Genomic DNA, 57,671 nt, shown 5'->3' on the forward strand with positions numbered 1-57,671 from the left:
GCGCCGCCGAAATTTCCTGGTCAGAACCGGGCCAATCGCACTAGCGCCATTCCTTAGTTTTCCGGACGGATGGCCCCTTCCTCCCTACCGCGACGAAGTTTTCCACGAGGATAAACTGGTCACGGATCTGAAAATGATGATCCCCAAACTAATGGCGGAAGCCATTGTCCCCGGACTATCCATTGCACTGGTCAGGGATGGAAAGTTGTTTTGGCATCAGGGCTTCGGAGTGAAAGACATCTCGTCAAAAGAGCCGGTCGACGAGCATACCGTGTTTGAAGCGGCGTCGGTGAGTAAGACTCTATTCGCCTATGCTGCCATGAAGCTGTGTGAAAAGGGGATTCTGGATCTGGACAAACCACTGAACAGGTATGCGCCTGTCGAACTTTTAACCGGCGATCCGCGACTGGAATCAATCACCCCGCGGACGGTACTATCCCACACCACAGGCGTTCAGAATGTACGCTCTGGTGACGAACTGCTGAAAATCCATTTCAATCCGGGTACGCAATTCCTTTATTCGGGAGAAGGATATTGGTATCTGCAAACCGTGATTACGCATTTGACCGGGAAGAGTAATTTCAGTGAATGCGCCCAGTATGAGGCAGGTATGAAAGTCTGTGCCACCGATATCGATGCTTTCATGGCGCAAAACCTGCTGAGCCCGTTTGGCATGACAGCCAGCGGATATGTGTGGCGGGATTCTTTTGCCCGGCACGCAGCATCCCCGCACGACACCAGCGGCAAATCATTTACCAAAAGTAAGCCCACCGCTACGGACGCGGCGCGTTACGCCTCCATGGGCGGGCTCCACACAACGGCCACGGACTATGCCAAATTTCTGATCGAGGTAATCGATCCCAAACCGCACGATGCGTTTAGATTAACCCTAAAAACCCACGACGAGATGCTTCGTCCACAGATTAAACTCAAAGAAGGCGAGAAAATAGACGGCGCCGACGCATGGGCCTTAGGCTGGGCCATCCAGCAGCGAAAAACAGGAGACGTGATCCTGCATTCAGGTGGGCAAGCAGGTTTCCGCTCACTGACGATGGCGTCGGTGAAACGCAAATCCGGCTTTGTAATGCTGACCAACGGCGACAACGGAGGCAAGGTTATTTTCCATCCCAAACTCGCTGTATTGCTGAACATGTTACTGATTGGATAGTATCGGCAATGATTGTCCAAAAATTGAGGCACTAAACTTATCTATCGGCAAAAGATCGGCTTTCACGAGTTATATATTTACAAAATACAAGACCCTCAACTCGTACCGTGGAAACATCCGGAGATCTGGCCGAAGCAAAATTAAAAGCCGAAATTGCCAAAATAGAGGCAGAAACGGCTGCCATAAATAAACCCTGGTTTCAGCAATCATCCTTTACCAATATTTTGGTATCCCTCCTGGTTCCTATTTTCACCATACTAATTGGATACTATCTTGGCGGTGGAAAAGAGTTTTTCGATGCCGAGAAAAGGAATTTAGAAGCGGACAGAAAAATTCTGGAATACGATATTCAAACTGATAAAGAGAAAAGTGAATCATTAAAAAAGGCTCTGAGTGCGATCACGTCCAGGTACGATTCCATTGACAAGCAAAACAGACTGGCTAAACAAGAGCTTGATTCTACACACAGGCATCTTACCAGTATGCGTAAAGAAGCGACCCAAACCCGTCAAAAATTGGACAAACTTCGAAACGATCTCAAATTTCTCAATTCACCGAAAATAAAAGTCACCGTAAAACAAGAAAAAGAACATCTATATCTCAACGCAAGCAACATAGGAACGGGGAGAGCCACGCTTACAGCAATAGTTCTGACTTATCAAAAAGAAACATACAACATACTGATCAAATCAGAACTTGAATCTTTGAGAAATAAAAAATTCAGAAGTCAAGACTTTAACGATTCATATTTTGTTATGCCCTCCGGTTTTCTCAGGTCTGAGGTTCCAAGTGGTGTAACCCGGAATCTTTTGCATATATCCAGTGAAAAGTTTAGTTCACGGATACCATTAAAGGTCTTCGAAATACAGGTTTTATTAAAATACAAGTCGGATGATACCAAGACTTTCCAAACAGATTCAACTTTGACCATAGACTTGACAAAAATTCCGGAGAACCCGTGACATTTGTGAACATCTCGCAGGTTGTTGCAAAATTGCACTGATGTCGCTTCGTTTCTTCATCCAACTGCTATGCCTCTTCTCCTGAGATAAAGCCTTGCCGAGTCACTCATCGTGATCAGCGTGCCCGCCAGGATGACCACGTCCTTGATCACCAGCCTGCCCCGGCCCGATAGGTAGGGAAAGCCCCAGTCTTCATCACCGAGATTCGGCACCCAGGATTCGGGCGTCGTAATGAGGAAGGACAGCGTACCGAGGGTCATGATAAAGATGAGTATGCTTCCGATCACGCTGGCCAGTGGTGCCACCGGATGCAGTGCGACCAGCAATGCTACACCAATCAGAAAAATGCCTAGCCCACCCGAAACCACATAGGTTCCGTTATCGATATGCCATTGATGGTTGGCGGCGATCAGTTCTCCTTCCTTGTTTACGTGTTGGCGATATCCGGTCGGATCGTGGTACAGGAAGGACATAAATGGACTGTTGGCAATAAAAGGCACAATGCCGTCGGCCTCATAGGTAAAGAATTTCAGCCCTCCGATCCACAGGAAGACAATTACAATAGCCACCCGGACCAGTTTACGTCCTGTCTGATCGGCGTTGGCGATAAGGGTTAAGAGCTGCGTTTTCATTGTGATTCAAATTGTATTGTTTAAACAGGCGGCAGAAATCTCCGCCTCCTTGTCGATCGACAATACAAATGTCCTCCGGAGAAGTCGCCCGAAACATGGACGTGGATGGATGTTACATGGACAAATCTGCCACGATGGAGATGCCCGTCTGATCGCGGAATGTCTGGGGCGACACCTTAGTGAATTTTTTAAAGACCCTGCTGAAATAGAATTCGTCTTCGAAATGTAGTTGCCAGGCTATTTCCTTGATACTTTTCCGGGTGAGGTGCAACAGCTTTTTAGCTTCCATGATCAGCCGCTCCTGGATCAATGCGGAAGGCGTCTTTTTAAAATAGCGGCTGCATTTTTTGGAAAGATTATTCGGCGACATGGCCAGCAGCCGGGCATAATCCTGCGGTTTGTGCAAGTCCAGGAAATGAGTGTCCAGCAGTTCCCTGAAACGCTCCATCTGCTCATCCACCTGAGCGGCAGGACGATCCTGCAACTGCCTGATCTTGATATGGCCCGACTTCGCCAGAAGCAATTGCAGATAAGCCTTCAGTACAATTTCGGCAGGATCGGCACCAGTCATTTCGCGGACGATATCGTTCAGGATCTTTTCTATCCAGACGGCGTCATTCTCGCCGAGCAGCACCAATGGGTCGATATATATATATTATTGAACAACAACCCGTTACACGCTACTTCATTCCGATGAAACTCGATACAGTAAAAATCGCCATGAAACCGCATTTCGTACACAGTTCCTTCGTTTTCGTGATGCAATTCCATGTGCTGGAGCGGTGTCGCGAAAAGCAGAGCGGGAGCCTGGTACGGAAAAGCCCCATAGTCGGACCAGAACACGCCCTGCCCTGATTTTACAAACAGTACCGTATAACCTGCATGAACAGCCGGTTCAGCCAGTTTTTCAACGTCTGTTGTATCGACACCCAGCAGAAAATCCCCGGCGGAGCTTGAAATGGCAGGCATAAACGTGGGTCCCGGTTGATTTGCGGCAAAGCTATACATGAAACCACTCTAATACCAATCCAAAAAGGCCAGTTTCACTCCGCAATGGAATTCCCTACCTCGCCCAGTTGATCTCTTTGAATACGATAGATTTGTACCCATCCCGCTCGTACAATACACCAACCGTATTGGTGCCTGTTTTCACAAGATCCGAATAGGCCGTATAATCCGGCTGGCCGGCATCGCTTCGGTCGACCGGAAACTGTTTAGTCCACGATTGCCCGTCGTCGAAACTGATCCGAAGCGTAAGGTTATCGCGCTTTTGCGTGTCCGCTGCATTGGCAAATGCGAGGATATGATGTTTTTCGCCTTTCCCAACGGTCAGGATACTCCCCTCACAGACAGGATCGGGCAGATTATGATCAAAATAAGCAGTATCCCACTTCGCCCCGCCGTCGGAGCTGACGGCGACGATCCTCGCCCGAACGTCGCCTTTCTGGTTTCGCGCATTGAACATGAGACGTCCGCCGGAGATCTCCGCTGCCGTGGATTCATTGGAGCCTTCGATCGGGATGCTCTCACCGAGCCGGAAAGTTTTGCCATGATCATCCGTGTAAAATCCGTGCGCCTGGTAGTCGGCAAACGCGGGTCTGGGCGCGCCTGTGGTGTGGTTGGCAGCAATGTAAATACGCCCCTTGTACCTGCCGTTCAGTAATTGCAAGCCGTGCCCGGGCGTGTTGGCATAACTCCGCCAGTCTTCCTTAAATTTATAGTTTGCATTGCTGCCAGGTTGCCTGGGACGGTGAACCTGCGTCGTAATATTCACGGCTTCGCTCCATGTAAGCCCGCCATCGGCAGATGTTTTATACCAGACTTCCCGCAAACCTTTCCCTTTCCGGACCTCTCCTTCATGATTGTTACCGGTATTGAAAAACAGGAACATACGGCCTTTGGGGTACGCAGGATCGGTGAGATCCATGACAGGTGCGGGGTTTCCGGCCTGCAATGCGTCGTAGGTTGCGACTACCTGTATCGCCGACCAGGTTTTACCGCTGTCTTTGCTACGCTTCATGACAATGTCGATATCTCCGAAATCGCCGCTGCCCACTACACGTCCCTCAGCAAATGCCAGCAGGTCGCCCGCGGGAGTGCCGATAATGGCTGGTATCCGGAACGATTTATAACCGTCACTCCCCGAAACAAACACCGGCGTCTGGCCGGAGGCCATCACGCAGACTAACAACAAACTTTTTAAAACCCCATATTTAAGTGCATTCATAATTCAATATATGGGTTTTTATTCTCAAAAATTTGAAACAGCCGTCAAGACATCACAGTCGAAAAATTACCGATAGTAAACCCGCTTCATCAACCAGACTGCGATGCGTAATAGGCTGACAGGCATGAAAAACCACCATATGGTTATTGACAGACGCTGCCGGCATTGAAATCCCGCAGGAAGTAACCGGTGTCCGGGAAATTTTTAATCTTCCCTGCTATTGTAAATTGAAATTTTCTTTAACTTTGAAATACAAAGTACTTTTTAAAACATCATTACTTGTTTTATGCGCGAAGAAATCCTTTTGAATCTGGACAATCCGGGGCGGCTGGAAAAGCTGTACCGGGCGAACAAGCCGACCTTTAAATCGGCCTTTAACACCCTTTATCCCCAACTTCGGGACAACCCGCTGGCCGAGGGGTGGTTTCAGCGTCTCAACTATGCCGACGAGAGCCCGGTCTGGGGCACACCCAACGAACGGGTATTTGTGGTAGCCGCTTCGCTCCTGTCCGCGCTGCTCGCAAAGTTGCCGGAAATCCTGTCCCTCGACGATGAGCAGTTTTACACCCGCAATACCGGGTTCATCGTTTTCCCAATGCTCATGGCCTATTTCGCCTGGAAAAACAAGATCTCTTGGAAAACCTGCGCGTGGATCTCGGGTATGATCCTGATCGCAGCCGGATTTATCAACTACCTTCCGCAGGGCAAACCCGACGATCTGCTGAACCTCTCGTGTATCCATCTTCCGTTACTCTTATGGGCATTGCTGGGCTTTGTATTCGGAGGAGGAAAGCTTGGCAGTGGTAATAATTGGCTGGGTTTCCTGCGATACAATGGCGAGCTGGTCGTCATGACCGCCCTTATTTTAATGGCCGGTGCGGCAACCACGGGAATCACCGTGGGACTGTTCGAACTGATCGGCTTCGATATTAAAAAGTATTATTTCAGCTACGTCGTGATCTGCGGATTGGCCGCTTTGCCTATCATAGCCACGTTCCTGACGCAGGCACAACCCACCCTGGTCAACAGGGTTTCGCCGGTGATCGCAAACCTGTTCAGTCCGGTCGCCCTGGTGATGCTGACCGTTTACCTGATTACCACCGTATTCTCTCAAAAGAGCCCATACCACGACCGGGAATTTCTCCTGCTCTTCAACATATTGTTAATTGGTGTGATGGCCCTCATTTTCTTTTCCGTAACTGAAACCAGCCCGACCGGCAAAAACCGGTTCCAGATCATCATTCTTTTCCTGTTATCCGCAGTAACCCTCGTCGCTAACGGAATTGCCTTATCGGCCGTCCTGTTCCGGATCAGTGAATGGGGCATTACGCCCAACCGTGCGGCGGTAATGGGCGCGAACATACTCATGCTCATCCATCTGCTATACATGGGCATCAGGCTATTCGGTGCTGTAACCCGGAAAACAGATCTTTCGCTGGTCGGTAAATCCATGGCAATCTTCCTCCCGATTTACGGTTTATGGAGCGCAGTGGTAACTTTTTTATTCCCATTATTCTTCGGACTTGAGTAAGATACAATACAACTAAAATCCTGCATTCTTCGCCATGGCGCATCGGCATTTTATGATCCGGTGCGCTATTTTTTTGTTATTCCAGCTATTTATCTAAATAATTAGCCCAACAATTATTATTAGGTAATTATTAATTCCCGGCATTTGTTTATTCGAATAACCTAATTGAATAACAATCCATAAAAATTACAACTACTTCTAGGTAGTTTGTAAATCTATTTGCTTTTTGCATTCACAACCCGCTTCTTAAAGGCAAATCAAAAGCTTACCTGCCGCTAAAATTCATTTCGATATTTTATCAATACATACTAAACCGTTTTGCATTTCGCAAAATGGAATACTGCTTCTATATCAAAAACTCAAATACCATGGACGAAAAACAATTAAGGAAATCGCTGATCAATCCCATCCTGGATTGGGCTAAATCCAATCAGCAACGAAAGGAACATCATTTTAAAAGTCTGCTGAAAAAAGCGGCACCCGACGGTACCGGGTCAGTTAGCGGAGAACCCGTAGAAATTCCCTTTGTAGTGCCCGAACAGTTTACCGGGAAGGACTACATTACCATGCTGTTGCATATCGACGCGGAAATAGAACACGGTCTGATGCTGCAATACCTGTATTCGGCGTACAGCATCGGTGGGCCGCAAGTCGGAGAGGCATACCGGGAACGGGTACATAATTGGAAAAACATCATTCTCGGTATTGCCAAGGAAGAAATGGGCCACTTTATCTCTGTACAAAATGTGCTGAAAATCATTGGCGCCCCGCTCAATTTTGGCCGGGAAAGCTATCCCTGGGACATTCCGTTTTACCCTTTTCCGTTTACGCTGGAAAAATTCACCCTGAAATCCCTGGCCAAATACGTATATGCCGAAGCGCCCACCGAATGGCTGAACAGCGACAAACCGATTGCGCAAGAAATCAACAAATCGGTGCACGCGCAGGCGTCCGACCCGCATACCGTAGGGGCGTTGTTTAAAGTACTGTTGCAATTGATCCAGGATCCCGATGTGATCGCTGATGATGTGTTTCAGCCAGGCACTTACCCGTACCAGGCCAAATTTGACGAATGGGGCCGCGGGTATGTGGACGGCGAGCGCGGGAGTGCGGGCAACAAGTTCATGAAGAGCCCCGATGTATTGGTAGCGCCCCTGCTTTCCCGGGATGACGCCTACAATGCATTATCAGAAATTGCGGAGCAGGGTGAAGGCGACGAAGTAGATTCCGGCACGCCTTCCCATTTCGAACGGTTCCTGTTTATTTACGAGGATTTCAAAAAAATACTGGAAGAAACGCACGGGAATTTCGACCCCTCCTATTTGGTCGCCACCAATCCCTATGCAGGCGATGCCGATGACGCCGCGACGGGCTCCAACGCGAATGAACCGGCCGACGAGACCGGGGAGAATGCCATTACCAACCCGGAAGGCATCCTCTGGGCCAACCTGTTCGACATCCGCTACCGGCTACTGCTCAACTTCCTGAACCACAGCTTCCTGCTCGACAATGGCAACAATAATACGGGCTCATTTACGCCACGTGGCCTGATCATCAATTCAACCTTCGGTGAAATGTACAACCTCCGGAGCCTTGCCACCATTCTGGTGCAGACACCGCTGGCCGTCGGCAGCAGGCTCATGGCCGGCCCACCGTTCACGTCGCCTTACAGTTTTGATCTGCCGTTCGGAGAGCACAACCGCTGGCGATTGCACCGCGACCTGCTTGACGCATCGGGCAAGTTGATCGATAAACTGAAAGTGTTGGAGCCGCAACCACACAGCCAGTATTTAAATGCATTGCAGGAAATTGACCGCAAGCTGTTGCAAGCTATCTCACAACTGATGGAAGCCGAACTTGCCTGATCTCATCACCTTGTTAAAGCCAAAAACATTTACCCGTTATGAAAATTCTAGCACTACGCATACTCCCTCCCATCGCCATCGGGCGCCTGGGCGAGTCTGACAAGCCCATGGCCGCATACGACCTCGAATTATCAAAGGAAAAGCCGTTAGATTTCCGGAAAATCACACCCCGGGAAACACTCATCATAGATCCCAGAACCGGAGAAATAGAAGCCACCCAACCCGAGCGGATTCAGTTTAAAGACGCCGAGAATCTCGATGATAAAACCGGAAAGGCACATCCCGTCGCCCCTTTTTTGGAAGTATTTGCCATTACCGACGACGCACCGGGCGAATTGGTTCCGGTGACGGTAGACCTGCTAAAAAAAGCGGGGTACGACCTGGCGGATATCAGCTGGAATGTGGAATTGGGTAATATTAAAATATTCAGAAGGACTGCGGATCCGAACGATAAAATGTATGCGGTCATCCGAAATATCCGATCGCATGACTTGAAACCACTGCTGGCCGAATGCAATAATTTTATTAAAGGCAAAAAGCTACCGCTCGGGTTTATTCAATTTATCAAACCAACTCCTGAATTTCCGGAAATAAGGCTTCGTTTCACGCCTGCGGCCGGCAAAGTTTACGGTTCCAGTTTGAAAAGATTTGATAATGGAAAAGAGGAAATAGACCCTGTTTTCGCGGGCAGAAGAGACGATCCTATTTTATATGATATTAAAAAAGGAAAGTGGCGCGGCTATTCCGAAACAAGCACCCCCAATCCGCTTTACACGAATCCCGCGCAGATATTCGCCGGGTACTCCGACAGCAAGGGAAACCAGATCAGCTGGGGGTATCTCGATGATGAATGTGACGGGTTTGTAACGGTAAATCTCACGGACCCTTCGGGCAAGACATTGTCTGCCAAAGCACACATCAGCGCCGGGCCACCCGCCTACGCACCCGACACGTTGCCGATCCGCGTGGTGACCGACGAGTTGGAGCAAATACTGCTGAGCACGGATGTAGACGGAGAAGTAACGCTCGACGAGGCCGAAGAAATCGTTCGCCGCGCATTTGAAACCATACGGCTGATGAACACCGCCATCATGAACGGCAATGCCTATGAAGGAAAACTGAATATGGCCAGCACCATGGTAAGGCAAAACACCAATGATTTCGGTCGCCTTTATGAACCTATCATGGCTACTTCACTGGTTGACAACCTAGCTTTGCAGGTGTTGCATGAACGGGTTTTCACGGGGCTGAGCACGGGGGCATCGCCCTGGTTTGCGGACCTGCTGCGCAGGCCGACCGAAATCGGTGACCTTTCGGCCAAAGCCCTCCGTAAAATGCCGGCACTGATGCGTGGCGCCGATGGCCGTTCGCTGACTTTTACGTATCGTCAGATCAACATGATCATCAAGGCTGCCTCCACATCACTGCTCCGGAACGATGATTTTGCGACTGAGCCTTACGGATCACCACTGAAAGCATCCAACCTGACCGCGCAGCTGCATTACCGAGGCAAAGGAAACCCGATCAGCGTGTTGCCCCGGACAGCCATTTCGAATTGCTTCCCGGGTCTTGAATTCGATTTCAGAAACCTTTGGCGCAGAGCATTCCAGGGCCTGGTACTCATCGAAAACAACAATTATGTGATCGAAACAGAGGATCCGGCGCTAAGCCACCTGCTGCACCACCGGCTGGTTGCGATAGAAAACAAACCAACAATGGTTGCGACGGCCGGCCCGGTGTTCCCGGACGGGGACAACACGCCATTACGGACCATCGCTAATCCGAATGGGGTGTCCTTTATGGAATGGTCCAACTCGATGGTAAGCGTGTTGCAGAAACAGGGGCAGGAAGTATGGTGCCATTTCACGGCCCAACCCAGCACGCTGGAAGTGGTGGTGGATGTCAAAGAACTTGACGACCCGGCCAAATACACCAAGGTGTTGCTGAAAGTCAATCATGTTTTCGATGGTGACAGTGCTTCGCTCTCGGATGAAATACTGAAACCCGGCGAGCTCACCCAGGGTCTTTGCGCCCCCTGGCAGAACGACTATCGCGAATGCGCCTGCTATTACTGGGCAGCCAGCCGGCCGGATTATGTGAATGTGGTGCCCGACGAAAAGGGATTGAGCACGGGTGACAGCTGGATGGCCAAAAAACGCACAGGAAAGTATATCCCGGACGACCGGGTCAATACGCGATTGCTCTCCTATGACGACCTTTTCATCAATTGGCAGGGCGAACTGAACTTTATAGTCGAAGGAAAAGATGCACTCAACAGCTGAGGCCGCCCCGCGTTCTATGGTGTCCGGGCTGGCCCGGACCGTAGCAGAGCAGTCGGGGCCAGGCTCCCCGTCGGTGCATCTGATCAAAGGAGGCCGTCAAACGCAACTCTTCATTCCAAACGGCAGCAGGCTGTATTCCGTGTCCGGCGAAGTCGAACAACGGATTGCCTCGCTGCTTGCCAACCGGGATGAAGCGCGGTTGCAGCAGGAACTGGTCCGATTGGGGCTTGCAGCCCCGGACCACATCGACGATACACCTCTGGAAAGCCCTCGTTTGTATGCGCTCTCGCTCGCGATCGCGCAAAAATGCAATATGGGTTGTACCTACTGCTATGCCGATCAGGGGAGTTTTGGAGGTCAGGCCAAAAGTATGTCGCTGGAAACTGCTTTCAAGGCGATAGACCTGCTCATGGACGATTGCCCGGAAGGCGAAAAAGTACAACTGACGTTCCTCGGCGGGGAGCCGCTCATCAATCGTAAGGCCATTACCGAGGCTACGGCCTACGCCGTCGATAAAGCAGGTAGAAAAAACATTCAGGTCAATTTTTCAATCACCACCAACGGCACGTTGGTGACCGAAGCAGACGCCCGGTTCTTTGAGGAACATAGATTTGCGGTCACGGTTAGCCTGGATGGACTTGGCAAAAGCCACGACTCCCTGCGGCCCATGAAAGGCGGTAAAGGCAGTTTTGACCTGATCCTGCGAAATCTCCGGCCGCTGCTTTCCCTGCAAAGGAAAATGCAGGTATCGGCACGCGTTACCGTCACCCCCGGCAACCTGGATCTACCGGAAGTGCTCGACGAGTTTATCCAAATGGGCTTTCACAGTGTAGGTTTTTCGCCTTTGCTCCGGTCGTCTAACGGCCGGAATGAAATGGATAAGGAAGATCTTGCCTTGTTGCTCGAAAACATGATCGCTTGTGGCCTGAACTTTGAACAAAATGTCCTGGCGGGCAACCGCTACCCATTCCTGAATATGGTGAATGCATTGAAAGAGATCTCCAAAGGTACTCATCGCCCCTACCCTTGTGGTGCCGGCGCAGGGTACATGGGCGTTTCCGCAGATGAGGAATTGTTTGCCTGCCACCGGTTTGTGAATGAGGATGCAGGCCGGATGGGTGATCTGACCCAAGGCATCGACTTGAGCGTCCAGAACCAATGGCTGACTTCCCGGCACGTGCACCAGCAGAACCCGTGTACGCAATGCTGGGCCCGCTACCTGTGCGGAGGCGGCTGCCACCATGAAGTGATCGAAAAAGGCAGACTGGCCTGCGACTACATCCGGTCTTGGCTACATTATACGATCCAGGCCCATGAACGGCTGTCTCGGCTGAAACCCGACTGGCATATGCAATGATCTATGGCTGAACACTTTGAAATTATCATTGCAGGCGCAGGACCCGCAGGTGTCACCGCGGCCATCCGCCTGCTCGAAATGGGACATTCCGTCGCGATGATCGAGCAGGCGGTTTTTCCTCGTCCGCAGATCGGCGAATCCCTTTCCCCCGGCGTTCAGCATATCTTCGGGTATCTGGGTGCCGGGCATTTGCCCGACGATCCCCGTTACCTCCGCAACATTCCGGCAAGGGTCATTTGGAATACCATGGAGCCAACCTATCTCAATCCGCAACAACGCGGGCCGGGGATTGTCGTCGACAGAGGATTACTCGATCAACAGTTGCTGGCATTGGCGCTGAGCAAAGGGTTGCGTCTCTTCCAACCGGCCAAACTGCTTTCCTCTACCTTTGATACAGACACCTGGAAGCTGACCATCCAGTTGGACAACTTTCCCAAAACGCTTCACGCCAACGTAGTGCTGGACGGCCGCGGACGGAAAGGGACGCATTCCAGCGAACGCATTGAAACCGCCCCTGCTTCGGTGGCGATATGGACACATATCCCCTGGGGTCCGATGCCACATGAGACATGTATCGAAGCCATTGAGGAAGGCTGGTTATGGGGTTCACCGGTACTTGACCAACGCTTCCGGCTAATGGCCTTCACGGATGCGCAAGAAGTAAGAGGAAAAGATCTCAGCGCGAAATTCCGGCAGATGCTGTCCGGGACACAGCTTTTCCGTGGGGTGGCCGGTCATTGCGCGGATAGCGGGATACAAACTTGTCCGGTCAATGCATTTGTCCATGCACAGCCCTGGCATAACCGGTATATCAAAATTGGTGAAGCCGCATTTACGCTCGATCCGCTATCGTCCACGGGTGTTGAACTGGCGATGCGCTTTTCTCTGCAAACGGCTATTGCCGTCCATACCTTGCTGCACTATCGTGAACCTGCCGTGGCGCAAGCTTTTTACGAGGACAAATTGACCGACTCGGTTATCCATCATGCCCATTGGACATCGGGTTATTACGCAGAAGCACACGTTGCGGACAAGCCATTTGCGTTTTGGGAGAAAAGAATCCACTTCCGGCCGGATATAGCAGGGCTATCCAATGACTTTGCCCGGCTACTGGCCCGGAAACTTATCCGGCCGGCCCAGCGGACAGAACCAAAAAAACTCCCCGCTATACCCATTGATCCGCTCTTGCATTTTCTTTGGGATAAGCCTGTCAGGTTATCGCCGCAGCTGGCATTCAGCGAGGAATTTGCGGTAACCGGAAACCGTGTGGAAATGAAGCGGGCATTGATGCATCCCAGTCTGCCCAGGCCCGTCGTGTACCTGGATCAGATCGAAGTGATCCCGCTGCTGGGCTCGCTGAATGAGGGTATGACCTACGGAACGCTCATCCAAAACTGGAACCGGTACCTGACGCCCGATGCATCCAAAAAGATGGTCGCATGGCTATGGGGGGCCAATATCCTCATGGCGGATTAGTCAATCCTCTGCAGGTGTGCATTCCTTGAACCGGACCGGTTCCGAAAGTCGTCCCGAATTCTGTGTAACCACTTTATTTCCGGGCACGACAAATTGCACTTTATCAAACAGGACATTCCGGGCGTCCACGACATTGATCAGTGAATCTTTTGTTTCTATCCGGGCGTTCCTGACAATCAAACCATTCACATCGGCGGCCGAAAACAGCTTCGCCGACCTAACCGAAATATTCTCGATCAAGACATTGCTTAGCGGACTTTCGGGAATGCCGTTGGCCTTCACAAACTGGCTGGCATTCTCTATCACAAAGTTTCGCGCAACGATGTTTCTGTAAACCGGGGTAAGGCGATCGATCTCCCTGGCAGGCAGACGATTGGCAAGCTCACCTACATATTGGGCACTCCCCAGCATATCCCAGTTGAAGGCCGATCCGGTGAGGTTCATCCGGATACGTTCGTAGATCAGGTTTTCCCCGCCCCCACCCCGCGGCCGGCGGGTTTTGAAGCGGATTCCGACACCTGTATTGTCGAAAACGCAATCGTGAACATACAGGTTACGGATCATACCGGCCGTTTCACTGCCACAGGTAATGCCGCCGTGCCCTTCCCTCGCCAGACAATACCGGACCACCACATTTTCGGTAGGTTTATTGACACGCAATCCATCTTCGCCGCGTCCCGCTTTGATCGTAAAGCAATCGTCCCCGCAGCTCAACGTACAGTACTCGATCAGCACATTCCGGGAAGACTCGATATCGATCCCGTCTCCACGCGGTATCCCTACTGAATTAACCGTCACTCCCCGGATAATAACGCCGTCGCAATACACCGGTACAATGTTCCAGAAAGCGGTATTTTCGAGGGTAACACCTTCAATATATACCTGTTTGCAGTTAATGGGGGAAATGAACATCGGCAAGAAGATGAAGCTGCCGTTATGCCCCTCGAAAACCCGCTCGGAAACCGGTTGGGTATGCGGAATGAAGTTTTCGACGACATCGGCGTTCATCACCTGTTTCCGCACGGAACCGTCTTTGGCCGGACCAATGAGTTTCCCCCTACCGGTAATGGCGATATTTTCCTGTCCATTGGCATAAATACAGGCTCCCAGCGACATCACTTCCACGCCCTCGTTCCGGGTGAAGACCGCCGGGCGGTAGTCTTCCACCTCCCCGCTAAAATGTAACTCCGCTCCTTCTTCCAGATGCAGGTTCACGTTGCTTTTCAAGCTGATGCGCCCCGTGTTCCATTTGCCCCGGGGAACGATCACCGTCCCGCCGCCCTTATGGCTCACTTCATCGATCGCCGCTTGTATTACTTTCGTAATTCTCACCCCTTTCCTGGCACCTCTGGATGCGATATTCACCGAACGACTGGCAAAAGAAGGTTTCTGAAATAATGGCATTGGGAAAGGTGCTTTTACGGGTGCGATGACATCCGGGAGGTTCAATGCACCCACTTGTTCCTTGTGCGGGATTGAGTCCGCCGCGAAGCCGAACGCGTATCTGACCGTCGTAACGAGGAAGAAGAACGCTATGCCCGGCATGGTGAAAATGTATCTGTTCATGATGACTTTCTTGTTCATTTCGACTGAAAGCCCTGGGCGGGAAAAATATATCCGCAAATCACCGGGTAATTTTCGCATTGCCATTTTCGCTGCTGCCGGTTCATAAGGCCACAAAATGTCCGTTTCTACTGCATAATTGTCCTGAGGACTTCTCCGTAATTGCTTGCATTCCCGGCTTTTTAATGAGAAATTGCGCCCCCAATTTTTCAAAATATGACAACTCCTCTTTTTTGCGGTATTGATTTCGGTACTTCCAATTCAAGTCTGGCGGTAGCAAATCAAGACGATGTTTTCCTGATTCCGGTCGAAAACGACCATACTACCATTCCCAGTGCCATGTTTTTTGCCCGGAAAGACAATCACGCTTTTTTCGGACGGGAGGCGACCGAGCGTTTCCTCGACCGCCAACCGGGCCGGTTGATGCGGAGCCTGAAACGCGTACTCGGCACGTCCGTCATGCGGCAAGGCACAATGGTGAATGGAGAACTCATGAAATTCGACCAGATCATTGCCGCATTTCTGGACCAGATGAAGCGGAAGGCAGAAGCCGATTGCGGCGCACCGCTCAAACATGTTGTCATGGGGCGCCCCGTTCATTTTACGGATAATGACCCGGCAGCAGACCAACGGGCGGAAAGCGAGCTGAAAGCGGTAGCACTAAGCCTTGGCTTTGAACATGTCGGCTTTCAGTTTGAACCGATTGCGGCCGCATTTGCGCACGAGGCGAAGGTTACCGGCGAAAAACTGGCTATGGTTGTCGACCTCGGAGGAGGAACTTCCGATTTTACGATCATTCGCTTATCGCAAAAAAATACCAGAAAACACGACAGAAGCGGTGATATCCTCGCCAACACAGGTGTCCGTCTCGGCGGAAATGATTTCGATAAAGACCTGAGCCTGGCGGAAATGATGCCTGAGCTGGGTTTCAGGACCCGCTACGGTGCCAAAAATCTCGAAGTACCTTCGTATCACTACTTCGACTTGTCGGAATGGAGCAAGGTGAATCTCCTTTACACCAACAAAACTATATTCCAGGCCAAACAGCTCCTACGCGAAACGCACGACCCTGCGCGATATGGCAGATTGGTGAGCGTGCTGGAACAGGAAAGAGGGCATGCGGTACTGGCTGAAACCGAGCAGATTAAAATCGGTTTAACAGAGAGTGACAGGTATGTTGCCAATCTCGACTTCCTGGATCAGGATTTACGTATTGATGTCCTCCGCGAAGATTTCAACTCCGCTATTACCACCAAAACGGAACGCATTGTGCAGTCAGCACGGGAATGTTTGCAAAGTGCCGGCATTACTCCCGAATCGATCGGCCTGGTGATCATGACCGGCGGATCGACGGAAATTCCGCTGATCCAGGAACGTTTCCGGGAATTATTCACCCAGGCGGAATGGTCGGAAGAGAACAAACTGTCCAGCGTCGGACTCGGACTGGCATTCGACGCCCGCAACCGGTTTTCCTGAGGAAGGAAACAAGGGTTCAAAAGCAGGGAAAGCCTTTCATAGTGTTTTCCCTGCGCCAATCAATCCATTTTCAATATCCATATTTATTGGCATCGTGCAGCAGCAAAGCCATCAACAGGTTTTCTCTGTCCTCTTCCCGTGTTGATTTCGCTACCCAAAGGCTTCCAAATGAAGGATCATTATAATAGTATTTTTCAAGGCATCTTTCTTGGAACGCGCTGAGTTCATTCAGTTTATTAACGATTAGTTCCTCTGTTTTGTCCGGGAGATCAAGAAGCTTACCTTTCAGATACTTTGCAGTGGCTTTTGTCGGTTTATCCACCGTATGTTTGAACCGGTAATATGCTGGAACGACGCACGTCAGTTTGTGGCGTAGCAGCGCGGCATTCAAAGTGTTTGGCATAAAAGATCTGTTGAGCCTGAAATGGTTTGCCAAGAGCTCACTTCGGGTATCGTTGAGAAAACGGGAATATTCTGCTTTCAAAAAATCCACTTTTGCCTGATCACCGTCCAACCGGGCCCGGAATAAACGCGTGAAATGACCAGTAAGCGTCGGGAGAAAGCTAGTTTCATAAAAGTCCAGCATGTCTTGCAGCTCCCCCATATTCTTCTTTTTAAGCCCGTCGTCTGCCACGAGGCCTTTTTTAAATTGGGTAACCACGCGTTTTTGATATTTTTCAAACTCGGTGAGCTGGCCCGGTAGCAAGATTTCCCTGAATGTCGTGAGTTCGAAGTCCCATTCTTCCCAGGGTGAAAAAAAGTGCTTATGAGCATGTGAATCTTTCATCTGTTCATACTGGTAAATCTTCTCCGCTTGTTCAATCGTTAGTTGAAGATATTGATATCTGGCCAGAATGGCGTTAATATCCCAGGTATGCTCTTCTGATATCATAGGTATATTGTCAGGTAATCCTAATGTATGACTTTCCAGTACAAATTAGTATTATAAAAGCCCAAGTATTTAGATTTCAACTGGTTTTCCAGCGAAAACGCCTGTAATTTTTAAGTTACAGACGTTCAAATTCCAGATTACCGTTGTCAGCTACCCGGGTAGAAAAGTCCCTTGTTTTTTCACTGGTTACCGCAATCCAGGCTCTGTGCTTTCTTTACATGCCGCCAGCATCAGCAGCCCCAACAGGAAATAGGTAACGTGTTTCATCATGGCTCAATAGCTATTTGTTTGATCTGAAATAGGATTTCTTGCCACAAAGATCATATGCGGTCCATGCCGCCTCGCTCCTGGTTCCGGATGAATTGCAAAAATTGAAACATCAATCCGTGTAAAGCGCGGTCAAATTGTGAATGGGGCTTCCCGGATTATCGGTGCAGAAAATCAAACAGATAGCGCTCAGCACGGCATCATTGACAGCTACCTGTCTGTTGACCCGCATCGACAATTACTTCCGCCATCTCGGATATTGCCTTTCCCGGATTACCTTTGATTATTAATTTTCAGATCAATGGTTGCTATCCCGCATTTCGCACAATTTTTAACCCGCATGGCCCTCGGGGCCGGATTTATTCTGCCCGTGCTCGACCGGCTTGGATTCATGGGCGCACCCGGCTCGGCACAAGTAGCCTGGGGTGACTGGCAGCATTTCGTGGATTACACCCACACGCTGATTCCCTTCGCTGGCCCAGGCGTAGCCCAGGCAGCGGCCCTGAGTGCCACCATAGCGGAAGTGGTGCTGGGCCTATGCCTTATCGCGGGATTCAAAACCAGATGGATGGGACTCGGAACGGCTGTGATCACCCTGACGTTCGCACTCTTCATGATCGCATCCCTCGGTATCGGAGCACCGTTCCAATACCCGGTGTTCGTCTTTACCGGTGCCGGGCTCCTCCTGTCCGGCCAGAACACCTTCAAGTGGAGTATCGATTCTTATATAAATTAATATGCAGGCCTAAAAACAGGTTTACTTTTCACTGATCCGGTACGCACAGCGGCGCGCGCCGGCCAGTATGTGATCCACCCGTTTGATATCGACCTCATCGCCCAGCACAGCCTGGAACGTTTTCAGCTCATAGCGGCAAAAATCCTGACAGGCTGTGGCGGCAGCGCAGATCGGGCAATGGTTCTCGATGAGCAGATAACCTTCCGCATCTTTCACATATTCAACCATATAACCTTCCTGATCGCGAATACCGGCCAGGCGGGCGATACGATCTTCCAGGTGGGTGGCCCCGCTTGTTTCATTCATATATTTACGCAGGCCGTTCTGGCTGTTCGCCTCGATCACCGCATTCAATGCGTCCTGCCCCAGGGTTTCGCGTATCGTGCTGATCAGCTTCACGGTAAGTTCGGCGTGTGCATCCGGAAACCGGCCTTCTCCTTCCCTCGTCAATGCCCATATCTGCTGCGGGCGGCCCCGCCCCTTCGAAACCGTCGACGACTGTACGAGTCCCTCTCCTGCCAGCTTCAAAAGCTGGAACCTCGCACCTTCAGTCGTAATATTTAACTCCTCCGCAATAGCTGTTAAAGGCTGCGGTCCGGTCGTTTTAAGCATCCAAATTACTTTATCAGAGCCGGTTAGAGTATTTTTCATAATAAACAAAGTATTTATTTGGTTTAATAAGCAAAGATAGTACTTTTGTCACGAAAACAAACCATCATTACCATGGCACTTCATTACCAAATCTGCTCTTCCTAAGCTGCCAGCCAACATCAGCCAGGCATTTAACTCTTCCCGCCAACCGGTTTTTCAGAAAACGGTGACCAGGGAAACTACGTTCAAATTAACATCATATCATGAAAAAGCATACCCTGTTGCAGACGGCCTTATTTGTCGCCGTGCCGATCATCTTCTCATCCTGCAATACCAATCCCACCCAGGCAGTCGCGACGGAGAAACCGCAGGACTACCCGGTCATGACGATCCGGCCTGAAAGCGCTGTATTGAATATGGAATACCCCGCCCGGCTGGAAGGCAGGCAGAATGTCGATATACGTCCGAAGGTCGATGGCTTTATCGACAAAATATACATCGAAGAGGGTGCGGTTGTCCGGAAAGGCCAGCTGCTGTTCTCCATCCACGCCCCGCAATACGAGCAGGAGGTAAAAACGGCGGCCGCTGCGATCAAAAGCGCCGAGGCAGAAATGAACCTTGCCCGAATGCAGGTTGAAAAGACCGTGCCTCTTGAAAAAGAAGGCATCATCAGCAGCTATGAGCTCAAATCAGCCGAATATACCCTGCACGCCAGGGAAGCCACACTGGCCCAGGCCAAGGCAAGTCTGGCCAATGCAAAAAACAATGTTGGTTACACGCAGATCACCAGCCCGGCCGACGGGGTGATCGGCCTGATTCCCTATAAAACGGGGAGCCTCGTAAGCAGCGCCTCCCCCCAGGCGCTGACGACCGTTTCGGATATCCGCGAGATGGTCGCCTACTTTTCCTGGAACGAGAAGCAGTACCTCGACTTTACGTATAGCCCCGATGGTAAGCAGCTGGGCAACAAATTGAAATCGATTCCGCCGGTGCAGCTGATCCTGGCCAACAAGCAGGAATACCCCCTGAAAGGCAAGGTCGAATCTGTGGGCGGGCTGATCAACACCAGCACGGGCTCCATTCCCGTCCGGGCATTGTTCCAGAATCCGGCCAGGCTGCTCCGTACGGGTGCCAGCGGCATCATTCGCATTCCCACACAATTACGGGAGGCTATTCTGGTGCCTGCCAGGGCCACGTTCGAGTTGCAGGAAAAGACTTTTGTGTATACTGTAAAAAAGAACGGAACCATACAAAGCACTGAGATTCAAATACAAAACACAACACCAGACGGGCGCTATGTCGTGGACAAAGGACTTGCCGGCGGTGAACAGATTGTACTGGAAGGGCTTCCGACGCTTCAAGACGGTATGAGGATCAGGCCGGTGGAAAAATTGACCGCCGCGCGGTGATCTCCTTCATCATAAACATTACCTATCATGTTGAATAAATTCATTGAAAATCCGGTACTATCGACGGTCATATCGATCATAATCGTCATTCTGGGCTTGCTCGGGCTTTTTTCACTGCCCATATCTCAGTACCCCGACATTGCACCGCCTGCCGTGGAGGTAAACACTACCTATCAGGGCGCAAGCGCGGCGGTCGTCATGAAAACAGTGATCACGCCATTGGAAGAAGAACTGAATGGCGTGGAAAACATGACCTACATGACCTCCAAGGCGAGCAATGACGGCAGCGCGACCATTACCATTAATTTCAAACAAGGCACCGACCCCGATATGGCGGCGGTGAATGTGCAGAACCGCATTACGAAGGCCACCAGTCTGCTTCCTGCCGAGGTAATTAAAGTCGGCATTACGACGAGCAAGCGGCTCAACAGTGAAGTTTTCAGCTTCCTGCTGTACAGTCAGGATGGGAAATACGACCAGGAGTTCCTGGACAATTATCTTAAAATCAATGTAATGCCCCAAATCAAACGGATTTCGGGCATCGGCTCCGCGCAGGTGTACGGCAGCAAAGATTACAGCATGCGTATCTGGCTGAAACCCGACGTCATGGCCGTGTACGGACTGGTGCCGCAGGACATTATCCGGGCGCTTTCGGAGCAGAACATCGAGGCTGCACCAGGCAAGGTGGGCGAAAACAGCAACCAGGTTTTTCAGTATACCCTCAAATATACCGGACGCCTGGAAAAGCCCGAGCAGTTTGAAAATATCATTCTCCGCTCCAGTGGCAACGGACAATTACTGACATTGAAAGATGTGGCCGACCTCGAAATGGGCTCATACACCTACGCGAGCACCATCACCGCCCAGGGACGGCAGGCGCCTTACGTGGCCATTACGCAAATGGCCGGCTCCAATGCACACGAAATCATCAACGAATGCGAGCGGATTCTGGGAGAGGCTTCCAAAACTTTTCCGAAAGGAATCCGGTACAGCGTCTTCTCCAATGCGAACGAATTCCTGGATGCCTCTATCTCCAAACTGATATGGACGCTGGTGGAAGCCTTTGCACTGGTGTTCATCGTCGTTTTCCTGTTTTTGCAAGACTTCCGTTCCACACTTATTCCGGCCATCGCCGTGCCCGTGGCGATTATCGGTACATTTTTCTTTCTTAAAATTCTGGGTTTCACGATCAACCTGCTGACCCTTTTCGCATTGGTTCTTGCGATTGGGATCGTGGTGGATGACGCTATCGTGGTGGTGGAAGCCGTCCATGCCAAACTGGACCACGGCTACCGCTCAGCCAAAAAGGCGACGATCGACGCCATGAGCGAGATCAGCACCGCGATTGTCTCCATTACACTCATTATGGCGGCGGTTTTTGTGCCGGTGACATTCGTAACGGGATCAGTGGGAATCTTCTACAAGCAATTCGGACTGACGCTGGCCGTCGCGATCGTTATTTCGGCTATCAATGCGCTCACACTCAGCCCGGCATTATGCGCCATCCTGCTGAAACCCCACGGCGACGGACACCACGCGGGCAAAGGTTTTCTCCAACGCTTCTACCGCGGTTTCAATGCTTCGTTTGAAGCCATGACCAGCCGGTATCGCCGATCGGTCCGCTTTCTGATCCACAAAAAATGGATCGCGGTGGGTGGAATCGCCGCATTCAGCGCATTGCTGTGGTTCCTGATCAGCTCCACGCCTACCGGATTTGTCCCCAACGAAGACAGCGGTTCCATTTACGGAAACGTCATTCTCGCGCCCGCGACCTCGTTGGAACGAACGGAGGTCATCGCCGACCAGATCGACAGCATTGCGCGGACCATCCCGGAGACCGAGCTGGTATCCCGGCTCGCGGGAATGGACCTGATGAGCGGTGTCGGCAGTTCCTATGCCGCGATTTTTATTCGCCTCAAACCCTGGAACCAACGGACGCACGAAGGGCAGGACATTAAGAGCATTGTAGGCACATTGTTTGCCAAAACAGCCGGTATCCGCGATGCGAGCATTATCTTTTTCGCGGCTCCTACCCTGCAGGGTTTCGGGAATAATGACGGCTTTGAATTCCAGTTGCAGGATAAAACAGGCGGCAGTTACCAGGCATTCGACCAGGTAATCGGGAAATTTATGGGAGAACTCAACCAGCGGCCCGAGATCATGTATGCGGCCACGTCCTACAACACGAATTTCCCCCAGTACGAGGTGCAGGTGAATGTAGCCAAATGCATGGAAGCAGGGATACCGGTTAATGCGGTCCTGAGTACATTACAGGGTTATTTCGGCGGCATTTATGCTTCGGATTTCAACCGATTCGGGAAGCAGTACAAGGTCATGATCCAGGCCGAAGCAGGCCAGCGGTCCGGTACCGACGCGATCCACAAGATTTTCGTCCGCAACGAAACCGGCACCATGGCTCCGATCTCCGAATTTGTGACTTTAAAGAAGGTGTACGGCCCCGAGTTTATCAACCGCTTCAACCTTTTTACAGCCGCCGCCGTGAATGGTGCCCCCAAACCCGGTTACAGCTCCGGCGATGCGATTAAGGCGATCCGTGAAGTGGCCGCCAAAACGCTGCCGCAGGGCTATGCCTACGAGTTTTCGGGATTGAGCCTGGAAGAGATTTCCAGCGGTAACCAAACCTTGCTGATCTTCCTGCTCAGCCTGGTATTCATCTACTTCCTGCTCAGCGCCCAGTATAAAAGCTACATTCTCCCGTTCTCGGTCCTGTTGTCACTTCCAATCGGGCTGGCCGGAGCTTTCCTTTTTGCACGGCTCTTCGGGCTCGACAACAATATCTTCCTCCAAATCAGCCTCATCATGCTCATCGGCCTTTTAGCCAAAAACGCGATCCTGATCGTCGAGTTTGCATTGATGCACCGGCTGAACGGCGAAAGTATCGTGCGCTCGGCTGTGGCGGGAGCGGTTACCCGCTTAAGGCCGATCCTGATGACGTCGTTCGCATTCATTTTCGGATTACTGCCTTTAATGCTGGCAACGGGTGCAGGTGCATTGAGCAACCGGTCCATCGGAACTGCGGCAGTAGGTGGTATGCTGATCGGCACGCTGTTCGGGGTGTTCGTGATTCCCGTCCTGTTTGTCCTGTTCCAGACATTGCATGAAAAAGTGAGTGGTACCCTACGAAAAACAGCAGAAGAAGAACAACTTATCTATTAAATAAAGTATCCATGAAAAATAAGTATATCGGTGCGGTCTTTTTAACGATCCTGGCAGCTTCCTGCCAGGTGACCAAACCTTACGAACGGCCCGGGTTGGACACCCGGGGCCTTTACCGGGGACAATCCTCCCAGGACACCATCAGCATAGCGGGGATTCCGTGGAGAGAGTTCTTCTCCGACACTGCGCTGACGACGCTGATCACGCAGGGGTTGGAGCAAAACCCGGATCTCCGGATTGCGATGCAAAATATAGTAGCGGCAAAAGCGTCCCTTCAACTGAGCAAGTCGGCCTTTTTACCGGATCTGAGCGGAACTTTGTCGCTGAAACAATCCAAACTGGCTTTCCCGCAAGGGTATGGCATTATCAGTTCGACCACGCAATATGACCTAGGCCTGGGTTCGTCCTGGGAGGCAGACATCTGGGGTAAGCTCCGCAGCGCCAAACGTGGGGCGCTGGCCAGCCTGCTGCGTACGGAACAGGCCCGGCAGGCCATCCAGACGCAACTGATCGCCGACATTGCCAGCAACTACTATACGCTGCTCGTGCTCGACCAGCAACTGGCGATTCTTGAAAAGACGAAGAACAATCGTTTTGCCGATGTGAAGGCCGTGACCCTGCTGAAAGAAGCAAACATCCTCAATGGGGCGGCCATTTCACAAAGTGAAGCCAATGCCTATGCCGCCGAGATCGCTATACCCGCGGTTAAAAGGCAAATCCGTGAAACCGAGAACGCATTGAACCTGCTGCTCGCCCGGCCATCCGGCCCTGTAGCGCGAACGACACTCGAACAACAGAAGCTAGATATCCCGCTAAGAACGGGCGTCCCTGCGCAATTACTGCAAAACAGGCCGGATGTAAAACAGGCTGAATACGGACTTTGGGAAGCCTTTGAAAATACCAACGTAGCAAGGACTTTCTTTTACCCGTCGCTCGTGATTACCGCAAACGGAGGTTTTACCAGTTTCAATTTCCAGGATTGGCTAACGTCGCTGGGGCTATTCGGAAACGTAGCTGCCGGCCTGACGCAGCCGATCTTCAACCGGGGTGCCAATAAAGCCCGACTGGCCACAGCGAATGCCCGGCAGGAACAAGCCGCAACCGAACTTCAGAAGTCTATGCTGGTGGCTGGCCGGGAAGTCTCTGACGCGCTCTATGCATACGAGGCCGCCGGCGAGCAGCGCGACATCCGAACCAGACAACTGGCATCGTTGGAAAAGGCTGTCGACGCGAATAAAAAGCTGCTTAGGTTCAGTTCAACGACCAACTACACCGACGTGCTGACCTCGGAACAAAACCTGCTGGCCGCGCAGCTCGACGGTGTGAACGACCAATACCGGCAATGGCTGGCGGTGATCCAGCTCTACCGTGCATTGGGGGGTGGAACGCATTAGAAAACCTCAGCCGTATCCCGGGATTAACCGTTAGCCGGATCCTTGGCTACCGGATTGTTTGAGCATTGTTATTGCAGATGCTACCGATTAGCGCAATTAATTCAGAAGTCCTTTTTTACCGGCTACAAACCTTTTTGGTCCTTCGTGATCTATTTATTTATCATAAAAAGTAAACGAATGCCGCTTCTGGTATCAGAAACGGCATTCGTTTACTTTTTCACCAAGGCAAGGCTACCTGCACGATGATCCTATTGTGCGGCAGATGGTTCGCTGTAAAAGAAGTCGTCCATTACAACCAGATCATCATTCCCATTATAGTTATACTGGCCTGAAATGCCCGCCGATCCGGAAACGATGGTCACTTTAGTCACCTTATGATCGGGAAAAACGACGCCCAGGAATGAGAAGCCGTTGGCATCGGTTCTGGCTGGGGCGTTGAATTTGCCCAGGCTTTTTTCGCCTTCAAAAAATTCAATGCTGGTCGCATTTGCCCGGTCCACATCCGAAAATATAGCTCCGAAACCTTTTACGAAGGCGGCATCGACCGAGCCCGGAATTCTGAAAACAATATCCATCTTATTACTTCCGACGGCGGCAAATGTCCGGGCAGGACTAAATGCCTTGAATTGTTCGCTGTTGCCGGAAACCACATCGCTGAAATCTTTGTCACTCACCCGAAAGCCTTTACCCGGAGTGGTGAAGACCACCCCGCGCTTTCTACCGACAGCAACGGCAGGATCGGTGCTGTTAAAGAAGTCGCCGGGGAAATTGTCCGTATTGGTCTGATTGTCGGGTACGGCATCCCAATTGATCTCCCTGCGGCCCGTTTGATTTACTGTAGTGTTCAGGGGGTCGCCCAGTAGCGTTCTGAATGCGGTGACTTGTGAGGTAATCTCGCCACTTCCCTTGACTTCCGTGAAATTAATCGCCGGGGATGGTGTCTGGTCGTCCTGCCCGGAATCGCAGGCGTACAAAAATACAATGCATGTAAAGAGTGCGGATTTGCTGAGCAATGTGCTTAACGATTTGAAATTTTTCATGATTAAAAATTGAATGGAATTTTGAATAAGTGTATGATTGATAAAAGGTATTGGAGGAAGTTCGATATCAGTTCATGCAAAGTCCTGCCTGAGCCGCCGGTACCGCGCTTTGGATTCTCAGGAACAGGTTGATCCCGAGCGGTTCTTGTTCTATGGAAATGTGCTCCGCCTGGACCCCGGCCTGCAACGACAGGCTGGTCAGTTTTTCTCGGCTGCGATGAATCAGGAACCATTCTCCGAAAAGCTCCATGTATCCACGGCTTGGATTATCCTCCGAAAAATTGCCTATCAGGATTTCGCCGCCGGGTTTGAGAAACGTAAGCAATCGTTTCAAAGCCAACACAAACAGGCGGTCTTCAAAATAGTCGAACAATCCTGCCGACCAGATTACGTCATATTTTTCGGCACTTGCAAAACGTAGAATGTTCCTTTGCTGAAAATTGATCTGTTCGGCATACGACCCGCACAGGTCTACGGCAAATGCAATGGCATCCGCATCGATATCGACACACGTTGTCACGAGCATGTCGGGATCAATCTCGGTGTACAGCTCGTACAAATCGCGGGCGGGACCGCTGGCAACATTCAGAAGGTGAAGCGGTGCTGGTTGCGAGGAAAGCCTTCCCAGCATTTGCTGTTTGAAATACGCTTTCCGGTTACGGACAGCCCTGGTGGCAGCATGATAATGAAAGTAACGGTCCCAACCCTCATAACCGCCATCCTCGAAAAGATGATAGGTGTAGATCATATCGATTAGCCTGAAGTCACCTGCATACCCTAACGGTTTAATATATACGTATCCGTGAATAGTATTGGCCAGGAACTCGTCATCGAAAATGCTTTGCAGGTAGGCAATTTCCTGCTCACGCAGTGCATTGGACTCTTTCATCCGGAACAGTTGCTGCATCAGCCCGTCCAAAATCGGATATTCGGCTTCCTGCGGGCCACCTGCCGCTACCATACCACGGAGTATACGGATAGCATCGTACTGCAGCATCATTCCGGTAGCAGTCGGTTCAGTCAGGACAATTGTATCCCGATCAGCGCCCCTGAGGGACGCGAGGTTTTGATTTTTCATGTTTCAGATCTGGTTTCCTGGTGTAAGATGTATACTTAACGATCCGGAGGGGTCACAATACGGCCGAGGCTGGAACCATGGTTTTATGGGTCAGGTAGTCACGGGCAGCTTCTGCATCATCCAGCCAGGGAAACAGGCTTGGCGGATGATTGAATCCATTTACAAAATCAGAAGCCACTTCGGGGTAACGGGTAGCGGCCTGGAGTATCTCCACCACATGTGGTGCGGGCGGCGCGAGAAAAATGTCACAAAAACGATTGACATGCCGCGAATACTGCCAGAAGTCTTCAAAAGTCCGGTTCATCCACGCCACATCGAAGGGTGCATCCGCCCGGTTGATGATTGCCTGGGCATAAGCATTAGCCATTTTAGAAGCATTATTCCCACCCTGGCCGACGATGGGGTCGTTCAGTATCACCGTATCGCCGATACCCAGCACAGCTGCCGTCGAATTGAGCTGCACCACCGGCTTTCTGACGACCGGGGTAAATGAGCCTTTCAAAAAGGCGTTGTCACCCACCACTGCCGCATTATCAAAAGCGGGGTACCGCCAGGGCAGTAATGAACGGATCATTTCTTTTGCCTTGGCCAGAATGTCAGTGGCGGAATCCGCTTGGTCAAAGACGTCCATCGGGCCGCCGGGAATGCTTTCGATCAGCAGGAATGCGCATTGAATATCATCTTTTTGATAAAAAGGTGCGGTAATGATCTCCCCCGCCCCCATCACCGCGTCGAGCGTGATCGTGTTGAACCGGGTCTTTTCAGTATGCTCGAAATCATTGATGTGGATCTGCACCAGTTTACGCGCCGGTACATCGTGTGTAGATCGCTCGTTGTCCCTTGTAAAAAGCTTGGCCAACGGCCCCTTGCCCGATGAGACAACTACCAGGTCGAAATGTGCAGTACACGCCAGCAGGTCTGACGGCGTGGTATCGCTGACGGTAAATTTGCCGCCCAGTTTTTCAAAAAGTTTGATCCACTGGTAAAATTTGAGCCGCTGATCGATAGACGCGCCCGGCTTACTGGTACGCGACTTGATCCCGAACGCGAAGTCGCCGGCAGGTGTGCCAAAGTTGATATTGAAGCCGGTCGAATGAAAAGCGGTGTCGCTCCAAAGGTCAAGACCGAGTTCCTTTTCCAGCTGAAGGGTGTCGTTGAACAAATAGGTGGCGCCGGTCGGGGGGCCATTGAATATCTCTTCCGCCGAACGTTCCGAAATAATGGTTACGTCATAACCGCTTCTGACCAGCCTGATACCGAGGTGTAATCCCGACTGTCCCGCACCCATGATTGCTATCTTTCTCATTGATCCGATGTTTTTGGGTTTTCATTTGATGTCGACAAAGGTACTGCGCAGGGCAGGTGTCAAATGGTAAGAGTTCCTTAAAAAGTATAAAAAATTATTAAAATACACCAGCTTCGATTTGATGGCATTTCGTGAAGATTACCTTTGCATGGCTTTGAAACAGAACATTTTAAGATGTTATGGGCTTTGACACTTTACAAATCCCCGATTACGGGATAACTCAGGAACTTTACAAGGAAAACAACCGGTCGTACTTCCGTGCGTTGCGTGAAAGCACCGCGGAACAGGTGATTTTAAAAGTTGTACCGTCCGCTGCGGGAAGTGATATACCCTATGACCAAACCACCCCGGGCTATGCCTGGGCAAAAGCTTTCAGGTTTGACCGTGTCCTGAACCACCTTCGTTTCAGCCATACAGAAAGTCATCTGGTGATCGAACTGGATGATTTTGAAGGCATTCATCTGGAAAAATTCCTGAACAACAGTACAGCGGATACCCTAACCCATATCGCTATCGCGGCGGAGCTGGTACGTGTGGTGGAAGAACTGCATTACTTTGATATTGCACATCAGGACCTTCGCCCCGCGCACTTTCTGATCAATCCCCATACCAATGAAATCCGTCTGGCAGACCTGACACTCGCACAACCCGCCAGCCGGACCGGAAAGAGCATTCCAAATAATCAAACCGCCATTGCGCTGGATTACATTGCTCCGGAACAAAGCGGCCTTACCGACGTTCCGGTAGACTATCGGTCGGATTACTACCATTTAGGCGTGCTGTTTTACCGTCTTTTCACCGGCAAACTGCCATTCGAAAACACAGACCCGAATGAACTCGTACACGCGCATATTGCGCGTATGCCTGTATGGCCTGTAACACACCCGACACAGTTGGGCGCAATTGTGATGAAGCTTCTGGCAAAAAAGCCCGAAGATCGCTACCAGACGACCCGCGGTATCCTTACCGACCTGACAACCTGTAAAAATGGGTTGATGGGCCGCGGAAACCGCGAGGAATTCTCACCCGGCACCCATGATCAACCCGGCATTTTCCGAATATCAGATTGCCTTTACGGGCGCGGGTATGAGCTCACGTCAGTGCTTGCCGCTTACGACCGGATCTCCGAAGGAAATGAATTGGTCCTGGTCTCGGGGCAATCGGGGATCGGTAAATCCTCCCTGGTCACAGAAGTTCAAAAAAGAATTGAGCCAGCCGGAGCGCTGTTCATTACAGGGAAATTTGACCAATATATGCAGAATATTCCGTTTGAGGGGGTCATCAAGTCATTTAAAGAGCTGGTATGTAAAATAGCTCAGGGAGATCTGGCCTATTGGGAAACAGCCATTTTGGATGCTGTGGACCCGCTGGGACAGATCATCATCGAGGTTATCCCGGAGCTGCAGAAGATCATCGGTCGTCAGGCCCCGGTGGAACAGCTCCCGCCGTTGGAAGCACAGAACCGGTTTGTGAATGTATTTACGAATTTTATCAATGTATTTACAAAAAAGGAACACCCGTTGGTTATATTCCTGGACGATCTGCATTGGGCCGACGTTTCCAGCCTGCGTTTTCTAAGTCGCGTTACTCATTCGGTAGAAGGCTGCAACCTGCTCATTATCGGCACCTTCCGTGACAATGAAGTGTCGGCGGCGCACCCTCTCAAGACGGCCATACAAGACCTGAATACCCATCAAGCGAAACTCACTCAAATCCTGCTTTATCCTTTACACAAAACGGATATTACCACGCTTCTGGCTGATACTTTTTCCTGCCCGTGCAATGCGGCTTCACCCTTTGCCGAGGTCATTCTGGCAGGAACATTAGGTAATCCGTATTTTATTTCAGAAATGCTCCTCGATTTTTATCAGCGAGGGTTAATCCGGTATGACCCCAAGCTCCAAAAGTGGAATTGGGATCTGCAGGGCATGGAGCGTAAGACAAAGTCGGCTTCCTCCCAGCAGTTACTTGCCGCAAAAATCAACAATCTTTCGGAGCAGGCGTGCAAAGCATTGACAGTCGCCTCCTGTATCGGTTCCGAGTTCGATCTGGTGGTACTATCGGCCCTTCTTGACAAAACACCGCAGGAGACGGGCGAAGATCTTTATGAAGCGGTAGCCGAAAACTTGCTGCGAATAACCCTCGGCAAGCAGCCCGGCGACCATTATCTGGCTCCAAGCAAGTACATTTTTGTCCATGATCAGGTGCAGCAGGCGGCCTACGACCTGCTTTCGCCGCAAGACCAGATTGACACCCATCTCAGCACAGGCTACTTCCTGCTCGAGAGGCTTTCGCCACATGATCGCAATCGGCAGCTTTTCGAAATCGTCAACCATCTCAATTACTGCGTCGGGTTCAGCAGCGCTTTGGAAAGGCGCAGGATCATTGGCCTGAACCTGAACGCCGGAGAAAAAGCCAAGGCATCTGCTGCTTACTCTGTGGCATTTGCCTATTTCAGAAAGGGGAAAGAAATGGTCATGCCGGAAGACTGGCTGGATGATTACCCTTTGGCGCTTGCGCTCCACATTCAATGTGCAGAAAGCGCTTACCTAGCCGGGCATCCGGATGTTTGTCTCGATATTGCTGCGGAAGCACTCTCCCGGGCGAGAGGATTGGAGGACAAAATCGAAATCCAACTCGTGCAAGTCCGGTGCCTGATATTAAATCAACGCGATGAAAAGGCCATCGAACTTTCGCTTTCTGTTTTGCGCGGGTTGGATATAAATTTCCCCCGTCGACCGGCAAACACCCACATCATCGCCGCCTACCTGAAATCGAAATGGTTGCTCAGGGGCAGGGAAACCGGCTCGCTGACGCAGTTGCCGAAAATGGAAGATCCACGTGCATTAGCTGCCATGCAGGTGCTTCAAAACATCACCGCTGTTGTCTACGGAAAAGTGCCAGTGCTGTATCCGCTGATGGTTATTAAAATGGTGGAATTATCGCTCAAATACGGGGTTGCGGCTGAATCGGCGATCACATTTGCTACGTTTGGGGCGATCGTCAATGCCATAGAGACCGATCCCGGGGCCTGTTACCGTTTCGGCAGTGTCGCCTTGAAGCTTGCGGACCAGGTAGGCGGTGTAGTGCGCGAGCGGACTTTGCTTGTTTACAATATCGTCAACCGGCCCTGGGGCGAACATATTAACAATTCCCTTGAAGCATTACGAAAATCCTACGAGAAAGGCATCGAAATGGGTGATCTTGAATACTGTTCTTATGCATCGAGCTCGTATGCTTTCCACCTACTTTTATCGGGGAAGAACCTGCATTGGGTCAAGCATGAGATGCTGCGGTTCAACGAGCCCCCGCGTGCCCTTGCCAAAGAACATATCACCCACGCCAACGAACCGCTCATTCAGGTGACTGCCAACTTGCTGGGCGAAAATGATGACCCGGCAAGACTTTCAGGGGCATATTTTGACGAAAAGCCCGATTTTGAAGCGATCCTTGCCCAAAAAGACCGGTCGAGGATGTTTGCGTGTTTTGCCTATAAAATGATACTCGCCTACCTAGCTGGTGATCATGAGCGCGCGATGGCGCATGCGAGCCACGCAGCACCTTACCTGAACGATGTAAAAGCCTCCCTGTTCGACCCGCTGTACGCTTTCTATTTTGGACTATTAAATACCGCCCTGTATCGCAGCTCCGATCGGAATCGCGGACGGATGCGTGTAGCCCGTATCCAGCACAAAAAATTGGCCAGGCTGGCACAATTGGTCCCGGTCAATTTTGCGCACCGCTACTATTTGCTTGATGCCGAAATCCTGGCCATCCAGGGAAATAGCGAAAAGGCGATCGGGCGCTTTGATCAGGCTATTCTGACCGCTCAGGAGAATGGCCACATCCACGAGGCGGCGCTGGCCAATGAGCGTTGCGGACGATATTGGATTGGCAAAGGGCAGTCCAGAACGGGCATATCTTATCTGAGAGAGGCACTGGCAGGTTACCGTGAGTGGGGATGCCTCCTGAAGGAACGACAGTTGTCGGACGAATTTCCGGAAATCATGCACGGCGACGTCGAGCATCGGAAAGCTTCTTCACCTCATTCCAGGGACAGTATCGCGTCGACGCTCGACCTCTCGACGTTGATGAAGGCATCCGCAGCCATTTCAAGTGAGGTTGTTTTTAGCCGGCTGATGGAAAAGTTAATGCAATTCGCCATCGAAAATGCAGGAGCTCAGTCGGGGTACTTCATACTTGACTGGGGCGGCGAACTGGTGATCGAGGCCGCGCGCTCTGTGGTGAATGAGCTGAGTGATATCCGTAAAATACCGCTGAGTGAATCATCGGAAGTGCCTGCCTCCATCATCGGGCATGTTTTCGGCAGCAAAACAGATGTGGTATTGCACGATGCCCAGGCCAGCGAATTTAAAAGCGACCCGGTTGTAACGACCCGCGGCGTTCGCTCCGCCCTATGCATTCCTGCGCTGAACCAGGGGAAGGTGGTTGGGGCGCTTTATCTGGAAAATAATCTGGCCACTGCTGTTTTCACCCCTGAGCGGACGCAATTAATCAAACTTCTGTCCGGCCAGATTGCGGTGGCCATCGAGAATGCGATATTGTATGAAAAACTGGAACAGAAAGTGGCTGTCCGAACAGCGGAAATCCAGATCCAGAAAGAGGAGATCGAACGTCAAAAGCAACTTGTAGAAGAGAAATCCCGGTTCAAAGAGCAATTTTTCGCTAACATGAGCCACGAGATCCGTACCCCTATGACGGCCATCCTCGGCATGTCCGAACTGATTTTCGATACGCCCCTTAATGAAAAACAACTGGAATACGCAAAAGGAATACGCTATTCGTCGGAAAACCTGCTGGCCATCATCAATGACATCCTGGATTACTCCAAAATAGAAGCAGGCAAATTCTCATTCGTGAACAAACCTTTTCAGGTTCGTGACCGGATGGAGCGCCTGGGATACATTCTGCGGGTGATTGCCGAGGAAAAAGGCCTGAAACTCAACATCGCGGTGGATCCCGATGTGAGCCAGCAGCTGATCGGCGATCCTATCCGGTTGCACCAAATCCTGCTCAACCTGGCAGGCAATGCTATCAAATTTACGGAGGATGGCTCGGTGTCCATTCTGGTCAGCGTTTTTTCCCGCGACGGGCTGCATGAGCAATTGCAGTTCAGGGTTACGGATACGGGTATAGGCATTGCGGCGGACAAGCTGGAATATATTTTCGAAACCTTCACAAGAATAGATGATGATTCGAACAGTAAGCAATCCGGTACGGGCCTGGGCCTTTTTATAGCCAAAAAACTCGTGGAAGAACAAGGTGGCCGGATGCAGGTAATGAGCCAGTTGGGGCAGGGAACCGAGTTCAGTTTCGACCTCACATTTGAAATATGCCATCCGTCGGAGGATCATGATACAGACGGCGACGAGGTAATGCTCTCCGGATTAGCCGTGCTTCTGGTCGAGGACAACCTCTTCAATCAGGTGGTGGCCGAGGAAACCTTGAAGAAAATGATCCGCGATGTGCAGGTAACCATCGCCGACAACGGAGAAATTGCGCTTCAAAAACTGGATGAAAAAGAGTTCGATATTGTCCTGATGGATGTGAAAATGCCCGTCATGGATGGTTATAGCGCTACGCGCGCCATCCGCGCCCGCGAAACCGGAGCCCGGCTCCCTATTCTGGCATTTACATCCAATGCGAATCCTACCGAAGCGCAGAAATGCCGGGACGCCGGAATGGACGATTACATTACCAAGCCCATTGAAGTCAAAAAACTGAAATACAAAATCCGCAAGCTACTGCAGGCGCGCGATGGCGGTACTTTGCCATAATGTCGTTTATCACGGCCCTGGAAATGCTTTCTCCCAAAACTGATTGAAATCTTCCGTAAATGAGCGGATCTGCAGATCGATCGAAGCCGTTTCGCCACGATCGATTTGCTCCTCCATACTGCGCAGCTGCCCGGCAAGCACAGTTAGACCGACATAGCTGAATTGCGTTTTGAGACTATGGAGCGCCGTGGAAAGTGTCTCCCATTCCCGGATTTCGCAAAGCCAGGAAAGTGCAGCGACCTGACCGGGTACCTGCGTTCTGAAAATGGATACAAAACGGTCGACCAATTGCCGGTCACCACCCATCAGATCAGTGAGCAGCGATAAATCCATGGCTATGCGACACCGGGTTTGAAAATGAGCTTATAGCCTTCGCCATGCAAATTGAGAATCTCTACGGCGGGGTCCGGTTTTAAGAATTTACGCAGCTTGCTCACATATACATTGAGGCTGTAACCACGGTAATGTTCTTCGTCGCCCCAAATGCCGATCATGGCTACGTCACGCGTTAACACCTTGTTCTGGTGTTCGCAAAACAATTTCAGAAGTTTAGATTCAATGGAGGTCAGCTTAATAACCTGCCCCGAGACGGTCAACTCCCGCAGATCCGGATCGAACCGGGAGTGGCCCCATTGGTACTGACTGGCTGTGCGTACTTTTTCATGCATTTTCACCCGTTTCAGAATAGCCCGTATCCGCAGGTAAAGCTCTTCCATACTGAACGGCTTGGTCAGGTAATCGTCGGCACCCAGCGTAAGTCCTCTGATCTTGTCTTCTTTCAATGATTGACCTGTCAGAAAAATAATCGGAATCGTCTCATCGATCTGCTTGATTTCCTCCGCCAGGGTAAAGCCGTCCTTTTTGGGCATTTTGATATCCAGGACACATAAATCAAATGGCTTGGATTTAAAAGCTTCAAGCCCTGCCTGCCCATCGTGTTTGAGCAGTACCTGGCAGCCTTTCATTTCCAAATACTCCTTTGTTAGTTCGCTGTATTGAATCTCGTCGTCGATCAGCAGCAATTGTGGCTGTTCCATAAATCATCATGTTCGTTGGGATCAGCAAGAATTGGGAGGGAAAGGGTGCAATATTATTGAATGTCGGTACGGCGGGCAAGAAGATTCTATTTAGCGGTAAACCAATGGCTTACAAAATTCTTAATACGGGGTGCCAGCCCGGATACGAAATAGGGCCCGCTGGTGAAGCGAGCCTTATTTCGTATTGTCGTGAATCACGAAATATTTTTCCAGGTATCCGGGACATTATTTATCAAAACGAGACTTTCTGAATAACCCCATCGAAAGTCTGGGCAATGTAATAGGTGTTCAAACCGACCCTTTTAATTGAATTGGGAAAATTGAGCCCGTTAACCCAAATCGTATTCTGCCCATCAACAGGGCTTACTATCGTTCCCGACTTCTCAGTGAATGCCTCTCCCGACCACGTTCCGTATTCTATGGCTACCGGCCTCCTGTCTGAGTCCAGTTCTATATCGGCCAGGCTCGAGAGTCCGGTTTGGTAAACAGATACCGTACCGTCCAGTTCGACCTGATAAACAGGTGCTTTCTTTGCAGGAAACGGGTATCCGCTAAAACTGCATACCAGGAATTTCTGACCATCAAAAACAATCCCGGTTGGCACGGATTCTATCTGCTCCGATTCTCCGCCGGGATTGGCAATGGGTGGAATGACGGCAAAAACACTCAACTCTTTTGTGGATGCCTTACGCCGGATCACTGCATTGGCAGCTGCATCGACTATGAACAGATCCCCGTCTGGCCCTATGGTCAGGTTAAACAAATCGGACGCGTCGGTATCATGTTCAAAAACATGGTCCTTCACAAAAGTGCCAATATCTTCAAATTCCAGATCTGCCGCTTTGAATGGCTTGTCGCCCAGTTTGAAAGACGAAATGTCCAGTTTATACAATCTGCCTTCGACGCCGTGAAGCATCCATAAAATACCATCCTGAAGAACGACATGGTTTAGCCCGAAAACGCCTCCTTCCGGACTTACTTCGGAAACAAATCCGGTCACAACAGGGACTACATTCCCCTGCGTTGTAATCAATGAAAGCTGCCCGTTGCTGGCTTTACCATCACCGGCCTCTGTCACCCACAGTTGACCTTTTTCGTCCGCGTCCATACCCAGCGGCGCTATCAACCCGGATGTATATACCTGCATCTGCGGGAGCAAATGGTCGCGCATGGTACAGCCATAGCCTGCAAAAATTATGAAAAAGATAAAAAGCCGGTACATAAGTTTACTGTACATACATCAGTGGTTTAGTTAAAAGTTTACCCTTAAGTCATCGTTTCGCCTATCCACAGATCTGCATTATTCCTGCGCTTATGGGGCGATCGGAGGATCAAAGCCATCATGGTAGGCGGCTGGCGACGATCGACTTTTTAAACGCAGGAATTATCTGATTTGCAAGACCAGGGCAGGCTAGTGACCACCGTCAAAAGTGACTTTTAATATGCATTGAGTCAAAAAATAGGGACGAGCGTGTCTGAACAGGGATGAAACCCGGGAAGTTTGGGATGCCTGCGTCCGGGTGCAGGAGAATTTACAGTTCAGCGGGGCGTGCTATCCGTCGTGACCGGCAGGTATTGGGCAAAGGCATTTTTGAAACTCCCCGCCTAGCCGATCGGACCTGCCAATCGTTGCTCACCGGTTTCTCACCGGGAGACGTCTGCGGCCGTTCGGTCGCAATTCGCATATAGCCTGCTATGAGTTGGGTATTTACAGCAAACGGGCTTTCTCAGAATTCAAAGTTTGTAAGGGCATGGCAAATTATGCGATAGCCGAGCAGACTTTCTATTTAACCGCCGCCACGCCCGCCATTACCTTGGGGAATTTTTCAAATACCCGGCCGTCATGTCCCGGCAGTATGTATTTCGGGCTGCTTGCAAGTGTTTTCATGCGTTCCATCGCCCTGACATGTCCGGCCGGATCATGCGTGCCGCCTTGTGAAGCGGGCACAAGGTGATCCAGGCTATAATAAATCCAGACATTATCCGATGCTATAACGATTTTGTGTTCGCCGTTACCGACAAGCACATACTGCGAATCAAACGTGTGCTTTGAGCCCGTGAAAACCGTAATGCCCGGAAGTATCTCTTTGTTATCACCATCAATCAGGTTAAGCCGCCCAGCCAGATTCAGCTCCACCAACAAACGGACATCTCCTTTTGCAAATCCCCCTTTGTTCCCGTCTTTTTGCCAGGCAGTGCCGACAAAACCCTGAAAATCGAGTTTCTGCATCCACAATCTGGCGTTGGGAAAAAGGCTCGCACCTCCCACGTGATCCCAATGCGGATGGGAAAGAATGATATCCGTGATATCTTCTGGTTTGATACCAATCTTCAAAAGTGCGGAATCAGGACGAACATAGTCGACGATCTGGAAGAACTTCTCTTGCTGTACCTTTTCTTCCAAAAAACCGGCATCGACCAGAACATTTCGTCCATCACTTTGAGCAGCCAAAACATAAAGTCAATGGCAACAGGCACATCCTTGGGGCCATCCAAAGCCCAGTCACCTTCTGTAAACGGGTGCGCACTCCCGGCAAATTTTATCACAAATACCTGGTAGGTATTTCCCTGTGCACTGAGAACACCGGGAACGCACAATACTGCCAAAAAGAGAAGTCCCCAGGTCTTTCTCATTGCTTTCATACATCTGGACATTCTGGTGATGGTTAGCATCCGTTTCGATAACACATTGATAATGAATGCCAACCTGCCGATCCGGCCAGTTGAACAGCTGGTACTCCGTCATTACTTCGCTAAAATGTAAATATTAATCTAAAAAATATAACTTTGTTAAAAATGTAAACTTGACACCTATTGAACGTGATGCCGGATAGCCAGGAAGTTTCTGACCAGCAACTGATAGAAGCTTTGCGCTGTGGACATGAGTGGGCTTTCACTGCAATCTATGACCAGTACTGGTATGCATTGTATCGGGTGGCGCTGCACAAGCTCGGACAAAAACACATTGCCGAAGAGATCATCCAGGACATATTTACCCGCCTTTGGAACGAACGCCAGAACCTCCAGACCACCGCGTTGAATTACTATCTGTTTTCGGCTGTGCGCTTCGAGGTTATCGACTATGTCCGGAAAGCGGGTCCGAGAAGCCGGTACCTGGCCTATTACCAGGCTTTTGCGAGCCAATCCGAGCATAGTACCGAAGACGCCGTCGCCTACAACGAGCTCCTGCATAGTATCGATGAGGGACTCAAACCATTCTCTCCCAAGACACGCGAAATATTCAAACTTAGCCGGATTGAAAGCTGGACTGTCGGACAGATCGCAGAATTCATGAATCTGTCGGACAAGACGATCGAGTACCACCTCAGCAAAGCTTCGAAAGCCGTGCGTGAATATCTCAATGAGACTCTCCTCGTGTTGCTACTGAGCATTTTCTCCTGATCAGGGGAAATACCATTGCATTTTTAGAAGAAGCTTGCCCCAAAAACATCGATTTCGTATAAACTTTCCAGTTTATTTTAAAAACATTCAGGGACAGCCAGCACCCTGTACGGTTTAGTGGTTGAATCAGACATGACATTGTCTGCGCCAGCCCCAAACCCCGATAAAGTGAATTACGACGAAATTGAAAACCTGCTGTCCAGATACCGCGAGGGGAAATGCACCCCCGTGGAAATGGACCGTATCCATCAATGGTACGAGCAGGTACAGAGCGATTTGCCACAACCAGAGCTGACCGATACTGAAAAATCGCTGCTGAAAGCCCGAATGTGGACCGCCGTTCAGCAAAATAAAAGACCGCCCCTGCGCACGAAAGTCCTCCCACGGCTTTCCTGGATCTCGGCCAGGATGTATTCGTCGGTTGCCGCGATCCTGATCGTGTCTCTTTCCTTATGCTATTATTTCATGAGCAAGCCGTCATCCGAATTATCTGCAAACGGCACATTGCTCCTGAAAGCCGGCCACGAAGATCTGGTATACACAGATAACCATACTGCCCGGCCGATGCTCATCAAACTGGATGACGGCAGCCAGGTAAACCTCGCCCCCGGTGCCGGGTTGACCTATCCCCGCAAATTTTCTTCCGGCAAACGGGAAGTTCAACTTAAAGGCGACGCTTTTTTCAGCATTACAAAAGACAGTCATCGCCCGTTTTTCGTGTATAGCGGGAAGCTCGTTACACGGGTGCTTGGTACGAGTTTCTGGGTAAAAAACGGCGAGGAACAGCATCAGATGCAAGTCGAGGTGGTGTGCGGGAAGGTATCCGTTTTCGAAAATGAAAATCTCGGCACAGAAGAAGCGCCCTCTCAAATCAAACATCAGTTCAACAAAGGCGTAATTCTGACGCCAAATCAGCGAGTGACCTATTTCGAAGAAAGCGGACATCTGATGACCAGCCTCGTTGACAAGCCGCTTTTGTTGATTTCCCAGGATCAGCAGCCAGCTCCGATCTACAAAAACGTTGCGCTGCCCGACATTTTTCAACGCCTGGAAACCGCATATGGCGTGGATATCGTGGTATCCGGGGAAGCGGTGAATCAATGCACATTTACAGGCGACCTGACAGACATGTCGCTGTTTGAACAGCTGGACTTGATTTGCCAATCCAATGACGGCTCGTACCAGGTCCAGGGAACGCGCATCCTGGTTTCTGCTGCAGGCTGCAAATAAATTATGTTTAACCAAACCACTGTTCTATGCATTAACCCGTCCAAAGTCCAAAAAAGAAAACCGGCAGAGAGCTACCCTGCCGGTCAGTACTTTCCTGCTGCTGGGAATCCGCCAAGATACGGCAGCGGGAAGGTTTATTAGTTATAAAAAACCTTTCTAAACTATGAAAAAAAACCGATACCGAAAAAACCGGGCATCGCTCTGCTTGCTCATGCGAATTTCTTTAGCCCAAATGATCTTTTCCATTGTCTTTTCCAGTCTTACCTACGCGGCCCATGTCAGTAAAGCGCAGGAGGTACTGGAACGGAACGTGACGCTCCACGCCGATAAAGCGGAGCTGGCGACTGTGCTCGACCAGCTGGAGCAGAAAGCAAATGTCAAATTTGTTTACAGCAATAAGGCCATCCGCGCTGAACGGGTGGTTGTCATCCATGCCGTTAACCAAAAATTATCGGCAGCACTTCAAACGCTGCTGGCTCCTCTTCAAATTTCCTATCAGGTCACACCATCGGGCCGAATCCTCCTCAAAGCCAGCAAGGAACTGCAAACCAAAGGTACCGGCCAGCTCTCCGTTCAGGTCAGGGATCTCCTGGCCCAGACGCTGAAGGGCAAGGTCAGCGATGAGAATGGCTACGGTCTGCCCGGTGTAAGCGTTCGTTTGAAAGGTACTCAACTGGGAACGTTGACCGACGCTTCCGGCAATTTCGAGCTGGATGTAAACCATGTAGAACCCGTGCTGGTATTCAGTTTTGTAGGTTACAAAACACAGGAAGTTACTGTGGGCGACAAAGCGACCCTCAACGTTTCGTTGGTGCCGGATGACAAATCACTCAATGAGGTGGTCGTGATCGGATACGGAAGCTCGCGGAAACAGGATGTGGTCGGCTCGGTCGATATTGTTTCTTCGAAAGACGCCGGTGCGACCACAGCGACCAACCCGTCCCAGTTGCTGATCGGAAAATCGGCCGGCGTGCAGGTCCTGCAATCCAATGGAACGCCAGGCTCGGATGCACAAATCCTGATCCGCGGTACCGGATCGTTCACCGGTGTTGATCCCCTTTACGTCATCGACGGGATTCAGGGGAGCAAAACCATGTTCAATACGCTGGCGACGCAGGATATCGAAAATATCACCATTCTAAAAGACGCTTCATCAACAGCCATTTATGGATCGGCGGCGGCCAATGGCGTGGTCATCATCACGACCCGGAGAGGAAAATCCGGTGCGCCCCGCATCAACTTCAATACCCAATGGGGCGTAACCAAGGCGTGGAAGACGCTGGATCTGCTCAATGCCTCGCAGTACATCGACCTGCTGAAAGACTTTGCAGCAACAACGAACTCAGCCCTTCCCGAGAAATTCAAAACTTCGGAGGTGACGACAGATCGTACCGATTGGCAGAAAGAAATATTCAGGTCGGGGCTTGTTTCGCAAAACGACTTGAATATTAGTGGCGGAGGCGAAAAAGTCGCTTACAACTTCTCCTTGGGATATATCAAGCAGGAAGCGATCGTGAAGAATTTCACAAATAGCAGGCTGAATGCCCGTTTTGCGTTGGACGAGACCCTGGGCCGCTTTCATTTGGGACAAAGCCTGAATGTCCGTTATACCAAAGACGACGGCCAGTTGGCCAGTATTTCCGACGCGGTTTACTATGCCCCCTACAAGCCCATTTTCGATCCAAGTGTACCGGGTGGCTACTCCAATACCACCAATGTGGACGATTTCAGTAATGGGAACAACCCGCTTGCAGCCATCAACCTGAACCATCCCGTTAATACCGGTTTTGTTTTCTTCCCGCAGGTATTTGCCGAAGTCGATCTTATTGCCGGTCTGCGGTTTCGCACACAGTTTTCTGCCGAGATCGGCGGTAGCAAGAGCCGAAGCTACCAATATGGCTACACCGGGGGCAATAACCTCACCAATCCGCAACAGGCTACGCTGGGTTTTAACAATTATTCATTTTACACGTTGGAAAACTACTTTTCCTACAACAGGGTATTTGGAAAACACAGTGTTTCGGCGACGCTTGGTAACAGCTATCTGGATCCGGGAAATACATCCGGCCTGAATGCGACGGGGACCAAAATTCCAAACGATGCCATTCAGAACATCAGCGTAGCCCAGTCACAGGCCGTTACAGGTTCCAATTATGGCTATGCCCGTTCGTCGGTCATTTCCTATTTCGCAAGGCTCGGCTATACTTTCGACGACAAATACATCCTGACGGGAAGCTTCCGTCGTGACGGCGCTTCGAACTTTGGTGCCAACAACCGCTTCGGGAACTTCTACGGCCTGGGAGTGGCATGGCGCTTTATCGATGAGGAGTTTGTCAAAAACAACCTGAACTTCTTGAGCGAAGGCAAATTGCGGCTCGGACTCGGCAGGACCGGGAACAATACAATCCCAACAACCGGGGTAACCTCCGTGCTGACTTACAGCGGCAGCCCTAATGGCAACCTGGTTTATTCACTGGGGACCAATGAAGGATTTTACCCGGGAACAACCATCAACACATTGTCGAACCCCGATATTCGCTGGGAGTCGACGGACCAGACCGACGTCGGTCTTGACCTCGGGTTTCTCAGTAACAGATTGAGCCTCACTGTCGACTGGTATAATCGCAAAAGTTCCGGATTGCTCGTGAGCGTGCCTGTTTCCGGGAGCACCGGGGCATCAGGCAGCGGCGGACAACCCAGCAAGTACGCCAATGCAGCCAGCGCGCAAAATAAGGGCGTTGAGTTTTCAGTGGGCTACCGTGACCAGACGAACGGAGGATTCCAATACAATGTAAATGCGAACATTGCTTACAACAAAAACATCGTCAACTCCCTGGGAAGCGAATTTGCTGCGCCCATCCAGGCCGGCGCATTCAGCAATCTTCCGACATTCACCTACACAGCTGCCGGCTCCGCGATCGGGTCGTTCTTTGGATATATGGTAGATCATGTAGCCAAGGATCAGGCCGAAATCGATGCGCTCAACTCGAAGGCGGCCGAGCAGAATGGCGATGCCTCCACTAAATATCAGGCGGGTCTTTTGCCGGGAGATTTCATTTTTAAAGACCTCGACGGTGACGGGAAAGTGACCGCCACCGACCAGAAGATCCTGGGAAACCCCATCCCGAAAATTGTTTACGGTTTCAGCGCCGGTGCCAGCTACAAGGGCTTTGATCTGAATGTGGTGGTCTCCGGTGTAGCGGGCCTGAAAATCGTGAATGCTTTCAAATTCGTAACCGAAAACGAGTCGACGGGACACAATGCTTCCACTGAAATCCTGAAAAGGTGGCGCCAACCCGGCGATGTGGCCGAACTCCCACGTGCAGGACAAAGCGCGACCGGCGACGGGAACCTCCGTCCCTCCGACTGGTGGCTTGAAAGTGGTGCCTATCTGCGCCTCAGAAACCTGACACTGGGCTATACTTTACCACAGAGCGTAATCGGCAGTATCGGCGGCGGCAAAGTGTTTAAAAACATCAGGGTGTACGTTGCAGCGCAAAACCTCCTGACCGTCACCAAATACAAAGGCTACGACCCCGAGGTAAGCACTCAGAATGGCGGCAGCTACATCTTCTCGCGGGGTATCGACGACCGTCAGCAGCTACCCCAGCCCAGAACGTTGCTTTGCGGGTTACAGCTAGGGTTTTAGTGGTTAGGAGAAAAAAACTTATTTGAAGCTAACATGAAAAAGATCATATATTATTTGACCGGACTTATGGCCGTAATCCAGCTGGCCGGGTGCGATGAATCAAAACTGGACTTAGAAAGCCAGAGCAGTTACGATTACAAGACCTACTTTACATCGTCCGAAGGGCTCAACCAGGCGGTGATCGCTACCTATGCTACTTTGTTACATAACGGGCTTTGGTCGCGCGAGTACTACTTCATTTTCGACCTGCTCGGGTATGAGGCGAAGAAAACGACCAACCTGCAAGGCGATATGGCCCAGCTTGCCGACTATTCATTCGGCACCAGCCAGGCACAGATCGGTCAGCTCTGGAACAGTCTTTACCGGATGATCCTCCGTGCCAATGTGGTTATCGACCGGGCGGGCGTATGGAATCCCACGGGCGCTGCCGATCAGCAGAGCGCGAAACAATATATTGCAGAGGCGCGCTTTTTGCGATCTTATGCTTATTTCAATATCGTTAATCTGTGGGGCAAGGCACCGTTGATCACTGCTTACGACAGCACCGTGACCAACAATTATCCCTCGCGCGCCTCTGTGGAAGCGATCTGGAGCACCATCGAAAACGACTTGAAACTGGCAGCGGCCGATCTACCCGTATCATATGATGCGGCGACTGGTTTGGGCAGGGCTACCAAGGGTGCGGCGGTTGCTTTGCTTGGCAAATCGTATCTGTACCAGAAAAAATGGGCACAGGCCGAAACGACGCTGGCCCAGCTGACGAGCGCTCCCTTCACCTACTCGCTGGATCCATCGTATGAAAACCTGTTTAGCTCCACGAATCAAAGCAGCCCGGAAAACATCTTCCAGATCATGAATGCCAAATGGACCGATTGGGGAATTGGCAACCAGTATTACGTTTTCGGAGGGCAGGAAACCTGGGGCGGGAAAGCAAGCCATTCGGATCGTGCGCAGGAATATGGTTTCAAAGACTGGTTTAACGTTTACGTGCCGACCACCACTGTAAAGGCATTTCAATACGCCAACCCGGCCACTGGCACAAATTATGTGGATCCGCGCGCCAAGTTCACCTTTTACGGTAGCAAGGAAAGCGGTGGTGACACCCAGTATTGCCAGAAATGTGCAGGCGGGCCAATCGATTTTCCATTCAAGGCAGATGACCCGCAGGGCTATTACGTTTGGAAAAAATACCAGTACTATAACGAAGTTGCCTCTTACGGAGGGCCGCAAAGTTCGATTAACGGACAGGTGATCCGTTTTGCCGATGTCCTGCTGATGCTTGCAGAAGCTTATATTCAGCAGGGAAAAACCAGCAGCGAGCCCCTGACGCTGATCAATCAGGTAAGAAAACGCTCAGGCGCACTTGCTTACACCGCGCTGGGATCGCAGGCAGATGCAATGAAAGTCCTGATGCGTGAGCGCCAGGTTGAACTTTGCGGAGAACAAAGCCGGTATTTCGACCTGATCCGGTGGGGAATTGCCAAGCAGGCGATCAATGCCCAACGTGCCGCAGAGCCTGGCGATGGCAAACAACCTTTCCAGGACAAAAATGTTCTTTTCCCGATTCCCGATGTTGAAAAGAATTACAACCCTAACGTTGCCAAAGATGTAAACAACGCCTGGAACTAAGTCATGCCATTCTATTGAAAGGGGGTGCCGGAAAAAACCTTTCCGGCACCCCCTTTTTGACTTCCCCAGATCTATTCCACTATAAATTTCCTCGTCACCGCCCCGCGGGCTGTATCCAGACGGAGAAGATACACGCCACCAGACAAGCCGGACACATTCAGTTGAACTACATTCGTGCTGCGACGGATTACAGGAACGGTGAGCCTTTGACCTGAGCTATTCCAAACGCTGATCTGCTCCTGGGACAAATCGGTCTCGACCGTAACTGTTCCTGCCTTTCGCACCGGATTAGGATAAACGTCTGCTTGCAGGGCACGATCGCCGCGACGAAGCGAAACAATCCGGGTCAAACTGAAACTACCGTCCTGATCCACCGAGCGCAGCCGGTAATATAGTACCGGTGCCAGGTAGCCGAATGCGTGATCGACAAAGGAATAGCTGAGCTCGCTGTTGCTGGTGCCGCCGGCAGCCGCCTCCCCTATTTTCTCAAACCGTTTCGCATCAACACTGCGCTCAATCTCGAAATGCGACGCATTAACCTCGCTGGTCGTACGCCATTCAATGATCGCTTTCCCCTCTGCCTCCCGGGCGGTAAAGCTTACCATGGTAACGGGTAGCGCGCGCTCGGGAATACTTCCCACCGTGAAAGGGCTCCATGACGACAGCGCCGCACTCACTACACTCCCCGCACTGATCGTACCCGAGGCAATCGTGCCTTCATTGGCCCATCCGTCGACGGTTTTGTGTGCTACCCTGAAAACCTGCACGGTATCTGATGTCGTAATGGACGGGTTACGGTAATCGTCCCACGTAATCGTCACTGTTCCCGTAGCTGTCCCGATCGGGTTAAGATCCCAATACTCCTCATTGTTATAGGCGTCCAGCGCGATTGCTGAAGCCCCGGTGGTCGTGAATGAGGCGGTACCGGCGTCAGCAGCCATATACCGCACCGACAAACCGGCGCTGTTATCGGTCAGGTCCACTTGCACAGGCTGATACCGAACGCCGTCACCCACCGGATAAGTGAAAGCCCCCGTACCTTCTCTGACCACATAGCCATTGACATGACTTGCATCGGATATCCCGGTCGCTACACTGCCATCGGCAATAACCAGCGGCTTGGACGGATCTGCGGCCCCGACTACGCCGTTCGCAAAAGTGACTGTCCCCGTGGTCCGCACCGTATTGTCCAACATCACGCCTGCCGCATTATCAATCGTCAGGTGGTGCGCCAGGTAAGGTTCTGTTCCGTTTATGCTCTGGACTGCATTTCCCTTTAATACGATCGTGCCGCTATGGGCTACCGTCATCGCCTGGTGGTTGGTCAGGTTTCCGCCGAGCAAGAGATTCCCGTCGTTGGCAAGATCGCCGCTATCCATCTGCATGGCGCCCCTGATCAGCAATGTAGCTCCGTTTTTGATGGATAAGACGCCTCCTTTATTGACCAACCCCTGCCCATGCAATGCCGCACCCACCGTGCTCAGGGCTGCCATTAAGTATATTTTTTTCATCTGGATCTGTTTTTTTACACATTAGCGTTAAAATCCGGACTCAATACGACGTTGCCGAACGGCGACGTATCAGCAGGCCCATCAAAGCTGCCCCGGCCAGCAAACCAATCGCCAGCGCCCCCGGACCTATCCAGGGTTTGTCGTTCTGTTTCAGCAGCTGCCGGAGCTCGGCATTGTCGGCTTTCAGGCTCTCCATCTCGCCTGCCAGATTACGTGTACGTTCCTCCAAAGCCTTGATTGCTACCAGCGACACCCCCATTTCATCCACCGTCCCAATGCTTCGATTGTCAGCCCCTAAGCCAAATGCCTGGTAGAAATCCTGCGCCATGGGGCCTATATGCTTGATATTGTCGGCCTCAGCCTTGTAGGTCCAGCGGGTAACGGGCATTTTGCGGAGCTTCTCCAGGACGTCCTCACCGGAAACCTGTTCGAAGTAGTGCTTGCGATTTACATCCGAACTATTCTGCCAGACGCCGCCGGTAGTCAGCATAGCCCCGGTAGAAGTAGAAATAACAGCACCGGATTGTCCCCAGTTACTGACGGAAGCCCCGCTCTGGATTGTTACCCCGGTACTGAGGTTGGACGAGGTAAAAGTCCGGAAGCCACCACTCACACGCCAGTTTGCAGAATGGTTGACACCCGCCCGCAACGTATCGACCGACGAGCGATCGGAAAACACAAAGCTGCCTTGCCTGGCATTGGTGTGGGAATGGTATCCCAATGCCACGGACGCCGTACCTGTGGCGGTTGCATGTTCACCGGCAGCGAAAGACGAAGAGCCGGCTGCTACGGCCCGGAGTCCAAAGGCCGTACTATTGTCACCCGACGCCCGCACGTCCTGTCCGATAGCAACACTATACAGGCCGGTGTAGCCTTCGTCCCATTGTGCGCCGGTTACTACACCTGCACGAAAAGCCGCCTTTTCCGGATACCATAGCATACGCGTGCCGGGCCCTGTCGCTGGAATCGTCGGACCGAGACCATCGAATTGTCCGCCAAGCAAAAATGCGCCGGTTTTGAACACCGTCATCCGCACATTCTGGTCACCGTCTCGCACACTTACCAGCGTATCAGGCGTTTGTGCACAAGAAACCGATAATGCAAACGGCACAGCTATCGCTCTTGCAATTGTCTTTACAAATGAAGATCTCAGATCATTGAGTGAAATCCGCCCCGAGGCCAGGCGGCTGCTTTGTTGCGCTTTCATAGTAAATATTAGGATTAATTGAAGTTCCAATATTACCTAAGAAACAACATAGTTCACTAGTGGTTTTCGAATTACTTCTTATGTGGTCATTAAAGTTTAAGTTCACTGACTTAAATTTCTGCCTTAGGAAAACGTTTTGCAAAGATGTTTCCGAAATTCATCATCTTCATAGTACTGTTTTTGAATGGAGCGATTAAAGCCATTGTGCCATGACCGATAAGCATCAAATAACATTTTCGCTGATTTTCAAAGGGCAGCAATATCCTGTGAAGGTCATGAAATCGCAATATTTCTCCGTAATGACCCTTATAGCAGATACTTTACCTATCACTGGTTTTGGACTGTGCTCCGGAATGGGCAGCTGCGGGACCTGCCTGGTACAGCTCAATGGGAAGGATATACTTTCATGTGAACTTGCTGTAAATGAAAGCCTGGCGGATGCATCTATTCGGGTAAACGAAGCTTAAACAGGGCAGTGACCCCAAAACCATCCTCCAAGCTCTTTCCTGCTATTCGCCAGCCGGGTTCAATTTGTTTGCGGTATAACAAATGATATTATGGGCAAGGGGTGTGCCATCCGCCGCCTTGATATGGTCGAGTGTCAATTCGTAAATGTAGCCTTCCTGTAACTGTTGCAAACTTACATATACTTTCTTAAAATCTCCGGAAACACGGATATCCTTCACAGGAACAAACTTCACATCAAACTGATCCGATCCGTAAGCTTTGTGGTATTTGTAAAAGTAACTGCGGAATCTGTAATTATTGGGATCGATCGCGGCGTTCGGATCCACCGGTTTGGTAAACGTCAATTCAAAGCCTGTCTTTGTCAAATGCATGGTATGTATTTCCATCGGCGCCGAGCCTGTAAAAGAAATCCGCTGAATGCCCTTATCACCCGCCCAGCCATGTTCGGCCTGCCCTACCCACAGGCTGCCATCCGGGGCGAATGCCAGACGGTTATTCCCCTTCCGCAAACCATTTTCGTCAAAAAAAGGAATGCATGCGCCCTGAAACTCCCCTCCGACTTCTTCCAGCATCACACGAACGATCCTTCCCCGGTTCATTTCCCCAATAAAAAACTGTCCGGCAAAAGGCCCGAACTTTCCATTGGTGGTGTCGCATAACGGTTGCGTAATAGAATTCGCGATGATATTATGCGGAAACAGCACGCTGGGTTTGGTGCGCATTTTATTCAGTTCCTCCGGTGTAATATGATACGGGTCGCCCCGGTTCCAGTCGCTTTTCCATACCAAACTGCCCGGATGTCCGTAAAATCGGTCTTTAACCACGTGATACAATGGTGAAGTGCCCACCCAATCCCCTTGGTTATCCGTGGCAAACAAGTTTCCTTTCAGATCGAATCCCATGCCGTTCGGAGAACGAAGCCCGCTGGCGTATGGAATCAGGCGGCCTTCCGGTGTGAGCTGCATGATCCAGCCGCGGTATGGCACAGGAGAGAACATCTGTTTGGAATATGCTTTGCTGATCGTATCAATTACGCCTCGCGACTCTTTCATTACCTGCCCCCTGTGTGAGGCGGTGTTGAATGCCAGGAAGAAGTTGCCATTTCGGTCCTTTAACGGGCCGTAGTTGTATTCGTGATAGTTGCCGGAAATGCCAAAATCGTCTGTGACAGTTTCATAGAGGTCCGCCTGCCCGTCAGCGTCCGTATCTTTAATGCGGGTCAACTCGGGACGCTGCATGACCAGAAATTCAGAGCTGCTGACAACGCAGATGCCCAGCGGCTCGTGTAAGCCTTCCGCAAATAGTTGCCATTTTTTAGTTTGAGGCGAATAAATCATTACTTCTCCCCGCAGGAAGCAGGCTACCAGGCGGCCATCCGGCAGGAAGTCGATGGCACCCGTCTCACCAACAAGCCCTTCGGGCATCGGAATGGTTTCTATGCGGTACGACCCGTTGTCGCCTTCCTGCGACATTAATCCTGATATCGACAGGGAGAAGGTTATCAAAACAATGATAAACTGGTAAATCATGGCTCGGAGTTGTTCTTTTTAGTCATAATAATTGAAAACTCCCGCGCCGGCGTGAGTTTGATGCGCTTCCTGATTAGCTTACCTTTTGACGTGGTATAGATCACCCCATCCTCAAGATAGAAAGTGAACCAGACTGCCTTATCCGATTCAGGTATTCTGAATTTCCGGATCAATCCCGTACCATCCTCCTTAGGGATCAGCATTTCGTAGATTTCAATGCCGTCGAGCTCATAGCAAAACTCGGGGTACCGGTTCACCAGCCGGTAGCCTTTGAATTTTGATTTTGGGATCTTGTCAAAACTGCCTACACGCAGCGGAAACGCCGATTGGTCCTGATAAAAAATCTCACCCATTACCTTGGCCTGCGCATCCTGATGTCCTTTCCAAAAATCAGTCAGATCCAGAAATTCCCCGGCCCAGGCATAGCGCAAACGGCAACTCCCTGCGTCCCAGCAATAGGATAACCCATGCGGCAGCCTCACTGCAATCGCGGCCGGCCCTGCCCCCTCGATGAAAACACGGTACATATAGGGTGCAACCGGGTTATAGGGATGCCCCGATCGGGTTAGCTCGGCTCCCGTCACGGCTTGTCCATGATCGTGCCCCGACTTGCCGGTTCCAGCTGTCGATTCCGTGCGGCGGCTGGCATCAATATGCTGATCCTCCCCGATCGGCGGCATATCACCATTGGTCACGTACATCGCCCCATACATGATAAACCCGTGGCCCGGATACGTACACACATATGGGTAAACACCTTCTTCTGCCGGCGCGTCGAAGGTTACGACCTTGCTTTCCGCCGGCGAAAGCACCGGAACAGACCATAAGATTTTCGGGGACTCAGGAATAAAATGCTGCCCCGGCCCCTTATCACCCAGATTGAGTGCAGCATTTACGACTTCCTCCCGGGCGCCCGGGAGGGTAATGACAAGATTATGACTCATATCGTCATTGTTGGTAAAGATCAGTTTCACAGAGCTTCCCGGCTTGACTTTAAACCGCACCAGATCAAATTGCAGGCCTGCCACCGCATTGATCGAAATCACAACCGGGTCTGCCGCCGAGGTAAATGGCGTGTGGATATGCGCCATCAGGACGACAATAAGAAACATATATGCTTTACGGGCTCGCATTATTTTCATGCTTTTTTGAACATATTCTGGTAATGTACCGATGGCTGAAATATACCGCCGCTTTGCGCAAAAAAATCAGCATTCAGGTGAAAAGCGCCCTCCCTGGCAACAGTCCAGGGCGCCTGCCTGCGCGGATGATAGCTAATCATCTGCTCCCAATTGAGGTAATTCAGGTTTCCATTGGTTTCCATAAGCCCCATTCCCAAATCAGGAAAAGGCGCGAGCCGCGCCGCCAGGTTTTTGTGCCAGTCGATCAGGATAGGATTTACGGTAAGATCCGCACACAAGCAGGGAATTCCACGGTCGTGTGCGAGCCTGGCCATTTTCATGGACAGACTCAGCGTTTTGGCGATACCTTTCAACGCCAGGGCTCCATAACCCTGTTCCAGTCGCCGTAAGACACCTGCCTCATCGTGGGCACTTTCATCCGCGGCGATCCGGATTCCCATATCCGCCACGTTCTCGTCATTAATTTCGGTCAACGGCTCTTCGATCAATAATATCTGTTCCCACGCACCGATCTTTTTGGCATGATCGAGCAGGCGCAGGAACGTTTCTTTCTTTTCGTACCGGGCATTGGCATCCAGCGTGTAAAACAGTTTCCCGGTTTTGGTTTTAGGAGTCCGCGCATTTTTTATGGCATTGTGAACCTCCGTCAAACGAGCCTTGTCCTTTTCAAGCATTTCAGCTTGTGTTCCGGGCTGGCCGATTTTAATTTTTATGACAAAATAACCTTGCTGCACAGCCTCTTTGAGTTCTGCTATCGGTAAGCCATACGAAGCCAGATAAATGACCGCGACCTGGTCATTATAGTAGCCAAGCGCCTGCTTGTAGGCCTGCGGCACCATGGCGTCGAAATCCCGGAAGCCGTTTTCAGCCGCATACAATAGCCAGGCGGCATTGTCTATCCCGATCAGCGCATTTAACGCGAATATTTTGTTGAGCCCACGTTTCCCTGTAAGCCGCTGGCCTTCCATGTACACCTCCGGCAAAATGGTATCGATGAGCGAGACCGGGTCCCGAAATCCTGTTTTTCTGATGATTTGCAAAGCCTTTTCCGTCAGACTATACATGAGCGCGTTGCCACCCGCTTCCGAGTGGGCCGCAAACACATCGGCATCGGCGTACAACACATTCTGCGTGCAGACACCAATCTGACTGATCCCGGATTCTGATTCCAGGCGAACAGCCGACTGCCACATTTCGGTCATATACCCACCTTTAAAACCGAAAGGGCGGATAAGTTTTTCCCGCTCAAAATTCGAGTCTACCGATTGGATCGAGATCATTTTTAAATCTTCTGCTTTTTCCTGCCTGCCCCATGCAGGTAATGCGGCCAGGCCGGAAAGTCCGGCTACTCCGGCCGGAACTGAGGTGGTGAGAAAGTCTCTTCTGGATAACATGCCGGTTGATCTGAAAACAGGATCTGATAGCGCCCGTTCAGGGCCAGTTCAGATGTTTGTGTAAAAATTTAAAAACCCCTTCGTTCCGCGACGCGTGCCCGCCATTGAAATACTCTATCTCCGTTTTTTCACCCAGGTTAAGTTGGTCGTACAGATATTTTACTTTGGCATACTCATAGGCGACCCACTCATCCGGCTGCACCAGGTCGTCGTGCCCCCGCTCTACCATAAACGGCCTCGGGGCGATCAGATAAGCCATTTCGGCATAACTGAATGTACTTCCCATATTGAAATACGGCATCTCCCATTCGATGGTATTCATAAAGCTGTTGTGCCAGTAGGTGTCCGTCACTTTACGGCTCCAGTCTCCGAAATCGCCCGAGCAGACAGACAGGCAATACCCTTCCAAAATGGAAGGAATGCGCATCGCCATTTCGCCCCCGTAACTTTTGCCGTAGAATGCAATCCTGTTTTTATCCACGTAAGGAAGCGTCGGCAGCCAACTGAGAATCTGCCTGTGTTGCGCGAGTACGAATGAGAACATCGTTTTTTGGAGCGTATTTGCCTTACGGCCAAGCCAACGATATCTGTCTTCGCCGTTGTAAATACCAAACGGTGCAAAAACCACAAAACCCTGGTCGGCCAGGCGGGCTCCTATGTCGTTATAGCTGGTGTTCCCCTCAATCACCGTGCTCGGCACGCCGTTTCGGCCATGCTGCAAAACCACGACAGGCCGTTTTTCTTCGGGCCGGATGTCTTTGGGAATTAATAAAATCCCGGCGGTCGATAACCCGTCAAACACCTTCAGCACCACTTCATATCCTGTCCACTTTACGGTGTCATAGATCTTGCGGGTTTGGGGCTCCGGGTCTGTCAGTTTATCACCAAATTCCCCGATGATCTCTTTTTGGAAAATGGTCCTGAAAGGTTTTGATTTTTCGACGAACGGGGCAACAGGATAATAGGGATGATAACTTTTGGTACTCCACGTTCTGGTGCCGATCTCAGGTATTACTTTGTATAAGAAAAAATTATTTCGCTCGTAGTCCGACACCCGCAGCAACCATTGCACATGATCGTCTATTTCCTTGGCCTGCCGGTATTGCCGGTCGGCCGGTTTGAATGAGTTACGGCTGTCTTTGGGAATTTCACCCGACATCGCCAGGAAGTTAGCTTTTCCCAGTTTCTTACAAAAAACAGCAAGTGCTTCCTTCGACCCAAACTCGGCAGGCCTATTTGTCCCATTGCTTACCAGTTCGCGGAACTGAAAATTGGGCTTCAAAAGCTTATCTATCCTTTTGAATTCATTGCCCACATTTTCAAAATCCGGTGTTTTTAAATGGCCCTTGTATGCCGAGTATTTATACAGACTGGCTGAGTCAGGCTTTTTACCATCCCAGATTTCCGGTATGCCGCTATATTCAACAACGAATGGCCTGGGGGCGATCAGACTGGCTATTTCGGCGTCCCCGAATTCCCGGAGCAGCCCCCAAACATTGCGGTAAATGGGCTCATCCCATACGTTTTCACGCGATTGAAAATATCCGCTAACCAAAGTTACATCAATGCGGGGGTCGACTGCCGCTGCATAAAAAGCAATCAGTCCGCCTTCGAGATAGCCGGCAACGCCAATGTTTTCATCAGCTCCGTAAGTGTGTTCAATCCAATCCACCACCGCGGATACTTTCTGCACTTCAAAGCCGATGAGGTGCTTGCCCATGTGATAGGATTGCCGGTAGAGCCATTCGCGCTTAGTCTGCTCTTTCGGCTCACCGGGAAACACGGGTGACCTGTCGATCACGGTAGGAACCAGCACGCGCATGCCATTTTCGGCGAGGTGGCGGGCGAATTGTGAATGCGGGGCGATCCCCTCAGCCAAGCCGGCGAGCTGCTCGGGCGTCTGATCGGCATCGGGAACAGCGATCACAGTGGCAGTTGCCTTACCCTTCGGTTCAAGCAGCAGCCCCTCCCCCGAAATCCGGTTCAATACCGGCCATCGCACCTGGTAAACGCGATATTTTGAAGTCTCGGCCACCAGGACCGAATCACGGTAGTAAGCAAACCGCTCCATACCAACGTCGGAGCGCCTATCGGGCAGTCCAAGGTTATAATTGGTATTTTCAAGGCCCTTTTCGTCTATACCCAATGCTTTTCGGAAGCGTTTGCGGTTGGGTTCGACGGAGGCTTCGTAGGCATTACGTGAAGTGAAGTTGCGATTCCAGTATTGCCCGCGCTTTTGGCCACTTTCCACAATTTTCTTTTCCACAAAACGGTGCGCCTCGTCCAGCAGCGTGTACGAAAGATCTTTGTCGAAAATCAATGGAGCGGTGCCCGGCATTTCGCTCCTCATTTTCATCACATCTTCCGGCGAAACCCTGGCCGACACATGCGCGAAATTGGCCCGGACATAGTTGGCAACTGACGAAATCTGCGCATTGTCCAGGAAAGCGAACGACGGCATTTGCTGTGCGGATTTCGAAGCGGATCCATGGAGCAATATTTTTAAAAGATCGTTCTGGTCACCCGCGACTTTCGTAGAACCGACCAACGAAGGGAATTCGCCTTCCAATCCCTTTCCGTCTTTTTTATGACATGACTCACAGAACTGGGCATACAATGTCGCTTTTTCCGATGACGCTACCTTTGCGGCCCGTTCGCTCCTCTGCATTTTTGTCATTTTACCAATGGCTGAAATGCGTATGATTTTATCATCCGCTGCGACCGGGAAATGCGCCGGAGGATTCCAGTCCCGGTTGCTGGTGGAAACGTAAATATCCCCATCGGGCGACACGCAAATGTCGCGAAGCCTGCCATACTGGTTCTGAAAATGAATCTCTTCCTCCACGATTTTCGCGCCTGCAGGATCCAGTTTGAGTACACGTAAGCTCTGATCTTTTAAGGTGGTGAGCAGGAGTGCATTTCCCCACTCCGGGATAGCATTTCCGTTGTAATAATCCATTCCGGCCGGCGCGATGGTCGGTGTCCAGGTTTTTAAAGGCGTGGTCGTGTGGTGTGCCCGGGCATAGCTGGCCTCTGCGGGTTGATCGGGATTCCCTGCGATTTCCGGCCAGCCATAATGGCCCGCGCGGGTTATCAGATTCACTTCGTCATCAGTTGCATCACCGTGTTCGGCAATAAACAGGTTCCCTTTCGGTGTAAGTGCCAGGCCTTGCGGCACACGGAATCCCATGGCCCAAACCGGACTTCCCGGAAACGGGTTATCGGATGGAATGCTTCCGTCGAGGTTCAAGCGCAGCACTTTTCCATTCGCGAACGCAGGGTCGAGTACTCCCTCCTTTTTTTTCAGATCACCAGTCGCCCATAATAGCTTACGATCTTTGCCGATCACCAGTCGGGAGCCGTTGTGCCCCAGGTAACCCGGAATTTCTTTCAGCAAAAGCGGCTTTATCAATCGTTTTCCGTCATACGTATATCTGACGAGCTTTGAAACAATGGACGAATCCTCTTTCAAGTGTGAATAGTTGATAAAAACATGCGGGTTCGATTTCCAATCGGGGTGCAAGGCCATGCTCATCAGTCCCAATCGCTTCCGGTAATAATCATCGAGCTGCAACACCTCCCTGATTTCCCCGGATTTTGGGTTAAGTCTGGAAACCTTTCCATCCTGTTCCGTAAACCATATCCAATTATCGGGCCCCCAAACCAGCTCCCAGGGCACGTTGCGCTGCCCGGCAACGACTTTCAATTCCAGCTGCGTGGAATCCAGTCCGTATGTTTCTGACGTTTGCGAAAAGTTGTGTTTTCCCGGGGTTTGCTTTTCTGGGCTTTGATAAAAAATAACGTTGAAAAAGAGCCCCAGGATCCATATCAATTTGTTCATCTTATACCGTTATTGTTTTAAAAATCAATTCTTTATGATCATATTAGATGCATGACTATCGCACGGTCATTACGGGGTTTTGCAAAATATTGCGATGCGCTGCACCTTCCTTTTGTTTCACTTTGGTGATTTCTACAAATATTACGGTGCGCTGCACCTTCTCTTTTGTTTCACTATGGTGATTTCTACATATGTTGCGGTGCGCTGTACCTGTATAACTCAGGTATATTGCCCCAGGCTATTTTTCAAAATAGTTATAAAAAACCTCGGGCAATTGGTCGCCCAGCGATAGCCAGTCGGCGGCGAGCGGGGCCTTGTTGAGTCCCGCAATCCATTCGTAGTTCAGTTCGTAAACGACCGCATGTACGCCGTACCTGTCCAGCAGTCCGTCGCCTAGCGAACCTGGATTTCGAAAAGTAGCTTTCGTACTTCCCTCGGTAAACCAGGTGTGCTTTCGGAGCAGCGTTTCGAGCTTTTCCATGTTGCGCAGATAGCCACTGTGATCCCCCTCGCGACGGGTAATGTGCAGTTGCCCACCGGGGTCATTGTGCAGATCAATCGCCAGATCGGGCTTTTTGTTGTTCTTGATCATTTGCCCCAGCCACATTTCCAGGGCATAATTTTCGGGAGCAATTTCAGGGTCCGCGGGCTTGTCCCACTTTCTGTTCAGGTCGAAACCATTGGCATTGAACCGCGTCTTGCCTCTCACGACGCCGTCTTTGTTCGCCATCGGCATAATGTACAGGCAATACCTTTTTAGGTACTTTTTCACCTCAGCATCATTTTTCAAAATGCGTTTGATCAGGCCCTCGACTGTCCAGTTCCCACCCGATTCAAATGCATGTGCACGAGCTCGGATGAAGATGCGCTTCGGAGCAGATGGGGAACCAATCCTGACAACTTCCAGCGGCCGACCTTCCACCGTCTTCCCAACCCCCGTTATTTTCACCAGCGGGTGTGATTTGATCGATTCCAGAAAATTGGAAAGGTCGGTTACCGTATAAGGTTCCACACTCGCGATCCAGGCACTTTCCGACTGCATTTTAACATTGAAAGTCAGCTTGCTGTCTTCCAAAATCTTTGTTTCACGGCTTTCCCAGTTTTTCCTGTCAAAGGAAATACATACCCGCGAACGTTTCGAGATAATTCTGGAAGGCTGATTGTTCCACACATTCTCAAAATTCCGCAGCACCACAGTGACTTCCGTTCCTACCGGTGCCATTACTTTAAAATGCCAGTGATTGTTGGCGCGGTTAGGCGAAAATCGCTCATGATCGTATACCAGGCTCACTATCACACGCCCGGCGGAATCGATCTCCCAATTGGCCGGCGAGGCGTTTTCGAAACCGGTATGGACGAAAACCGAGGGTGGCTTGATTGAATCCGTTGCCGGTACCCTGTATCC

At 50.9% G+C, this 57,671-nt stretch carries 40 protein-coding genes (2 of these 40 cut by a window edge); 18 read left to right on the forward strand and 22 right to left on the reverse strand.

The genetic code is table 11. The annotated features are described in order from the left end of the window. Nucleotides 1-1,168, forward strand: partial view of a serine hydrolase domain-containing protein gene (locus BP71_RS10050; protein ID WP_496378670.1) — the 3' portion only. 2 nt of this gene lie to the left of the window's left edge; only the last 1,168 of its 1,170 coding nucleotides appear in the window; the start codon is cut by the window's left edge — 1 of its three bases falls inside, at nt 1; it ends in the stop codon at nt 1,166-1,168. Nucleotides 1,169-1,275: 107 nt separating this feature from the next. Further along, nucleotides 1,276-2,130, forward strand: a complete 855-nt coding sequence (locus BP71_RS10055) for a hypothetical protein (RefSeq protein ID WP_496378672.1) — start codon at nt 1,276-1,278, stop codon at nt 2,128-2,130. Nucleotides 2,131-2,186: 56 nt separating this feature from the next. Here BP71_RS10055 and BP71_RS10060 read toward each other — a convergent pair whose 3' ends face one another. From BP71_RS10060 to BP71_RS10075, 4 genes are all read right to left on the reverse strand, one after another. Beyond that, nucleotides 2,187-2,762, reverse strand: a complete 576-nt coding sequence (locus tag BP71_RS10060) for a DUF417 family protein (RefSeq protein ID WP_496378674.1) — start codon at nt 2,760-2,762, stop codon at nt 2,187-2,189. A gap of 112 nt (nt 2,763-2,874) precedes the next feature. Continuing rightward, nucleotides 2,875-3,396 (reverse strand): helix-turn-helix domain-containing protein, encoded by a 522-nt coding sequence (locus BP71_RS10065; RefSeq protein ID WP_496378676.1) that lies wholly within the window; start codon nt 3,394-3,396, stop codon nt 2,875-2,877. After that, entirely contained in the window at nt 3,363-3,731 is a 369-nt protein-coding gene (locus tag BP71_RS10070; protein ID WP_496378678.1) for a hypothetical protein, read from the reverse strand. The genes BP71_RS10065 and BP71_RS10070 overlap by 34 nt, the downstream gene beginning before the upstream one ends. A 94-nt stretch (nt 3,732-3,825) precedes the next feature. After that, nucleotides 3,826-4,989, reverse strand: coding sequence for a sialidase family protein (locus BP71_RS10075; RefSeq protein WP_496378680.1), 1,164 nt, complete (start codon nt 4,987-4,989; stop codon nt 3,826-3,828). A gap of 286 nt (nt 4,990-5,275) precedes the next feature. On the opposite strand from BP71_RS10075, the gene BP71_RS10080 reads away from it, so the two are divergent. The 5 genes from BP71_RS10080 (at nt 5,276) to qhpG (ending at nt 13,500) form a co-directional block, all read left to right on the forward strand. Next, nucleotides 5,276-6,520: a hypothetical protein gene (locus BP71_RS10080; protein ID WP_496378682.1), complete on the forward strand. Its 1,245-nt coding sequence runs from the start codon at nt 5,276-5,278 to the stop codon at nt 6,518-6,520. 368 nt (nt 6,521-6,888) lie between these two features. After that, nucleotides 6,889-8,385, forward strand: coding sequence for a ferritin-like domain-containing protein (locus BP71_RS10085; protein WP_496378684.1), 1,497 nt, complete (start codon nt 6,889-6,891; stop codon nt 8,383-8,385). Between the two features lie 38 nt (nt 8,386-8,423). Beyond that, complete coding sequence (locus tag BP71_RS10090; RefSeq protein WP_496378686.1) at nt 8,424-10,667, forward strand: hypothetical protein; 2,244 nt, start codon at nt 8,424-8,426, stop codon at nt 10,665-10,667. Continuing rightward, complete coding sequence (locus tag BP71_RS10095) at nt 10,651-12,024, forward strand: radical SAM protein (protein WP_496378688.1); 1,374 nt, start codon at nt 10,651-10,653, stop codon at nt 12,022-12,024. The genes BP71_RS10090 and BP71_RS10095 overlap by 17 nt, the downstream gene beginning before the upstream one ends. Nucleotides 12,025-12,027: 3 nt before the next feature. Next, a complete protein-coding gene (qhpG, locus tag BP71_RS10100) occupies nt 12,028-13,500 on the forward strand; it encodes a flavin-dependent monooxygenase QhpG (protein ID WP_496378690.1) in 1,473 nt (490 codons plus the stop codon). Here the strand turns inward: qhpG and BP71_RS10105 are convergent, their stop codons facing one another. Beyond that, a complete protein-coding gene (locus BP71_RS10105) occupies nt 13,501-15,066 on the reverse strand; it encodes a glycoside hydrolase family 28 protein (protein WP_496378692.1) in 1,566 nt (521 codons plus the stop codon). 213 nt (nt 15,067-15,279) lie between these two features. On the opposite strand from BP71_RS10105, the gene BP71_RS10110 reads away from it, so the two are divergent. Beyond that, complete coding sequence (locus BP71_RS10110) at nt 15,280-16,539, forward strand: Hsp70 family protein (RefSeq protein ID WP_496378694.1); 1,260 nt, start codon at nt 15,280-15,282, stop codon at nt 16,537-16,539. Nucleotides 16,540-16,609: 70 nt separating this feature from the next. Here BP71_RS10110 and BP71_RS10115 read toward each other — a convergent pair whose 3' ends face one another. After that, nucleotides 16,610-17,431: a hypothetical protein gene (locus tag BP71_RS10115; protein ID WP_496378696.1), complete on the reverse strand. Its 822-nt coding sequence runs from the start codon at nt 17,429-17,431 to the stop codon at nt 16,610-16,612. A 568-nt stretch (nt 17,432-17,999) separates the two neighbouring features. Between BP71_RS10115 and BP71_RS10120 the strand changes: the two genes are divergently transcribed. After that, nucleotides 18,000-18,434 (forward strand): DoxX family membrane protein, encoded by a 435-nt coding sequence (locus BP71_RS10120; protein WP_496378698.1) that lies wholly within the window; start codon nt 18,000-18,002, stop codon nt 18,432-18,434. Nucleotides 18,435-18,455: 21 nt separating this feature from the next. On the opposite strand, the gene BP71_RS10125 is transcribed toward BP71_RS10120, so the two are convergent. Continuing rightward, the gene (locus tag BP71_RS10125) at nt 18,456-19,085 is read right to left on the reverse strand and encodes a helix-turn-helix transcriptional regulator (RefSeq protein ID WP_496378700.1); all 630 of its coding nucleotides are present in this window, start codon (nt 19,083-19,085) and stop codon (nt 18,456-18,458) included. 203 nt (nt 19,086-19,288) lie between these two features. Between BP71_RS10125 and BP71_RS10130 the strand changes: the two genes are divergently transcribed. Genes BP71_RS10130 through BP71_RS10140 form a run of 3 tightly spaced genes read left to right on the forward strand, consistent with a single transcriptional unit; the run spans nt 19,289 to nt 25,005 of the window. Continuing rightward, entirely contained in the window at nt 19,289-20,434 is a 1,146-nt protein-coding gene (locus BP71_RS10130; RefSeq protein ID WP_496378702.1) for an efflux RND transporter periplasmic adaptor subunit, read from the forward strand. Nucleotides 20,435-20,461: 27 nt separating this feature from the next. Continuing rightward, nucleotides 20,462-23,611 carry an efflux RND transporter permease subunit gene (locus tag BP71_RS10135; protein ID WP_496378704.1) on the forward strand — a complete coding sequence of 1,050 codons (3,150 nt, stop codon included), beginning with the start codon at nt 20,462-20,464 and terminating at the stop codon, nt 23,609-23,611. An 11-nt stretch (nt 23,612-23,622) separates the two neighbouring features. Continuing rightward, nucleotides 23,623-25,005 (forward strand): TolC family protein, encoded by a 1,383-nt coding sequence (locus tag BP71_RS10140; RefSeq protein WP_496378706.1) that lies wholly within the window; start codon nt 23,623-23,625, stop codon nt 25,003-25,005. Nucleotides 25,006-25,253: 248 nt separating this feature from the next. On the opposite strand, the gene BP71_RS10145 is transcribed toward BP71_RS10140, so the two are convergent. From BP71_RS10145 to BP71_RS10155, 3 genes are all read right to left on the reverse strand, one after another. After that, on the reverse strand, nt 25,254-26,045 hold the full coding sequence (locus BP71_RS10145; RefSeq protein WP_496378708.1) for a hypothetical protein: 792 nt from the start codon (nt 26,043-26,045) through the stop codon (nt 25,254-25,256). A gap of 67 nt (nt 26,046-26,112) precedes the next feature. Further along, the gene (locus BP71_RS10150; protein WP_496378710.1) at nt 26,113-27,123 is read right to left on the reverse strand and encodes a class I SAM-dependent methyltransferase; all 1,011 of its coding nucleotides are present in this window, start codon (nt 27,121-27,123) and stop codon (nt 26,113-26,115) included. Between the two features lie 52 nt (nt 27,124-27,175). Then, on the reverse strand, nt 27,176-28,429 hold the full coding sequence (locus tag BP71_RS10155; RefSeq protein ID WP_496378712.1) for a styrene monooxygenase/indole monooxygenase family protein: 1,254 nt from the start codon (nt 28,427-28,429) through the stop codon (nt 27,176-27,178). A 179-nt stretch (nt 28,430-28,608) separates the two neighbouring features. Between BP71_RS10155 and BP71_RS10160 the strand changes: the two genes are divergently transcribed. Next, the gene (locus BP71_RS10160) at nt 28,609-34,227 is read left to right on the forward strand and encodes an AAA family ATPase (RefSeq protein WP_496378714.1); all 5,619 of its coding nucleotides are present in this window, start codon (nt 28,609-28,611) and stop codon (nt 34,225-34,227) included. A 9-nt stretch (nt 34,228-34,236) separates the two neighbouring features. On the opposite strand, the gene BP71_RS10165 is transcribed toward BP71_RS10160, so the two are convergent. From BP71_RS10165 to BP71_RS10185, 5 genes are all read right to left on the reverse strand, one after another. Beyond that, the gene (locus tag BP71_RS10165; RefSeq protein ID WP_496378716.1) at nt 34,237-34,560 is read right to left on the reverse strand and encodes a hypothetical protein; all 324 of its coding nucleotides are present in this window, start codon (nt 34,558-34,560) and stop codon (nt 34,237-34,239) included. Between the two features lie 2 nt (nt 34,561-34,562). Next, nucleotides 34,563-35,264: a response regulator transcription factor gene (locus BP71_RS10170; RefSeq protein ID WP_496378718.1), complete on the reverse strand. Its 702-nt coding sequence runs from the start codon at nt 35,262-35,264 to the stop codon at nt 34,563-34,565. A gap of 232 nt (nt 35,265-35,496) precedes the next feature. Then, on the reverse strand, nt 35,497-36,501 hold the full coding sequence (locus BP71_RS10175) for a ScyD/ScyE family protein (protein WP_496378720.1): 1,005 nt from the start codon (nt 36,499-36,501) through the stop codon (nt 35,497-35,499). 546 nt (nt 36,502-37,047) lie between these two features. Beyond that, nucleotides 37,048-37,668, reverse strand: a complete 621-nt coding sequence (locus tag BP71_RS10180) for an MBL fold metallo-hydrolase (RefSeq protein WP_496378722.1) — start codon at nt 37,666-37,668, stop codon at nt 37,048-37,050. After that, entirely contained in the window at nt 37,596-37,907 is a 312-nt protein-coding gene (locus tag BP71_RS10185; RefSeq protein WP_496378724.1) for a hypothetical protein, read from the reverse strand. The genes BP71_RS10180 and BP71_RS10185 overlap by 73 nt, the downstream gene beginning before the upstream one ends. Nucleotides 37,908-38,087: 180 nt before the next feature. Here BP71_RS10185 and BP71_RS10190 point away from each other — a divergent pair, with 180 nt between their 5' ends. From BP71_RS10190 to BP71_RS10205, 4 genes are all read left to right on the forward strand, one after another. Then, nucleotides 38,088-38,666, forward strand: a complete 579-nt coding sequence (locus BP71_RS10190; protein WP_496379021.1) for an RNA polymerase sigma factor — start codon at nt 38,088-38,090, stop codon at nt 38,664-38,666. A gap of 168 nt (nt 38,667-38,834) precedes the next feature. Then, on the forward strand, nt 38,835-39,896 hold the full coding sequence (locus BP71_RS10195) for a FecR family protein (RefSeq protein WP_496378726.1): 1,062 nt from the start codon (nt 38,835-38,837) through the stop codon (nt 39,894-39,896). A gap of 163 nt (nt 39,897-40,059) precedes the next feature. After that, complete coding sequence (locus BP71_RS10200) at nt 40,060-43,545, forward strand: SusC/RagA family TonB-linked outer membrane protein (RefSeq protein ID WP_496378728.1); 3,486 nt, start codon at nt 40,060-40,062, stop codon at nt 43,543-43,545. A 33-nt stretch (nt 43,546-43,578) separates the two neighbouring features. Further along, nucleotides 43,579-45,174: a RagB/SusD family nutrient uptake outer membrane protein gene (locus BP71_RS10205; protein ID WP_496378730.1), complete on the forward strand. Its 1,596-nt coding sequence runs from the start codon at nt 43,579-43,581 to the stop codon at nt 45,172-45,174. A gap of 71 nt (nt 45,175-45,245) precedes the next feature. Here BP71_RS10205 and BP71_RS10210 read toward each other — a convergent pair whose 3' ends face one another. Continuing rightward, the gene (locus BP71_RS10210) at nt 45,246-46,685 is read right to left on the reverse strand and encodes a T9SS type A sorting domain-containing protein (protein WP_496378732.1); all 1,440 of its coding nucleotides are present in this window, start codon (nt 46,683-46,685) and stop codon (nt 45,246-45,248) included. A 40-nt stretch (nt 46,686-46,725) separates the two neighbouring features. Continuing rightward, the gene (locus BP71_RS10215) at nt 46,726-47,892 is read right to left on the reverse strand and encodes a tail fiber domain-containing protein (protein WP_496378734.1); all 1,167 of its coding nucleotides are present in this window, start codon (nt 47,890-47,892) and stop codon (nt 46,726-46,728) included. Nucleotides 47,893-48,101: 209 nt separating this feature from the next. On the opposite strand from BP71_RS10215, the gene BP71_RS10220 reads away from it, so the two are divergent. Then, nucleotides 48,102-48,359, forward strand: a complete 258-nt coding sequence (locus BP71_RS10220) for a (2Fe-2S)-binding protein (protein ID WP_496378735.1) — start codon at nt 48,102-48,104, stop codon at nt 48,357-48,359. A 42-nt stretch (nt 48,360-48,401) separates the two neighbouring features. Here the strand turns inward: BP71_RS10220 and BP71_RS10225 are convergent, their stop codons facing one another. The 5 genes from BP71_RS10225 to BP71_RS10245 all read right to left on the reverse strand — a co-directional run. Beyond that, complete coding sequence (locus tag BP71_RS10225) at nt 48,402-49,889, reverse strand: DUF7133 domain-containing protein (protein WP_496378737.1); 1,488 nt, start codon at nt 49,887-49,889, stop codon at nt 48,402-48,404. Beyond that, nucleotides 49,886-51,031 (reverse strand): plastocyanin/azurin family copper-binding protein, encoded by a 1,146-nt coding sequence (locus BP71_RS10230; protein WP_496378739.1) that lies wholly within the window; start codon nt 51,029-51,031, stop codon nt 49,886-49,888. Before BP71_RS10230 ends, BP71_RS10225 begins: the two co-directional genes overlap by 4 nt. Further along, nucleotides 51,028-52,425 (reverse strand): enolase C-terminal domain-like protein, encoded by a 1,398-nt coding sequence (locus BP71_RS10235; RefSeq protein WP_496378741.1) that lies wholly within the window; start codon nt 52,423-52,425, stop codon nt 51,028-51,030. Before BP71_RS10235 ends, BP71_RS10230 begins: the two co-directional genes overlap by 4 nt. Nucleotides 52,426-52,462: 37 nt before the next feature. Beyond that, nucleotides 52,463-56,266: a PQQ-dependent sugar dehydrogenase gene (locus BP71_RS10240; protein WP_496378743.1), complete on the reverse strand. Its 3,804-nt coding sequence runs from the start codon at nt 56,264-56,266 to the stop codon at nt 52,463-52,465. A 238-nt stretch (nt 56,267-56,504) separates the two neighbouring features. Then, nucleotides 56,505-57,671, reverse strand: partial view of a M14-type cytosolic carboxypeptidase gene (locus BP71_RS10245; protein ID WP_496378745.1) — the 3' portion only. The gene runs 102 nt beyond the window's last position; the window shows 1,167 of its 1,269 coding nt (coding positions 103-1,269); its start codon lies beyond the right edge, outside the window; the stop codon is at nt 56,505-56,507.

The organism is Dyadobacter ginsengisoli DSM 21015, from assembly GCF_059568735.1.

Excerpts from the sequence above, each read along its gene's own strand:
- BP71_RS10060 (WP_496378674.1), bottom strand. The coding sequence starts at position 2,762 with ATGAAAACGCAGCTCTTAACCCTTATCGCCAACGCCGATCAGACAGGA.
- BP71_RS10070 (WP_496378678.1), bottom strand. The coding sequence starts at position 3,731 with ATGCCTGCCATTTCAAGCTCCGCCGGGGATTTTCTGCTGGGTGTCGAT.
- BP71_RS10075 (WP_496378680.1), bottom strand. The coding sequence starts at position 4,989 with ATGAATGCACTTAAATATGGGGTTTTAAAAAGTTTGTTGTTAGTCTGC.
- BP71_RS10080 (WP_496378682.1), top strand. The coding sequence starts at position 5,276 with ATGCGCGAAGAAATCCTTTTGAATCTGGACAATCCGGGGCGGCTGGAA.
- BP71_RS10085 (WP_496378684.1), top strand. The coding sequence starts at position 6,889 with ATGGACGAAAAACAATTAAGGAAATCGCTGATCAATCCCATCCTGGAT.
- BP71_RS10090 (WP_496378686.1), top strand. The coding sequence starts at position 8,424 with ATGAAAATTCTAGCACTACGCATACTCCCTCCCATCGCCATCGGGCGC.
- BP71_RS10095 (WP_496378688.1), top strand. The coding sequence starts at position 10,651 with ATGCACTCAACAGCTGAGGCCGCCCCGCGTTCTATGGTGTCCGGGCTG.
- qhpG (WP_496378690.1), top strand. The coding sequence starts at position 12,028 with ATGGCTGAACACTTTGAAATTATCATTGCAGGCGCAGGACCCGCAGGT.
- BP71_RS10105 (WP_496378692.1), bottom strand. The coding sequence starts at position 15,066 with ATGAACAGATACATTTTCACCATGCCGGGCATAGCGTTCTTCTTCCTC.
- BP71_RS10110 (WP_496378694.1), top strand. The coding sequence starts at position 15,280 with ATGACAACTCCTCTTTTTTGCGGTATTGATTTCGGTACTTCCAATTCA.
- BP71_RS10115 (WP_496378696.1), bottom strand. The coding sequence starts at position 17,431 with ATGATATCAGAAGAGCATACCTGGGATATTAACGCCATTCTGGCCAGA.
- BP71_RS10120 (WP_496378698.1), top strand. The coding sequence starts at position 18,000 with ATGGTTGCTATCCCGCATTTCGCACAATTTTTAACCCGCATGGCCCTC.
- BP71_RS10125 (WP_496378700.1), bottom strand. The coding sequence starts at position 19,085 with ATGAAAAATACTCTAACCGGCTCTGATAAAGTAATTTGGATGCTTAAA.
- BP71_RS10130 (WP_496378702.1), top strand. The coding sequence starts at position 19,289 with ATGAAAAAGCATACCCTGTTGCAGACGGCCTTATTTGTCGCCGTGCCG.
- BP71_RS10135 (WP_496378704.1), top strand. The coding sequence starts at position 20,462 with ATGTTGAATAAATTCATTGAAAATCCGGTACTATCGACGGTCATATCG.
- BP71_RS10140 (WP_496378706.1), top strand. The coding sequence starts at position 23,623 with ATGAAAAATAAGTATATCGGTGCGGTCTTTTTAACGATCCTGGCAGCT.
- BP71_RS10145 (WP_496378708.1), bottom strand. The coding sequence starts at position 26,045 with ATGAAAAATTTCAAATCGTTAAGCACATTGCTCAGCAAATCCGCACTC.
- BP71_RS10150 (WP_496378710.1), bottom strand. The coding sequence starts at position 27,123 with ATGAAAAATCAAAACCTCGCGTCCCTCAGGGGCGCTGATCGGGATACA.
- BP71_RS10155 (WP_496378712.1), bottom strand. The coding sequence starts at position 28,429 with ATGAGAAAGATAGCAATCATGGGTGCGGGACAGTCGGGATTACACCTC.
- BP71_RS10160 (WP_496378714.1), top strand. The coding sequence starts at position 28,609 with ATGGGCTTTGACACTTTACAAATCCCCGATTACGGGATAACTCAGGAA.
- BP71_RS10165 (WP_496378716.1), bottom strand. The coding sequence starts at position 34,560 with ATGGATTTATCGCTGCTCACTGATCTGATGGGTGGTGACCGGCAATTG.
- BP71_RS10170 (WP_496378718.1), bottom strand. The coding sequence starts at position 35,264 with ATGGAACAGCCACAATTGCTGCTGATCGACGACGAGATTCAATACAGC.
- BP71_RS10175 (WP_496378720.1), bottom strand. The coding sequence starts at position 36,501 with ATGTACAGTAAACTTATGTACCGGCTTTTTATCTTTTTCATAATTTTT.
- BP71_RS10185 (WP_496378724.1), bottom strand. The coding sequence starts at position 37,907 with ATGAAAGCAATGAGAAAGACCTGGGGACTTCTCTTTTTGGCAGTATTG.
- BP71_RS10190 (WP_496379021.1), top strand. The coding sequence starts at position 38,088 with ATGCCGGATAGCCAGGAAGTTTCTGACCAGCAACTGATAGAAGCTTTG.
- BP71_RS10200 (WP_496378728.1), top strand. The coding sequence starts at position 40,060 with ATGAAAAAAAACCGATACCGAAAAAACCGGGCATCGCTCTGCTTGCTC.
- BP71_RS10205 (WP_496378730.1), top strand. The coding sequence starts at position 43,579 with ATGAAAAAGATCATATATTATTTGACCGGACTTATGGCCGTAATCCAG.
- BP71_RS10210 (WP_496378732.1), bottom strand. The coding sequence starts at position 46,685 with ATGAAAAAAATATACTTAATGGCAGCCCTGAGCACGGTGGGTGCGGCA.
- BP71_RS10215 (WP_496378734.1), bottom strand. The coding sequence starts at position 47,892 with ATGAAAGCGCAACAAAGCAGCCGCCTGGCCTCGGGGCGGATTTCACTC.
- BP71_RS10220 (WP_496378735.1), top strand. The coding sequence starts at position 48,102 with ATGACCGATAAGCATCAAATAACATTTTCGCTGATTTTCAAAGGGCAG.
- BP71_RS10225 (WP_496378737.1), bottom strand. The coding sequence starts at position 49,889 with ATGATTTACCAGTTTATCATTGTTTTGATAACCTTCTCCCTGTCGATA.
- BP71_RS10230 (WP_496378739.1), bottom strand. The coding sequence starts at position 51,031 with ATGAAAATAATGCGAGCCCGTAAAGCATATATGTTTCTTATTGTCGTC.
- BP71_RS10235 (WP_496378741.1), bottom strand. The coding sequence starts at position 52,425 with ATGTTATCCAGAAGAGACTTTCTCACCACCTCAGTTCCGGCCGGAGTA.
- BP71_RS10240 (WP_496378743.1), bottom strand. The coding sequence starts at position 56,266 with ATGAACAAATTGATATGGATCCTGGGGCTCTTTTTCAACGTTATTTTT.